The sequence below is a fragment of the Actinokineospora alba genome (genome assembly GCF_004362515.1).
Classification (GTDB): Bacteria; Actinomycetota; Actinomycetes; order Mycobacteriales; family Pseudonocardiaceae; genus Actinokineospora; species Actinokineospora alba.
The window spans coordinates 3,599,397-3,657,067 of the sequence record NZ_SNXU01000001.1; the positions used below are offsets into that span (position 1 = coordinate 3,599,397).

47 protein-coding genes and 2 tRNA genes (2 of these 49 cut by a window edge) are annotated in these 57,671 nt (G+C 69.6%); 29 read left to right on the top strand and 20 right to left on the bottom strand.

Annotated elements, in window-relative coordinates; translation table 11 throughout:
- Positions 1–728, bottom strand: partial view of an anti-sigma factor gene (locus tag C8E96_RS16495; RefSeq protein WP_091383455.1) — the 5' portion only. Its footprint begins 7 nt before the window's first position; only the first 728 of its 735 coding nucleotides appear in the window; it begins with the start codon at positions 726–728; its stop codon lies beyond the left edge, outside the window.
- Between the two features lie 141 nt (positions 729–869).
- Here C8E96_RS16495 and C8E96_RS16500 point away from each other — a divergent pair, with 141 nt between their 5' ends.
- The 5 genes from C8E96_RS16500 (at position 870) to C8E96_RS16520 (ending at position 7,462) form a co-directional block, all read left to right on the top strand.
- Entirely contained in the window at positions 870–1,424 is a 555-nt protein-coding gene (locus C8E96_RS16500) for a DUF6529 family protein (RefSeq protein ID WP_091383456.1), read from the top strand.
- 88 nt (positions 1,425–1,512) lie between these two features.
- Positions 1,513–1,938: a cupredoxin domain-containing protein gene (locus C8E96_RS16505; RefSeq protein WP_091383457.1), complete on the top strand. Its 426-nt coding sequence runs from the start codon at positions 1,513–1,515 to the stop codon at positions 1,936–1,938.
- Between the two features lie 58 nt (positions 1,939–1,996).
- Positions 1,997–3,247, top strand: coding sequence for a hypothetical protein (locus tag C8E96_RS33735; protein WP_176926851.1), 1,251 nt, complete (start codon positions 1,997–1,999; stop codon positions 3,245–3,247).
- A 168-nt stretch (positions 3,248–3,415) separates the two neighbouring features.
- Complete coding sequence (locus C8E96_RS16515) at positions 3,416–4,375, top strand: helix-turn-helix transcriptional regulator (protein ID WP_091383458.1); 960 nt, start codon at positions 3,416–3,418, stop codon at positions 4,373–4,375.
- 270 nt (positions 4,376–4,645) lie between these two features.
- Positions 4,646–7,462, top strand: a complete 2,817-nt coding sequence (locus C8E96_RS16520; RefSeq protein WP_091383459.1) for a glycosyl hydrolase family 95 catalytic domain-containing protein — start codon at positions 4,646–4,648, stop codon at positions 7,460–7,462.
- A gap of 128 nt (positions 7,463–7,590) precedes the next feature.
- Here the strand turns inward: C8E96_RS16520 and C8E96_RS16525 are convergent, their stop codons facing one another.
- Genes C8E96_RS16525 through C8E96_RS34085 form a run of 3 tightly spaced genes read right to left on the bottom strand, consistent with a single transcriptional unit; the run spans position 7,591 to position 10,061 of the window.
- The gene (locus C8E96_RS16525; RefSeq protein ID WP_091383460.1) at positions 7,591–8,727 is read right to left on the bottom strand and encodes a TIGR03364 family FAD-dependent oxidoreductase; all 1,137 of its coding nucleotides are present in this window, start codon (positions 8,725–8,727) and stop codon (positions 7,591–7,593) included.
- A 16-nt stretch (positions 8,728–8,743) separates the two neighbouring features.
- Entirely contained in the window at positions 8,744–9,730 is a 987-nt protein-coding gene (locus tag C8E96_RS16530) for an MFS transporter (protein ID WP_228770304.1), read from the bottom strand.
- Complete coding sequence (locus tag C8E96_RS34085) at positions 9,612–10,061, bottom strand: hypothetical protein (protein WP_228770291.1); 450 nt, start codon at positions 10,059–10,061, stop codon at positions 9,612–9,614. Before C8E96_RS34085 ends, C8E96_RS16530 begins: the two co-directional genes overlap by 119 nt.
- A gap of 586 nt (positions 10,062–10,647) precedes the next feature.
- Between C8E96_RS34085 and C8E96_RS16535 the strand changes: the two genes are divergently transcribed.
- The 6 genes from C8E96_RS16535 to C8E96_RS16560 all read left to right on the top strand — a co-directional run bounded on the left by C8E96_RS16535 (position 10,648) and on the right by C8E96_RS16560 (position 20,191).
- Positions 10,648–12,573: a M14 family zinc carboxypeptidase gene (locus tag C8E96_RS16535; protein ID WP_228770292.1), complete on the top strand. Its 1,926-nt coding sequence runs from the start codon at positions 10,648–10,650 to the stop codon at positions 12,571–12,573.
- A gap of 278 nt (positions 12,574–12,851) precedes the next feature.
- Complete coding sequence (locus tag C8E96_RS16540) at positions 12,852–14,897, top strand: S8 family serine peptidase (protein ID WP_228770293.1); 2,046 nt, start codon at positions 12,852–12,854, stop codon at positions 14,895–14,897.
- A 216-nt stretch (positions 14,898–15,113) separates the two neighbouring features.
- Positions 15,114–16,358: a phosphonoacetate hydrolase gene (gene phnA / locus C8E96_RS16545; protein ID WP_228770294.1), complete on the top strand. Its 1,245-nt coding sequence runs from the start codon at positions 15,114–15,116 to the stop codon at positions 16,356–16,358.
- A gap of 6 nt (positions 16,359–16,364) precedes the next feature.
- Positions 16,365–17,672, top strand: a complete 1,308-nt coding sequence (locus C8E96_RS16550) for an MFS transporter (RefSeq protein WP_091383463.1) — start codon at positions 16,365–16,367, stop codon at positions 17,670–17,672.
- Between the two features lie 9 nt (positions 17,673–17,681).
- Entirely contained in the window at positions 17,682–18,761 is a 1,080-nt protein-coding gene (locus C8E96_RS16555; RefSeq protein ID WP_091383464.1) for a zinc-binding dehydrogenase, read from the top strand.
- Entirely contained in the window at positions 18,758–20,191 is a 1,434-nt protein-coding gene (locus C8E96_RS16560) for an aldehyde dehydrogenase family protein (protein ID WP_091383465.1), read from the top strand. Before C8E96_RS16555 ends, C8E96_RS16560 begins: the two co-directional genes overlap by 4 nt.
- A 57-nt stretch (positions 20,192–20,248) precedes the next feature.
- On the opposite strand, the gene C8E96_RS16565 is transcribed toward C8E96_RS16560, so the two are convergent.
- A complete protein-coding gene (locus C8E96_RS16565) occupies positions 20,249–20,704 on the bottom strand; it encodes an NUDIX domain-containing protein (RefSeq protein ID WP_228770295.1) in 456 nt (151 codons plus the stop codon).
- Positions 20,705–20,777: 73 nt separating this feature from the next.
- Complete coding sequence (locus C8E96_RS16570) at positions 20,778–22,307, bottom strand: alkaline phosphatase family protein (protein WP_091383467.1); 1,530 nt, start codon at positions 22,305–22,307, stop codon at positions 20,778–20,780.
- A gap of 302 nt (positions 22,308–22,609) precedes the next feature.
- On the opposite strand from C8E96_RS16570, the gene C8E96_RS16575 reads away from it, so the two are divergent.
- Positions 22,610–23,500, top strand: a complete 891-nt coding sequence (locus C8E96_RS16575) for a LysR family transcriptional regulator (RefSeq protein ID WP_228770296.1) — start codon at positions 22,610–22,612, stop codon at positions 23,498–23,500.
- A gap of 130 nt (positions 23,501–23,630) precedes the next feature.
- On the opposite strand, the gene C8E96_RS16580 is transcribed toward C8E96_RS16575, so the two are convergent.
- The gene (locus tag C8E96_RS16580; protein WP_166658025.1) at positions 23,631–26,414 is read right to left on the bottom strand and encodes an AfsR/SARP family transcriptional regulator; all 2,784 of its coding nucleotides are present in this window, start codon (positions 26,412–26,414) and stop codon (positions 23,631–23,633) included.
- A gap of 131 nt (positions 26,415–26,545) precedes the next feature.
- Between C8E96_RS16580 and C8E96_RS16585 the strand changes: the two genes are divergently transcribed.
- From C8E96_RS16585 to C8E96_RS16605, 5 genes are read left to right on the top strand one after another with little or no spacing between them, the layout of a single operon-like run.
- Positions 26,546–27,595, top strand: coding sequence for a pyridoxal phosphate-dependent aminotransferase (locus C8E96_RS16585; protein WP_133794521.1), 1,050 nt, complete (start codon positions 26,546–26,548; stop codon positions 27,593–27,595).
- Between the two features lie 17 nt (positions 27,596–27,612).
- Entirely contained in the window at positions 27,613–28,611 is a 999-nt protein-coding gene (locus C8E96_RS16590; protein ID WP_091383471.1) for a class I SAM-dependent methyltransferase, read from the top strand.
- On the top strand, positions 28,611–29,960 hold the full coding sequence (locus C8E96_RS16595; protein ID WP_091383472.1) for an ATP-grasp domain-containing protein: 1,350 nt from the start codon (positions 28,611–28,613) through the stop codon (positions 29,958–29,960). The genes C8E96_RS16590 and C8E96_RS16595 overlap by 1 nt, the downstream gene beginning before the upstream one ends.
- Entirely contained in the window at positions 29,957–31,201 is a 1,245-nt protein-coding gene (locus C8E96_RS16600; protein ID WP_091383473.1) for an MFS transporter, read from the top strand. Before C8E96_RS16595 ends, C8E96_RS16600 begins: the two co-directional genes overlap by 4 nt.
- Before the next feature lie 53 nt (positions 31,202–31,254).
- Positions 31,255–32,625, top strand: coding sequence for a hypothetical protein (locus C8E96_RS16605; protein ID WP_091383474.1), 1,371 nt, complete (start codon positions 31,255–31,257; stop codon positions 32,623–32,625).
- 116 nt (positions 32,626–32,741) lie between these two features.
- Here C8E96_RS16605 and C8E96_RS16610 read toward each other — a convergent pair.
- Positions 32,742–32,814: transfer RNA gene (locus tag C8E96_RS16610), tRNA-Lys, on the bottom strand.
- Positions 32,815–32,984: 170 nt separating this feature from the next.
- On the opposite strand from C8E96_RS16610, the gene C8E96_RS16615 reads away from it, so the two are divergent.
- Entirely contained in the window at positions 32,985–34,205 is a 1,221-nt protein-coding gene (locus C8E96_RS16615) for a L,D-transpeptidase (protein WP_091383475.1), read from the top strand.
- Here C8E96_RS16615 and C8E96_RS16620 read toward each other — a convergent pair.
- The 4 genes from C8E96_RS16620 to orn all read right to left on the bottom strand — a co-directional run bounded on the left by C8E96_RS16620 (position 34,202) and on the right by orn (position 36,626).
- Positions 34,202–34,417 (bottom strand): RNA-binding S4 domain-containing protein, encoded by a 216-nt coding sequence (locus tag C8E96_RS16620; protein WP_091383476.1) that lies wholly within the window; start codon positions 34,415–34,417, stop codon positions 34,202–34,204. The two genes, C8E96_RS16615 and C8E96_RS16620, sit on opposite strands and share 4 nt — an antisense overlap.
- A gap of 70 nt (positions 34,418–34,487) precedes the next feature.
- Positions 34,488–35,249 carry a S1 family peptidase gene (locus tag C8E96_RS16625; protein ID WP_091383477.1) on the bottom strand — a complete coding sequence of 254 codons (762 nt, stop codon included), beginning with the start codon at positions 35,247–35,249 and terminating at the stop codon, positions 34,488–34,490.
- A 628-nt stretch (positions 35,250–35,877) separates the two neighbouring features.
- Positions 35,878–35,953 (bottom strand) — tRNA-His (locus C8E96_RS16630).
- Positions 35,954–36,017: 64 nt separating this feature from the next.
- Entirely contained in the window at positions 36,018–36,626 is a 609-nt protein-coding gene (gene orn / locus C8E96_RS16635; RefSeq protein WP_091383478.1) for an oligoribonuclease, read from the bottom strand.
- Positions 36,627–36,733: 107 nt separating this feature from the next.
- On the opposite strand from orn, the gene C8E96_RS16640 reads away from it, so the two are divergent.
- Positions 36,734–38,269, top strand: coding sequence for a helicase HerA-like domain-containing protein (locus tag C8E96_RS16640; RefSeq protein ID WP_091383479.1), 1,536 nt, complete (start codon positions 36,734–36,736; stop codon positions 38,267–38,269).
- Positions 38,270–38,308: 39 nt separating this feature from the next.
- Complete coding sequence (locus tag C8E96_RS16645) at positions 38,309–39,787, top strand: glutamate--cysteine ligase family protein (RefSeq protein WP_091383480.1); 1,479 nt, start codon at positions 38,309–38,311, stop codon at positions 39,785–39,787.
- Positions 39,788–39,955: 168 nt separating this feature from the next.
- On the opposite strand, the gene C8E96_RS16650 is transcribed toward C8E96_RS16645, so the two are convergent.
- The 4 genes from C8E96_RS16650 to C8E96_RS16665 all read right to left on the bottom strand — a co-directional run bounded on the left by C8E96_RS16650 (position 39,956) and on the right by C8E96_RS16665 (position 44,207).
- Positions 39,956–41,452, bottom strand: coding sequence for a PH domain-containing protein (locus tag C8E96_RS16650; RefSeq protein ID WP_228770297.1), 1,497 nt, complete (start codon positions 41,450–41,452; stop codon positions 39,956–39,958).
- Entirely contained in the window at positions 41,449–41,946 is a 498-nt protein-coding gene (locus tag C8E96_RS16655; RefSeq protein WP_091383481.1) for a PH domain-containing protein, read from the bottom strand. The genes C8E96_RS16650 and C8E96_RS16655 overlap by 4 nt, the downstream gene beginning before the upstream one ends.
- Before the next feature lie 78 nt (positions 41,947–42,024).
- On the bottom strand, positions 42,025–43,944 hold the full coding sequence (locus tag C8E96_RS16660) for an SDR family oxidoreductase (RefSeq protein WP_091383482.1): 1,920 nt from the start codon (positions 43,942–43,944) through the stop codon (positions 42,025–42,027).
- 62 nt (positions 43,945–44,006) lie between these two features.
- On the bottom strand, positions 44,007–44,207 hold the full coding sequence (locus C8E96_RS16665; protein ID WP_091383483.1) for a hypothetical protein: 201 nt from the start codon (positions 44,205–44,207) through the stop codon (positions 44,007–44,009).
- Between the two features lie 183 nt (positions 44,208–44,390).
- Between C8E96_RS16665 and C8E96_RS16670 the strand changes: the two genes are divergently transcribed.
- Complete coding sequence (locus tag C8E96_RS16670; RefSeq protein WP_091383484.1) at positions 44,391–45,623, top strand: NAD(P)/FAD-dependent oxidoreductase; 1,233 nt, start codon at positions 44,391–44,393, stop codon at positions 45,621–45,623.
- On the opposite strand, the gene C8E96_RS16675 is transcribed toward C8E96_RS16670, so the two are convergent.
- On the bottom strand, positions 45,616–46,935 hold the full coding sequence (locus C8E96_RS16675; protein ID WP_091383485.1) for a multidrug effflux MFS transporter: 1,320 nt from the start codon (positions 46,933–46,935) through the stop codon (positions 45,616–45,618). The genes C8E96_RS16670 and C8E96_RS16675 overlap by 8 nt on opposite strands.
- A gap of 175 nt (positions 46,936–47,110) precedes the next feature.
- On the opposite strand from C8E96_RS16675, the gene C8E96_RS16680 reads away from it, so the two are divergent.
- From C8E96_RS16680 to C8E96_RS16690, 3 genes are all read left to right on the top strand, one after another.
- Positions 47,111–48,112: a tetratricopeptide repeat protein gene (locus C8E96_RS16680; RefSeq protein ID WP_166658026.1), complete on the top strand. Its 1,002-nt coding sequence runs from the start codon at positions 47,111–47,113 to the stop codon at positions 48,110–48,112.
- A gap of 79 nt (positions 48,113–48,191) precedes the next feature.
- A complete protein-coding gene (locus C8E96_RS16685) occupies positions 48,192–48,416 on the top strand; it encodes a hypothetical protein (protein WP_091383487.1) in 225 nt (74 codons plus the stop codon).
- 68 nt (positions 48,417–48,484) lie between these two features.
- Entirely contained in the window at positions 48,485–49,648 is a 1,164-nt protein-coding gene (locus tag C8E96_RS16690; RefSeq protein ID WP_091383488.1) for a lactate 2-monooxygenase, read from the top strand.
- Between the two features lie 294 nt (positions 49,649–49,942).
- On the opposite strand, the gene C8E96_RS16695 is transcribed toward C8E96_RS16690, so the two are convergent.
- Positions 49,943–51,595: a bifunctional 3'-5' exonuclease/DNA polymerase gene (locus C8E96_RS16695; protein WP_091383538.1), complete on the bottom strand. Its 1,653-nt coding sequence runs from the start codon at positions 51,593–51,595 to the stop codon at positions 49,943–49,945.
- Between the two features lie 118 nt (positions 51,596–51,713).
- Between C8E96_RS16695 and C8E96_RS16700 the strand changes: the two genes are divergently transcribed.
- Entirely contained in the window at positions 51,714–53,330 is a 1,617-nt protein-coding gene (locus C8E96_RS16700) for an acyl-CoA synthetase (RefSeq protein ID WP_091383539.1), read from the top strand.
- A 134-nt stretch (positions 53,331–53,464) separates the two neighbouring features.
- Positions 53,465–54,640 (top strand): S8 family peptidase, encoded by a 1,176-nt coding sequence (locus C8E96_RS16705; protein ID WP_091383489.1) that lies wholly within the window; start codon positions 53,465–53,467, stop codon positions 54,638–54,640.
- 54 nt (positions 54,641–54,694) lie between these two features.
- On the opposite strand, the gene C8E96_RS16710 is transcribed toward C8E96_RS16705, so the two are convergent.
- Positions 54,695–55,279, bottom strand: coding sequence for an NADPH-dependent FMN reductase (locus C8E96_RS16710; RefSeq protein WP_091383490.1), 585 nt, complete (start codon positions 55,277–55,279; stop codon positions 54,695–54,697).
- Positions 55,280–55,359: 80 nt separating this feature from the next.
- Between C8E96_RS16710 and C8E96_RS16715 the strand changes: the two genes are divergently transcribed.
- The gene (locus tag C8E96_RS16715; protein WP_091383491.1) at positions 55,360–55,968 is read left to right on the top strand and encodes a TetR/AcrR family transcriptional regulator; all 609 of its coding nucleotides are present in this window, start codon (positions 55,360–55,362) and stop codon (positions 55,966–55,968) included.
- Positions 55,968–56,915 carry an aldo/keto reductase gene (locus tag C8E96_RS16720; protein WP_091383492.1) on the top strand — a complete coding sequence of 316 codons (948 nt, stop codon included), beginning with the start codon at positions 55,968–55,970 and terminating at the stop codon, positions 56,913–56,915. The genes C8E96_RS16715 and C8E96_RS16720 overlap by 1 nt, the downstream gene beginning before the upstream one ends.
- Here C8E96_RS16720 and C8E96_RS16725 read toward each other — a convergent pair.
- A complete protein-coding gene (locus C8E96_RS16725) occupies positions 56,890–57,480 on the bottom strand; it encodes a TetR/AcrR family transcriptional regulator (protein ID WP_091383493.1) in 591 nt (196 codons plus the stop codon). The genes C8E96_RS16720 and C8E96_RS16725 overlap by 26 nt on opposite strands.
- Before the next feature lie 76 nt (positions 57,481–57,556).
- Between C8E96_RS16725 and C8E96_RS16730 the strand changes: the two genes are divergently transcribed.
- Positions 57,557–57,671, top strand: the 5' portion of a protein-coding gene (locus C8E96_RS16730) for an acyl-CoA dehydrogenase family protein (RefSeq protein WP_091383494.1). The gene runs 1,085 nt beyond the window's last position; the window shows 115 of its 1,200 coding nt (coding positions 1–115); it begins with the start codon at positions 57,557–57,559; the stop codon falls past the right edge of the window.

The window sequence follows — 57,671 nt, forward strand, 5'->3', positions numbered from 1 at the left end:
CGAAGGCTGAGGAGCGCGACAGCGCTGGTGGTCGGCTGGGGTGAGCCGCCGAGCGGCTCGACCGTGATGCCGAGCTGAGTCGCCCCGGCGGCGTGCTCCGCCCGCAGCGGACCGGGATCGGTGAGCACGCCCAGGGAGCGCGGACCGGTCGGGCCGATCAGCCAGGCTTGGTAGACCCGGTCAGCCGGGAGAACGGGCAGATTTCGGGCGAGCAGCACGACTTCGCCGAGCCCGCGGGAGGCCGCGACCGTGGCGCCTTGGCCACTGCTGAACGTCACGTCGGCCGCGCCGAGGACCCGGGTCACGCCCGCCAAGTGCCCTCGCGCCACCTGCCTCTCCTGGTTCGCGAGGTCGAGGTCGCGGTCGAGGTTGACGGCGTGCGCGCCCGACAGGAGCGCGGCGGCGACGCTCGCGGCCACCGCGATCAGGGGCCACGGCCGCCGGTCTTTGACGGCGGCCCTCGTCGGCCGCGGGGCGGCGGCGGGTGGCGGCGGGAGTTGCCGGGTGTGGTGGACCTCCGCCAACAAGCGCTCTCGGAGGCCAGGTGGTGGTTGCGCCGCGACCGCGAGCCGGGTGGCGGCGGTCCGCAGTTCCACGACCTCCTCGGCGCACGCGTCGCACTCGGCGAGGTGCCGTTCGAAGTCGGCTCGCTCCGGCTCGGAGAGCGCGTCGAGGGCGTAGGCACCGGTCAGGGTGTGCAGGTCCGGTCGCCGGGTCTTTCGCGGCATGTGCGTCCCTTCCGCTGCGTGTCCCGGTGGGTATTCGAAGCACACGCCTGGTCGGACGCCTCCAATCCGCGATCGCCGCTGAGTCGAATCACCACTGCGGGGCGTCGCGCCCCACTCGAGTCGAGCGGTCGGAGCGGCACCATGACCAGCACCGAAACCACACCGCGGTCCCGTGTTCCGCCGGCCGCGATGCTGCTCGCCGGGTCCGGGGTGGCCATCACGCTCGGCGTCGTCGGATCCGTGGGGGACACCCCGCGGGAGTTGCCGGTGGCCTGGTTCTCCAGCGCGCAGTCGCTCAAGGCGTGGTCGGCGAGCGCCATCCTCATCCTGGTGCTCGCCCAACTGGCGACCGCGCTGTGGATGTACGGCAGGCTCCCGGGCGCGCGGCAGGCGCCTGCCTGGGTCGCCCCGGTGCACCGGGCCACCGGGAGGGTGGCGTTCCTGCTGAGCCTGCCGGTGGCGTTCTACTGCCTTTACGGGTTCGGCTTCGACACCTCCACACCGCGGACGCTGGCGCATTCGCTGGCGGGCTGCCTGTTCTACGGCGCGTTCACCGCCAAGATGATCGGCATCCGCTCGCGCAGGCTTCCCGGGTGGGGCATCGCGATCCTCGGTGGCACCGTGTTCACCCTCTTCGTCGTGCTGTGGGCGCTGAGCGCGCTGTGGTGGTTCGACGCCGCGGGACTGAATTGGTGACCCACCGTCCAATCCGCACCGACGGCCGCTCCGAATCCAAGACAGGAAACCGATTCCGCCCAGCGCTCTCACCGAAACGGAGGTTCCGATGCCAAGGTTCCGACAGGCTTTGCTGATCGTCCTGTTCGGCGGCGCCGTGACCGCCTGCGGAACGTCCGGGCAGGCGGGCCCGATCTCGGTCCCCAGCTCGGGCCACGGCAGCCACGGTGCCGTGTCCGCCGATTCGGCGACGGTGACGACGAAGCTGCTCGACTTCGCACCGGAGGACCTCACTGTCAAGAAGGGCACGACGGTCGTCTGGAAGGTCGACGGCGGTATCGGCCACACGGTGACGACCGGAACCTTCACCCTCGGCGGCGATGGTCTGCGCAATGCCGAACAGCCTGACGGGAAGGTGGACCTGCCGCTGACCAAGGACCGCGAGGTGTCCTTCACCTTCACCGAACCCGGTTCGTACACGTACTACTGCTCCATCCACAAAGGAATGAACGGCAAGGTCGAAGTCACCGGCTGACGTTCCGCTCATCGCGCCGCGAGTCCGCGGCCCGAAATCCCGCCCGGAAAGGAAAACCATGTCTGTCCGCGCACTCTCCGTACTGAGCATGGTCGCCGCAGCCGCGCTGACCGTGACCGCGTGTTCCGCCAACGAGCAGGCGGCGCCCCCGCCCGCCGCGACCAGCGCCCCGGCGTCGTCGGCTCCGGCGGCGGGTGTCACCGGCAAGGCCGCTGTGGACACTCCCGCGTCCAAGCTGCGCGCCGATCTCACCCAGCTGCTGACCGAGCACGTCTACACCGCGGCCATCGCACTGAAGACCGCGGTCGACGCCGGCGGCAAGATGGACGACCCCGGGGTGAAGGCCGCCGTGGCCAACCTCGACGCCAACTCCGTCGCCCTGTCCAAGGCGATCGGCGGCGCGTACCCGGCGGCCGAGGCGCCGTTCCTGGAGTCGTGGCGTCAGCACATCGGCTTCTTCGTCGACTACACCTTGGGCAAGGCCACGAAGGACCAGGCCAAGGTGGACAAGGCGAAGGCCGACCTGGACGGTTACCGGACGTCGTTCGGCCAGCTGATCAACTCGGTGGTTCCCGAGCTCCCGGCCGCCGCGGTCGCCGAGGAACTCAAGCCCCACACGGCAAGCGTGTTCGCGACGATTGATTCGCTTGTCGCCGGTGACGGGCAGGTCTTCGCCAAGCTCACCGAGGCGGCGGGCCACATGCCGATGACCGCGGCGACCCTCGCGGGCGGCATCGCCAAGAACAAGGGCCTCGAAGGCGACGTCAACTCTCCCGCGGCGGGCCTGCGCGCAGGCCTCACCCATCTGCTGACCTCGCACGTCGACCTGGCCGGGATCGCCCTGGCCCAGGCCGTCGCCAAGGGCGGCGACCTCAATGAGCCCAGCGTCAAGGCCGCGGTCGCGGCGGTCGACAGCAACTCCGTCGCCCTGTCCAAGGCCGTCGGTTCGGCCTACCCGGCGGCGGAGGCGCCGTTCCTGGAGTCGTGGCGTCAGCACATCGGCTTCTTCGTCGACTACACCTTGGGCAAGGCCACGAAGGACCAGGCCAAGATGGACAAGGCGAAGGCCGACCTGGACGGTTACCGGACGTCGTTCGGCCAGCTGATCAACTCGGTGGTTCCCGAGCTCCCGGCCGCCGCGGTCGCCGAGGAACTCAAGCCCCACACGGCAAGCGTGTTCGCGACGATCGACTCGCTTGTCGCCGGTGACGGGCAGGTCTTCACCAAGCTCGCTGAAGCCGCCCACCACATGCCGATGACGGCGGCGACCCTCGCCGGTGGCATCGCGGAGAACAAGAAGCTCGCCTGAGTTCCGGCGTCAGCCGCCTCGGCCGGGAGCCCATCGGGTTCCCGGCCGAGGCGCGTCGACGCGCGTGGCGCCGTGGCGTCGTGGAGGACTCCGCCGCGCTCGGCCATAATCCGACACGACGGATGTCTCGCCCCGACCGGGCGGATCCGGTGACCGGGCGAGGTGCGCATGTTCTTGCTGGAACCCGTCGGCTTGGGGCAAGTGGAGAGCGAGGCGTACCTCGCCCTGCTCGAACTGGGTCGCGCCGACAGCGATGAGGTCGGCGGCCGCATCAGCAGGCCCGCGGCGGAGACAACCGCGTGCTTGCGGCGGCTGGTGGTCGCGGGGCTGGCGTTTCAGATCGGCTTCGAGCCCGCCCAGTTCACCCCGGTCGCGCCGGAGGTGGCGGTGGCCGCCCTCGTCGACCGCCGCCGAGGCGAGCTGACCCAGCTGCAGGTGCGCATCGAGGAACTGGCGGCGCGGCGGCGGTCGGTGGGCACCGGGACGCGTAACCCGGTCGAGCTGGTCGAGGGTGAGGGCGCGGTGGTGGCCGTGCTGGCCAAGTTGCAGCTCGAAGCCACCGACGAGGTGCTGATCATCGACTCCCCGCCCTATCTCGGTGGCCAGGCGGGCCCCAACGTGATCCAACTGGACCGGATGGCCGAAGGAGTCGCCTTTCGGGTCGTCTACTCCCCGGAGTCGCTTGCCACGCCGACGCAGGTCGAGCAGATGCACGACTGCGTGCGTGGCGGCGAGCAGGCGCGGATCCTGGCGGGCGCCAAGCCGAAGCTGGTGATAGCCGACCGGCGGGTGGCGGTGCTGCCGGTCTCGTTCGACCCCGCGGACGCGGTGCGCAGGCTGGTGATCCGGTCGGAGTCCATGCTCGCGGCGCTGTGCTCCCATTTCGAGGCACTGTGGGAAAGCGCCGGGCCGATCTCGCTCGACATCCCGGACGAGGACGGCGTGACGGCGCGGGACAAGGAAATGATGGCCTTGCTCGCGGCCGGGATGAAGGACATCGCGATCGCCAGGACGATCGGCGTCACCGACCGCACGGTCGGGCGGCGAGTCACCGAGCTGATGCGCGTCCTTGGCGCGGAGACGCGGTTCCAGGCCGGTGTGCTCGCCGCCCGTCGTGGCTGGCTGTGAGGCGACTAGTCCGCCTCCCCGAAATTCTGGGGTTTTGGTCACCTTCAGGTGACGGGTGCGGCTAGGCGCGAGCCGTGGTCGAGCGCCGTCACGGTCCCCTTAGGCGGCGGTCGGTTGCAGCTCGTTTGTGTTCAGCCATTCCTCGTCGGTCCCGGAGTGTTGCCAAAAGGTCAGATGTATTCCACACTGTTGCCCCACAGGTTGGCAGTGACCTGCACCACGCCTCCCCGCTGATCGGATGTTTCTCTCCGATCTGATGAAAGGACCCCTGTGTCTGCGACACCCTCCTCGCCCGCGGACGGCCCCTCCGGCCGGTCCCGCCGCGACTTCCTCCGCATCGGCGGCGCGGTCGGCGCGGCCCTCGCCCTCGGCGGCATCCCTGTTTTCGCCATCGGCGCCGAGGTCGAGCGGACCACGTCGGACGTCGTCCCCGACGGTGAGGCCACCAAGCTCTGGTACCGGTCGGCGGGCGTCGAGACGAAGATCATCGAGCAGGGCCTGCCGATCGGCAACGGCCGCATCGGCGCCCTGGTGACCGGCGACCCGGCGAACGACGCCCTGTACATCACCGACGCGTCGCTGTGGACCGGCACGCTCAACGCCCAGCTGCAGACCAACGGCCAGTTTCCTTACGAAACAACGAAGTTCGGCACCATCAGCCTGCTCGCCAAGGCGTATGTGAAGGTGCCCGCGCACACCGCGTCGGCGGTCAGCGGCTACCGCAGGCAGCTGGACCTGTCCAACGGCTACGCCTCGACCACTTACACCTACAACGGGGTCACCTACACCCGCGAGGTGTACGCCAGCTACCCCGACGACGTCATCGTCGTGCGCCTCGACCAGAGCGGCGGCGGGACCTACACCGGCAGCGTCGCGCTCAACGGCACCCACGGCGAGACGACCACCGCCGACTCGACGGCCAAGACCGCGTCGTTCGGCTCCGCCCTGGGCAACGGGCTGAAGTACGGCGCGGTAGTCGCGGTCAAGAGCAGCGGCGGCACTGTGTCCGTCAGCGGGTCCGAGGTCACCTTCTCCGGCTGCTCCGCCGTGCTGATCGTGATCAGCGGCGGCACCAACTACGTGCCCGACCCGGCGAAGTCCTTCATGGACACCGCGGTCGACCCGAAGGCCGTGGCCAAGACCAAGGCCAACGCCGCGCTGGCCGCCGGCGGCGCGACGCTGTTCAGCACGCATGTCGCCGACTACCAGCGTCTCTACAACCGGATGTCCGTCACGCTCGGCACCTCCTCGGCCACCCAGCGGGGCATGGACACCGCGGCCCGGCTGGCCGCCCGCGCCGTCGCGGGCGCCGCCCCGGACCCGGAGTTGGAGACCTCCTACCTGCAGTACGGGCGCTACCTGACGATCACGGGTTCGCGGACCGGTCTGCCGACGAACCTGCAGGGCCTGTGGTTCGACAAGAACACCCCGGATTGGATGGGCGACTACCACACCGACATCAACGTCCAGATGAACTACTGGCTGCCCGACCGGGCGGGCCTGTCCGAGTGCTTCGACGCGCTGGCCGACTACTGCCTCTCGCAGCTGTCGTCGTGGACCACCACGACCCAGAACCTGTTCAACGACTCGCGCAACTGGTTCCGCAACAGCAACGGCAAGATCGCGGGCTGGACGACGGCGATCTCCACCAACATCTACGGCGGCATGGGCTGGTGGTGGCACCCCGCGGGCAACGCGTGGCTGTGCAACTCGCTGTTCGAGCACTACGAGTACACAATGGACACCGCGTACCTGGCCAAGATCCATGCGATGCTCAAGGGCGCCTGCCAGTTCTGGGAGGCGCGGCTGATCACCACGACGGTCAACGGCAAGCAGGTGCTCATCGACGACAGCGACTGGTCGCCCGAGCACGGCCCCACCACCGCCAAGGGCATCACCTACGCCCAGGAACTGGTCTGGCAGCTGTTCGAGAACTACCGGCAGTCGTGCGCCAAGCTGGGCCTCGACTCCGCCTACGCCACCACGATCGCGGGCCTGCAGGCCAAGCTGTACCTGCCCGAGGTCAGCTCCACCACCGGTTGGCTCGAGGAGTGGATGACCGACGCCAACCTCGGCGAGACCACCCACCGGCACCTCTCGGGCCTGGCGGGTTTCTCGCCAGGTGACCGCCTCACCCACGACCGCGGTCCCGTGTCCCACATCATCGGGGTGCGCAACCAACTCGTCGCCCGCGGCATGGAGAGCTTCGGCTGGGCCACCGCGTGGCGGGCCATGTGCTGGGCGCGGCTCAAGCACGCCGAGAACGCCTACAAGCTTGTGCTGACAGTGATGAAGCCGTCGGTCAACAACAGCAACGGGTCGTCGATCAACCTGCTGGACATGTACTCGTTCGGTACGTCCTGCACCCTGCAGATCGATGCGAACTACGGCACGCCGGTCGCGATGCTCGACATGCTCGCCTACTCCCGGCCCGGTCTGGTCGAGCTGCTGCCCGCGACGCCCGCGGCCTGGGGGACCGGCAGCGTCCGCGGCCTGGGCCTGCGCGGCGGTTTCACCCTGGACATGAGCTGGAGCGGCGGCAACGTCACCTCGGCGACCCTGCGCAGCGTCGGCGGCACGTCGACCCGGGTCAAGTTCGGCACGTGGAGCCAGGCGGTCACGGTGGCCGCGGGCGGCTCGGTCACGGTGACCCCACCGGCCAAGGCCACCACGTTCGTGCTGGTGAACCGCCGCAGCGGCAAGGTGATCGACGTGCCGAACTCGTCCACAACGCAGGGCACCCAGCTCATCCAGTACACCAAGAGCGGCAGCGCCAACCAGCGCTGGCGGCTCGCCGACCTGGGCAGCCGGGTGTACCACGTCGTCAACGTGCACTCGTCGCTGCTCGCCGATGTCCTCGGCGGCGGCACCGCCGACGACGCGGCCATCGCCCAGTGGCCCAACGCGGGCGGAACGAACCAGCACTGGATGCTCACCGACACCGGCGACGGCCACTTCAAGATCGTCAATGTGCGCAGCGGCAAGGTCATGGGCGTTCGCGGCAACTCCACGACCAACGGCGCCGTGATCGTGCAGCAGACCGACACCAACGACCTGAGCCAGCAGTGGCGCCTGGAGGCCATCTGACACCCGTGGCGGGAGGGGACCGGGCCTGCTCGAAGCCCGGTCCCCGAAGTCCGAAGACGAACGCTCCGGTGTGGACACTGTCCACACCGGAGCGTTCGTCTTCGGGTCGGCCCGACGGTGATCCCAGGTCACCAGGCGGCGATGACCTCCTCGGCAAGGCCGAACGACATCGTCATCCCCGCGCCGCCCAACCCGTTGACGATCAGCACATTCGGCTCGGGTCGGACCACCAGTTCCGTCGCCCCGTCGGGCAGCGACGGGTAGATGCCGTGCCAGCGTTCGGCGATCTCCATTCGCGGCAGCGCCGCGAACCGGGAGAAGTACTCGAAGACGGCGTCGTCGATCCGGTCGTGCTGGAAGGGGTTGTGCGTGAGCCCGTACTCATGGCTGTCGCCGAGGGTCACCTCGCCCGACATGGTCTGCGACACCAGGACATGGATGCCCGCGGCGAGGTACTCCGGCAGCTCGGCCTCGAACCTGGCGCGCAGGGCGGGCAGGTCGGCGCAGTGGGAGAACGATCGATAGTGCAGCAGCGTCAGTCCCGCGCAGAGCGTCGGGCCCAGCGCCCAACCACCGGGCTGGGGCACGGTCCGCATCATCTGCAGTTTGCAGCGCCGGATCCCGGCGGCGTCGAACTCGTCCGGGTAGAGCTGTTGGAACTCGTTGCCGCTGCACACCACCACTTGCTCCACCCGCCAGTCGCCTGCGGTGGTGCGCACGGTGGGGAGGTTGATTTCGCGGACCGCGGCCCCGAACACCATTTCGACCCCGAAGTCCTCCGCCAGGACCCGTGCCACCGTGGGAATCGCCTGGCGCGGGTCGACGTTGATCTCGGTCGGGCTCCACAGGGCGCCCCGCAGGTTGTCGGGCCGCACGGTGTCGCTGCGCTCCAGCACTTCGGCGGCGGTCAGCATGCGCACCCCGTTCTCCACGGCGTGCGCGGCGGTGGCGACGTACTCCTCCAGCACGGCCTGCTCGTCGGCGTGGTGCGCCAGGTGCAGTGACCCGCTCTCGGCATACCAGGCGCCGCCGCGCTTGAGGAGGTCCAGCCAGATCTCGCGGCTGCGCATCGCCCGGTCGTAGGTCGGCGCGGGCTGGCCGATGGGCCACAGCAGACCGAAGTTGCGGATCGAGGCGCCTACCGCGTGCTCGTCGCGTTCGAAGAGCACCACCCGCCTGCCGGTGCGGGCGGCGGCGAGCGCGTGCGCCAGCCCCACGATCCCGCCGCCGACCACCGCGAGGTCCGCTTGTCGTTCGCCAGTCATGTCTCGTCCTTTCCGATCAGGCCGCAGCGGGCGTGGACTTCCACTTGGGCGCCAGCAGCAGGGCCGCGACCAAGGCGGCACCGGCGAACCCGAAGAACAGTGAGTTGGTGCCGAGGTAGCCGGGCAGCAGCCCGCCGAGGACGGCCCCGATCGAGCCGCAGCCGTTGATGAACCCGGCAGAGGCGCCCGCGTGCTCCGACGTGCCGAAGTCGACGGCGGCCACGCAGGAGATCATCGCGTCGGCGGCGTAGACCGTGAAGCCGATCAGGGCCAGCATGATCGCCATCATGGGCACGCTGCCCGTGGCGGTGAGGGGGACGAACAGCGCCAGCGCCGCCACGAGCGCGAGCAGGCTCAGCACCGCGGGCGGGATGCGCCGGGCGGCGAAGAGCTTGTCCGAGACCAGGCCGATGATGATGGGCGCGCAGATTCCCGCCGCGCCGAACGCCACGGGCAGGACGATCGCCTTGAGCATGCCCGCACCGGGGATTCGCTCGATCACGATGACCGGGCCCCACAGCAGGATCGCGTACCGAGCGGGCTTGAGCAGGAAGTACGACGCCCCGAGCAGCAGCACCATCCGGTCACCCACGGCGGCCAGCAGGGCTTCGCGGATCGAGCGGGCGGGCTTCGCGCGCTCGGTCACCACAACGGCATTCTCGTCAGCCCGGTACTCATCGATCGGGGGCAGCCCGACGTCGGCGGGCTTGTTGCGCTGCAGCACGGCGAACAGAACCGCGACAACCAGGACGACGCCCGCGCCCGCCAGGAACGCCACTCGCCACGAGTCGAACATGCCGTAGGCGATCCAGCCGATGAACGGCGCCGCGGCCAGTCCGCCGAAGGCGTAGTTCGTGGTCCACAGCCCGAGAATCCGCCCGCGTTCACCGATGGTGAAGAACTGGGCGACGTTCTTGCACAGCGGGGACCAGCCGGTGGACTGCGCCAGCCCTTGGACGATCATGAGCGGGGCGAACAGGATGAGGGCGGGCCCGATGCCCAACAGGACGGCTGCGACGGCGGACATCACGAGCCCGCCGAGGACGATCACCCTGGGGCCCGAACCGGTCGGCGAGCGTGCCCCAGACGAACTGCCCGAGGGCGTAGGCGATCAGGTACAGCGCGTCGAGGTTGCCCAGCACCGCCTTGGTGAGGGTGAGGTTGACGGTCGGATCCTGCAGGATGCCGACTTTGGCCACGGACATCGTCTGGCGGGTGAAGTAGAAGCCCGCGTAGGCGATCCACGTGATCGCGAAGATGCGGAACCGCCAGCGCCGATAGGTCGGGGCGACGTCGGCGGCGGCGGTGGGAGCGGTGGTGGTCAGTCCGGTCATGGCTCGGTCCCTCGGGTGAACAGACGGGATGGCAACGTCGCCGTACGTGGATATTCACGCCGGATGGTCCGGGCCTTATTCGCCTGGATCATTCCCAGCGATTTCATAAGCGCCGAATTGTCTTCGGACAGCAGGAATCAGTGCACCCGGTCAGGTGCTGGGTGGTGCCATGTGATGTCTAACACTCGGCGACGGCAACCGTGCACTGTCAATCGGCTATAGCGGTCATCACCGATCGCTTATAGCCGGCCCGTTGACTTTGCCCGGAGGCGACCGCGATGGTGAGTCACCGACCCACCGGGGTGGCGGCGGCGGAGCACCTTAATCGCCCGCCCCCATCGCGGCCAGTGCCGAACCCGACAATGGGTGAAACCGGACATCGCCGTCGTGTTCCCAGAATCAGGGGTGTGAAGAGCGAAACCTGTTTGCGACAAATCCGGGCTTGTTGACGGCGTGACCCGAGGGCCACTATTCGCATGCCATTTCGGGCGTTGTGGGTGGTGAGGGCGGTTGCCTTCGTCGGGGCCGTCACCCGCTCCGCCCGGCCCCTCCGTGCCGAAGAACCGGCACCCACGCAGGAGGCACAGTGAATCGCAGACGAATCTCCCTGACGGCCGGGGCGGCCGCCGCCCTCGCCGTGATCGTGTCGATGAGCGGCAACCCGGCGCTGGGTGACGGTGCGCGCGGCGAAGAGCGCGCGACCGGCGAATACCACGTCGCCAATGTGCGCACCGCGCAGCAGCGCACCGCGATCGCCAAAACCGGGGCGGCGGTGAACGGCACCGAGGACAGCAGGCTGCTGATCACCGCGACCCCGTCCGAGGTCGCCAAGATCCGCGCGCAGGGATTCACCGTCGAGGCCGAGGCCGCCCCGGTGACGATCCAGCAGGAATCGACCAGCGAGGCCGCGCCCCAGGACTTCCCGAGCTCGGATTCGGGCTACCACAACTACTCCGAGATGGTCGCCGTCATCAACAAGGCGGTCGCCGACCACCCGGGGATCATCACCAAGCAGGTGTACGGGAAGTCCCACGAGGGCCGTGACCTCTACGCGTTGAAGATCTCGGACAACGCGGCCACCGACGAGAACGAGCCGGAGGTCCTGTTCACCCACCACCAGCACGCCCGCGAGCACCTCACGGTCGAGATGGCGGTCTACCTGATCAACGAGCTGACCGGCAAGTACGCCACGGACAGCCGGATCAAGGGCGTGGTCGACTCGCGCGAGATCTGGATCCTGCCCGACCTCAACCCCGACGGCGGCGAGTTCGACATCTCCACCGGCTCCTACAAGAGCTGGCGCAAGAACCGGCAGCCGAACCCGGGCTCGACGTATGTCGGCACGGATATGAACCGCAACTGGAACTACAAGTGGGGCTGCTGCGGCGGCTCGTCGGGCAGCTTCAGCTCCGACACCTACCGCGGCGCGGCCCCCGAGTCCGCGCCGGAAGTGAAGGCGGTGGCGAACTTCGTGCGCGGCCGCGTGATCGGCGGCAAGCAGCAGATCACCGTCGGCATCGACTTCCACACCTACTCGGAACTGATCCTGTGGCCGTTCGGCTACACCAACGACGACACCGCGCCGGGGCTGACCGTCGACGACCAGAGGGTGTTCTCCACCATCGGCCGGGCGATGGCGCAGACCAACGGCTACACCCCAGAGCAGTCCTCCGACCTCTACATCACCGACGGCTCCATCGACGACTGGCTGTGGGGCGACCAGAAGATCTACGGCTACACCTTCGAGATGTTCCCGTCCGGCGTGCTCGGCGGCGGCTTCTACCCCGGTGACGAGATCATCGCCAGGGAGACCTCCCGCAACCGCGCCGCGGTCCTGCATCTGCTCGACTTCGCCGACTGCCCGAAGCGGTCCATCGGCCAGAGCTGCTCGGGCACCGGCGCGGTGACCGTCACCGACCCGGGCGCCAAGACCTCGACGGTCGGGACCGCGATCTCCCCGGTGCAGCTGCAGGCCTCCGGCGGCACCGCGCCGTACACCTGGTCGGCCACGGGCCTGCCCGCCGGCCTGTCGCTCAACGCCTCGACTGGTGTCATCTCAGGCACGCCCACCGCCGCGGGCACCTTCACCGTCACCGCGACGGCGACGGCCTCGGCTGGTGGGTCCGGCAGCACGACGTTCACCTGGACGGTGACCGCGTCGGGCACGTGCGCGGCGATGACGAACGGCACGGACGTGTCCATTCCGGACAGAGGTGCGGCGGTGACGAGCACGATCGACGTCTCGTGCGCGGGCACCGCGTCGGCCACCAGCAAGGTGGAGGTGCACATCAAGCACACCTGGCGCGGTGACCTGGTCATCGACCTCGTGGCGCCGGACGGGAGCACCTACCGGCTGAAGAACTCGTCCTCGTCGGACAGCGCGGACAACGTCGACGCGACCTACACGGTGAACCTGTCCGCGGAGCAGCGCTCCGGGGCCTGGAAGCTCAAGGTCCAGGACGTCGCCTCCTTCGACACCGGCAACATCGACAGCTGGACCCTGACGCTGTGACATGGCGCCGGCTCGCCGGCGCGGCTCGGTCGCTTTTGTGGTGACGTTTCGGGGGTCCCGCACGAACACTGCCAACTTCGATGGCGTGTTCGTGCGGGACCCCCGAAACGTCACCGCGACCGAGCGGGCCTAGGCACGTGCCATCGGTGCTGGTCGGCTTACCCAACACTGGGAAATCTGGTGATGTCCGAATCCGTCGATTGTCCGGATCGGCACTGTGCGCACGGGAGTCGTCGAATTACTGTGCGCCGGCACGAGGGCAATGGAAAGGACTCCCTGTGCAGAGGAAAACAAAGAAGGTGCTCGCGGCCGCGGTCGCGAGCATCACCGCGTCGACCGGGGTGGTGATCGCGCTGTCGACCGGGTCGGCCACCGCCGCGGACACCGCGGTCGCCGCGGCTGACGGGACGACGCGAATCATCGTCGGCTACAAGACTTCCGCGAACGCGGCACTGTCCGATGTGGCTGCCGCGCAGGACGCTTCCGGCCGGACCACCAACAAGGGCAAGCTCCTGCGCAGGCTGTCGACCGGGGCGGCGCTCGTCGACGTCGGCTCCGCCGACCGCGCGTCCGTCGAGTCCATCGTGCGGTCCTACCGTGACGACCCGGCCGTGGCCTACGTCGAGCCGGACCTGATCGTGCACGCGCAGGCCGAGCCGAACGACACCGAGTACGCCAAGCAGTGGGACCTGTACGAGGCCACCGCGGGCATGAACGTCCCCGGCGCCTGGACCCAGTCCACCGGCACCGGCGTGACCGTCGCGGTCATCGACACCGGCTACGTCGCGCACTCCGACCTCGCCGCGCAGGTCGTGCCCGGCTACGACTTCATCTCCGACCCGAACAACGCCGTCGACGGCAACGGCCGTGACGCCGACGCCTCCGACCCGGGCGACGGCAGCATGTCCAGCCCCTGCTTCCTGCAGCCGGGACGCAATTCCTCCTGGCACGGCACGCACGTCGCGGGCACCATCGCCGCGCAGACCAACAACGGCAAGGGCATCGCGGGCATCGCCTACAACGCCAAGATCCAGCCGATCCGCGTGCTCGGCAAGTGCGGTGGGTCCACTTCGGACATCGCCGACGCGATCACCTGGGCCTCGGGCGGGACGGTGAGCGGTGTGCCCGCGAACCCGACCCCGGCCAAGGTCCTCAACCTGAGCCTGGGCGGACAGTCCTCCTGCTTGTCCACCTACCAGAACGCGATCAACGGCGCGGTCCAGCGCGGCAGCACCGTGGTCATCGCCGCGGGCAACTCCAACGTCGACGTCTCCGGCTTCACCCCGGCGAACTGCGACAACGTCGTCGCCGTCGCGTCGAGCAGCCGCCAGGGCAACCGGGCGTTCTACTCCAACTTCGGTGCGAAGATCGACGTGGCCGCACCCGGTGGCGAGGTCCGCAAGGAAAGCGATCCGGCAGGCAGCATCACCACGCCGGAGAACGGCATCTGGTCCACGCTCAACGCCGGTGACCAGGGTCCGACCGCGGAGAACTACGAGCCCTACATGGGCACCAGCATGGCCGCCCCGCACGTCGCGGGTGTCGCCGCGCTGATGGTCGCGAAGAAGTCCACCCTGACCCCCGCCGAGGTGGAATCCCTGCTCAAGGCCAACACCCGCCCGCTTCCGGGCACCTGCACCGGCGGCTGCGGCTCGGGCCTCGTCGACACGGCGAAGACCGTGAACGCCGTCAGCGGCGGCGGGTCGACCGCGCTCTCGGTGGTCAACCCGGGCAACAAGACCGCCACGGTCGGCACGGCTATCGCGCCCGTGCAGCTGTCGGCCTCCGGCGGCACCGCGCCGTACACCTGGTCGGCCACGGGTCTGCCCGCGGGCCTGTCCGTCAACGCCTCGACCGGCGCGATCTCCGGCACCCCGACCACGGCGGGCACCTCCACGGTGACCGCCACCGCGACGGACGCGGCGGGCAAGACCGGTTCGACGTCGTTCACCTGGACGGTCACGACCACCCCGACGGGCTGCCCGGCGCAGACCAACGGCACCGACGTGGCGATTCCGGACGCGGGCGCGGCGGTGACGAGCACCATCAACGTCACCTGCTCGGGCAACGCGTCCGCCACCTCGAAGGTGGAGGTGCACATCAAGCACACCTGGCGCGGTGACCTCGTGATCGACCTGGTCGCCCCGGACGGCACGGCATACCGGTTGAAGAGCAACAGCAGCTCCGACAGCGCCGACAATGTCGACGCCACCTACACGGTGAACCTGTCCGGCGAGGCCCGCTCGGGCGCCTGGAAGCTCAGGGTCCGCGACGTCGAGTACTTCGACCGGGGCACGATCGACAGCTGGACGCTGACGCTGTGACGTGTTCGACCTGACCTGCCAGATCTGACCTGCCAGACCTTCAGACGAGGACCGCTCCCAAGCTCGACGGGGGCGGTCCTCGTCGCTTTCCACGCCACGGCCGGTTATAGCCCACATAGGGATTTGCCAGGTTCTCGGCGGACGTGCGTGGGGCTACACATGAGCAACACAGTCAGCACTGCTCAGACCAGCCCCTCCGCGGAAGGAAGCACATCAATGTCGTTCCCCAACTCGATCGAGGTCAACGGACGCGACTACCGCGCACCCGTCGCGCCGGTCGTCGTGGTGTGCATCGACGGCAGCGAGCCGGATTACCACGAGCAGGCGATCGCCCACGGGCGCATGCCGTACCTGGAGCGCCTGATCGCCTCCGGGAGCGCTCTGACCGGTGACTGCGCCATGCCGTCGTTCACCAACCCGAACAACCTGTCCATCGCCACGGGCCAACCGCCCGCTGTGCACGGAATCAGCGGCAACTTCTTCTTCGACCCGGAGCGGGGCGAAGAGGTGATGATGAACGAGCCGCGCTTCCTGCGGGTGCCGACCATCTTCGCCAAGTTCGCCGAGCTGGGTTCGTCGGTCGCCATCATCACCGCCAAGGACAAGCTGCGCAGGCTGCTCGGCAGTGGCCTGGAGCCCTCGGAGAAGGCCATCTGCTTCTCGTCGGAGAAGGCCGACCAGGTCACCGTCGCCGAGCACGGCATCGAGAACGTGCTGGAGCGGGTCGGCAAGCCGCTGGCCTCGGTCTACAGCGCCGACCTCAGCGAGTTCGTGCTCGCCGCCGGGGTGGCGGTCCTGCAGGATCAGCGGCCCGACCTGGTGTACCTGTCGCTGACCGACTACGTGCAGCACAAGTACGCCCCGGGCACCCCCGAGGCCGACGACTTCTACGCCATGATGGACGGCTACTTCGCCCAGATCGACGTCATGGGCGCGGTCCTGGTCATCACCGCCGACCACGGCATGAACGCCAAGTCCGACTCCGAGGGCAAGGCCGGGGTGGTGTTCCTGCAGGAGCTGCTCGACGAGCGGCTGGGCAAGGACGTCTCGCGGGTCATCCTGCCCATCACCGACCCGTACACCGTCCACCATGGCGCGCTGGGGTCCTTCGCCTGCGTGCACCTGCCCGTCGACGCCGACCACGCGGCGATCGCCGCCGAGATCGCGGCGACCGACGGTGTGCAGGAAGTCCACCTGAAGACCGCCGCGGCCGAGCTGTTCGAACTGCCCGAGGACCGCATCGGCGACCTCATCGTCATCGGTGACCGCAACGTCGCACTCGGGACCACTCCCGACCGGCACGATCTGTCCCAACTGGACCGCCCGCTGCGCTCGCACGGCGGACTCACCGAGCAGAAGGTGCCTTTCCTGGTGAACCGACCGGTCACCATCCCCGAAGGCCACCGGCTGCGCAACTTCGACGCATACTGGGTCGGCCTGAACCTCACCGGAACAAGGTGACCTGCCATGTCCACCACAAGCGTCAGCGCGGACCACCTGCCCGCCCCAGTGTCGGAAGAGAAGTTCCGCAAGCTGCAGTGGCGCATGCTGCTGGCCGCGATGTTCTGCTACCTGTTCTTCTACACCGGACGCCAGACCTTCGGCTTCGCCATCCCGGGCATCCAGGCGGAACTGGGGATCTCGAAGGCGACCCTGGGGGCGATCAGCGGAATCCTGCTGTGGACCTACGCCGTGGGCCAGGCGGTCAACGGCAACCTGGCCGACAAGTACGGCGGCCGCCGGATCATGACCCTGGGCGCGATCCTGTCCACGATCATGAACTGGTGCACCAGCTTCGCCACCGGCCCCAAGTCGCTGGCGGTCCTCTGGGGCGGCAACGGTTTCGCCCAGGCCATGGGCTGGGCCGCGGGCGGCCGGGTCATCTCCAACTGGTGGACCCCGCACGAGCGGGGCAAGAGCTTCGGCTTCTACACCTTCGCCGCGGGTTCCGCCTCCGTCCTGGCGTTCGTGACCTCGACCCTGGTCGTGGACACCTTCGAGCTGGACTGGCGCTGGATCTTCCGCATCCCGGTGCTGCTGATGCTCGTCGGCGGCCTGACCTTCTGGCTCACCGCCAGGGACAAGCCGTCCGACCTCAAGATCACCCCGCCGAAGAAGTTCCTCGAGGACCACGAGAAGGTCTCGGTCAAGGGTGACGGCCTGACCGCGAAGGGCGAGTCGTCGTGGGCCCGGTACAAGGCGGTCCTGCGCAGCCCGAAGATCTGGTCGACCGGCATCGCGATCGGCTTCCTCAACTCCGCCCGCTACGGCCTGCTGATCTGGGTGCCGGTGTACTTCCTCGGCTCGGACTGGAAGACCGCCGACACGGGCATCAGCCCGATCTGGATCTCGGTGGCCCTGCCGGTCGGCATGGCGGTCGGCGCGCTGACCAACGGGACCATCTCGGACAAGCTGTTCGGGTCGCGCCGGGACCGGCCCATCGCGCTGTTCATGATCCTCGGCGCGGTGTTCGCGATGGGGATGTACCTGCTGCCGCTGAGCCCGGTCCTGGGCATCGTGGTCCTGTTCTTCACCGGGTTCTTCGTCTACGGCCCGCAGTCCTCGTTCTGGGCGCTGTGCCCGGACATCGCGGGCAAGAAGATGGCGGGCACGGCCATCGGGATCGTGAATTTCTTCTCGTACCTGTTCGCGGGCACGGCGGAGCCGATCATCGGCGCCTTCATGGACGCGACCGGCCAGACCAACATGATTTTCCCGATCGTCGCGGTGTCCTGCGTGTGCAGCGCCCTCGCGGCCCTGACCATCCGCAGGTAAGGAGTTCCGATGTCCGAAAACGCGACCGCGGTGGTCTGGCACGGCACCGAGACCGGCTTCACCCTGGAGCCCGAACGGCTGCCCGAGCCCGCCCCTGGCGAGGTGGTCGTGCGGGTCCGCATGAGCACGATCTGCGGCAGCGACCTGCACACCATCGCCGGGCACCGCTCGACCCCGGTGCCCACCGTGCTCGGTCACGAGATCGTGGGCACGGTGGTCGCCACCGGCGGCGAGGTGCCCGACCACCGCGGCGCGGTCCTGGCCCCGGGCGACCGGGTCACCTGGACGATCGGCACCTCCTGCGGGACGTGCGTGCGCTGCGCGAAGGGCGTGCCGCAGAAGTGCCTGACCGTACGCAAGTACGGGCACGAGAAGATGTCCGACCAGTGGTGGCTCAACGGCGGCTTCGCCACCCACTGCCACCTGCCCGCCGGGACCGGAGTCGTGCGGGTGCCGGAGTCGATGCCCGACGAGGTGGCCACCCCGGCGAACTGCGCGACCGCGACCGTGGTCTGCGCGGCCCACCGGGCGCGGCTCACCGCGGGCGACACCGTCGTCGTCCTCGGGTGCGGCATGCTCGGCCTGACCGCCGTGGCCTACGCCGTCGACCAGGGTGCGGCCAAGGTGATCGCCTGCGACCTCGACGAGGGCCGCAGGAAGACGGCGCTGACCTTCGGCGCCACCGCGGTGTGCGGGCCGGAGGAGTTGGCGGCGGTGGTGACCGAGGTGTCCGACGGGCTTGGCGCGGACGTGGTCATCGAGGTCACCGGCAACTCCGCCGCCGTGCGGTCGGCGTTCGACCTCATCGGCATCGACGGCCGCATCGCGCTCGTCGGCTCGGTCTCGCCCGCCCCCGAGATCAGTTTCGAGCCGAGCCAGTTCGTCAAGAATCTGTCGACCGTGGTCGGCAGCCACAACTACGGCGTGGCCGACCTGGCCGAGGCGATCGACTTCCTCGACCGGGTGCCCGACCAGCAGGCGTTCGCCGACCTGGTCCCGACGAGCTACCCGCTCGCCGACTACGCCGACGCCATCACCGACGCCCGGAGCCTGCGGGCTCCCCGGATCGCCATCAAGGTGGAGCAGTGAGCAACTTCGTCAACGGACAGTGGCGGCCCGCCACGTCCGGGGAGACCCGGACGAACGTCAACCCCGGCGACCTGAGCGACATCGTCGGCGAGTTCGCCGAGTCCGGTGCCGCCGACGTCACGGCCGCCGTCGACGCCGCGCACGCGGCCTGGCCCGCGTGGCGTGAACTCGGCCCGATCAAGCGGGCGGCGGTGCTGACCAAGGCACAGGCCGTGCTCGCCGCGCGCGGCGACGAGGTGGCCGCGGCCATCACCCGCGAGCAGGGCAAGCGGCTCGGTGAGGCCCGCGGCGAGGTAGACCGGGCGCTGGCCATCCTCGAGTTCACCGCGGGGGAGGCGCGCAGGCTCAACGGCGTCACCACCCCGGCCGAGGAGGCGCGCACGATCGCGCTGACGTTCCGCAAGCCGATCGGGGTAGTCGGGCTCGTGACGCCGTGGAACTTCCCGCTGGCGATTCCGATGTGGAAGGTCGCGCCCGCGCTGCTGGCCGGCTGCACGGCGGTGCTCAAGCCGTCGCCGTTCACGCCGCTGACCGCCCAGCTGCTGGTGGAGGTGTTCGCCGAGGCGGGCACCCCCGACGGCGTGCTCAACCTGATCCAGGGCGACCGGGAGGCGGGCGAGGCCCTGGTGGCCGACGAGCGGGTCGCGGGCATCTCCTTCACCGGTTCGCTTGCGGTCGGTCGGGCCATCCACGTCGGCGGCGCGAACCGGCTGCTGCGTACCCAGCTCGAGTTGGGCGGCAAGAACGCGCTGATCGTGCTGGACGACGCCGACCTGGACAAGGCGGTGGCGGCGATCATCCACGGCGCGTTCGGCCAGTCCGGGCAGCGGTGCAGTGCCACCAGCCGGGTCGTGGTGGACGTGCGGGTCAAGGAGGAGCTGCTGGCCAGGCTGCACGACCGAGTCTCGGCGATGCGCGTGGGCATCGGCACCGACCCCGCGGCCGACATCGGCCCCGTGGTCAACCAGGAACGCCTCGACGCGTGCCTGGCCGCGGTCGAGGGCGCGGTGGCCGTCGGCGCCAAGGTGGTCTGCGGTGGCGAACGGGCAGTCGAGGGCCTGCCCGAGGGCTACTACGTGACCCCGACCGTCCTGCGGGATGTGCCGTGGGACAGCGAGATCGCGCAGGAGGAGGTGTTCGGGCCGGTCCTGTCCGTTGTGGACTGCGACGGGTTCGACGACGCCATGCGCATCTCGAACTCGGTGAAGTACGGCATGTCCGGAACCATCTTCACCCAGAACCCGGCGCGCATGTTCGAGGCGCTCGACCAGTTCGAGGCGGGCATGCTGCACGTCAACCGGCCCGGTGTGGGCGCGTACGCGCACCTGCCGCACATGGGCTCGAAGATGTCGCAGTACGGGGCGCCGGAGTGCTCGCCGCAGGTGTGGGACTTCTACACCGAGTGGCGCTCCGCCTGCATCACGTACTGACCAGGTAGGGAGAAGGGCCCGGTTCCGCCCCCGACGGAACCGGGCCCTTTTCGGCGTTCACGACGTGAGCGTGCGCAGGATTTCCGGCAGGTCGGGCGGCTCCACGTGCGCGTCGACGTCGGCGAGGTCGGCCACGGTGAACCACTGGGACTCCACGTACTTGCCCACCTCCCACGCCGACAACGTCACCGGGGCAGCCGCCTGGGCCTCCTCGACCCGGGCGAGGTAGAACAGCTCGACCCGGGGCGCGGGCTTGCCGAACCACGCGAAGTCCCGTCTGACCTCGACGACGGTGTCCGTGACGGCGCTGCCGGGAAGGCCGGTCTCCTCGTGGAACTCGCGGCGCGCCCCCGCCTCCGGTGACTCGCCGGGGTCAACGCCGCCGCCGGGTGGCTCCCAGTAGTCCGCTTCCGGTCCGCGCCACTTGAGCAGCAGCACCCGCCCCTGACCGTCCACACAGACCACCCGCACCGCGGACCGGCCCGGCTGCCATGGGTCTTCCACTTCGCTCACATCCACTCCTCTCGAACAGGGAGAGGCCCTCCACCGGCAGGGGACGGTGGAGGGCCTCAGGCTCGAGCGGCGGTTACGGCCGCCAGACCCACGGATCGTCGATCGCCCAGTAGAAGTCATTGTCGCCGTTGGACAGCCGCCAGCGCACGACCATCTTGGACGCTCCGGCAGGCACGGTGACGTTGTACTGCTCGTGCTTGGCGATCACGTCGCCGGTGTAGCGCACGATCTCCTTCTCCGGGCCGCCGTCGAAGGACACCGTCATGGTCGCCGTCTCCAGCCCTTCCTTGCGGTAGTGGGACTTGAAGATGACCAGGACGTACGGCTTGCCCGCGACGTCGTAGTCCCTCGACACCAGGGTGCTGTCGAACAACCCGCTCGTCGTCTTGTCGGACCACTCGTCGGAGTCGGCGACGGCGAACACGCCGCGGGCACGGACGTTGTTCTCCCGCCACTGGTCGCGCTGGGCCCGGTTCCAGAACTCGTCGGTGGTGAACGACCAGCCGCGCCACTCGGTCATCCCGCCGGTGCCCATCCGCGAGTTGTCGATTCGCCAGCCCGTGGGCGGGGTCTGCGTCCAGCCCAGCACCGTCGACGGGATGCCGGTCTCGTCCACGCGGGGTTTGAGTGAGCCGAGCAGGGTGTCGAACGTGTCCGTCGCGGGAGCGCCGAGCCTGCGCCCGTCCAGGCCCCAGCTGCCGCTGATGGGGACGCCCTGGATCTCCAGGACGGTGCGGGCGATGTCGACGTTCTTGGCGATCTTCGTGGTGCCGTTGGGGATACCTGGGCCCACTTCGAGGACGAACGAGCGCCGTTCCTCGATGCTGGACCCACCGTGGCCGCCCGTGGGCACGTGGCCGTGGTCGGTGGTGACGATGTACGTCCAGTCCTCGTTGGCGTAGTTCGCCCTGGACTTGATCGAGTTGATCACCTTGCCGAGGTTGGCGTCGGTCTGCTCGATCGCGGTGCGGTAGCACGCCTGCTCGGTGCCGCAGTTGTGTCCGGCCGTGTCGACTGCGTGGAAGTACACGAACGAGGCGTCGGGTCCGACGTTCTTGAAGTGGGCGGACGCCTTGGTGACGATCTCCGTGTCGGCCTCCGCGACCGGCAGCGACCCGGACACGCTGATTTTCGTGTCGATCTCGTCGGTGAAGATGGGCGGGCCCACGGCGGTGGTGGTCAGCGGGGGCCAGTTGGCGATGGCGAAGGTGGACTTCGCGCTGTTCGTCCGCTCCATCCTGGTCAGGAAGTCGGGGTACTGGGCGAGGTTGGTGGTGGAGCCCCAGTTGTTGCTCAGGACCTTGTGCTTGTCGGGCCAGACACCGGTGGCGATGGTGGACCACCCGGGGCCGGAGAACGTGGGCGCCATCGGGTTGGCGGGCAGCCACGTCTCACTGAACCGGCCCGCCGCGACCAGCCCGTCGAGGGTCGGGGTGTTGAGCGGGGCGACCTTGCTGAAGACCAGGCCGTCGATGCCGAACACGACGACCTTCTGCGGGCGGACGTTGGCGGCGGCGTCTGGTGGCGTCGGCAGGGAGACACCGACAGCGGCGGCGAGTACGGCCGCCCCGGCCAGGGTGAGCACTGTGCGTCGTGGAGCCATGAGGTGCCTTCCGAGATGGAGTCGGCATATGCAGGGTTACGTGATCCTGGCCACTCAGACGCGCCCGATGAACCCACGATGTGCCTATAGGCGCTATAGCCCAGGCAACTTCCCGCAGGTCGGCGGCACCCAAACCGCCATGCGACACTCAGTCGCGCCAGCCCCCACATAACCGCCACCTAAGGGGACCGCGACGCCAATGAACCACGGTGCCCACACAACCGGAACCATCCCGACCCGCCGTAACCAACAGTAAAAAATTCCGGGGAGGCGGACTAGTGGAGCAGTTGAATTTTCATCGGTTGTGGATCTTTTTGCAGGTCATCGAATGCGGTGGTTTCTCCGCGGCGGCGGCCAAGCTCTATATGAGCCAGCCGTCGGTGTCCAACCAGGTCCGCCAACTCGAGACGTCCCTGGGGGCGCCGCTGGTCGACCGCTCCGGCGCGTACGCGACGCCCACCGCGGAGGGGGAGGTGCTGGCCGAGTACGCCCGCAGGCTGTTCCTGCTCGCCGACGAGGCCATCACGGCCGTCCGCCAGGTCCAGGGGCTGGGGCGGGGCAAGCTGCACATCGGCGGCACCAGCACGGTCGGCACCTACCTGCTGCCGGAGTTGCTCGCGCGGTTCCACCAGGACCACCCGAATATCGACTGCGGGCTGTTCGTCGGCAACGCCGAGCAGGTCGCGGAACGGCTGCTGGCGGGTCAGATCGCGCTCGCGGTGTTCGCGGGGGAGCCCACGTCGGCGGCGATCCGGTCCGAGCCGATCCTGCCCGACCAGCCGGTTGTCGTCACCGCCCCCGGGCATCCGCTCATCGGTGCGCCCGTCGCCCCCCACCAGTTGGTCGGCGAGCACTTCATCCTGCGGGAGAAGGGGTCTTCGACGCGCCGGATGCAGGATGCGGCGCTGATCGCCTGGGATCTGCGGCTCGCCTCGACCATCGAGATGTGGGGCATGGAGACGGTGAAGCAGGCCGTGCAGTCGGGCTTGGGTGTCTCCCTGGTCTCTGAGCACACCGTGGCCCGCGAACTCGCCGACGGCAGGCTCGCCGTGCTCGCCGTCGAGCCCGCCTCCCCGGCCCGCACGATCGTCGCCGCCCACCGCAAGGACCGCCTACTGGCCCCCGCCGAACAGGCTTTCCTGACAATCCTCCGAGCCCTCCGCCACTGGCCTGATGAAACCCCCACAACGTGACCACCGTGGATTTCCCGCACTCCCCGACACCGCCACCCCTACCCCCGATACCGCCACCTAAGGGGACCGTGACTGCAGCCGACCACGGCTACAACGCAACCGTCACGGATCCACCAAAGGCGACCAAAACTTAAAAATTCCGGGGAGGCGGAAGGGCGGCGAGTTTGTCGTCCAACTGGTCCGCGGCGGCGGTGTGGCCCAGTTCCAGAAAGCTGTCGCGGGCGGTGCGCCAGGCCTCGGCGGCGGTCGCGGGGGAGCCCGCCGCGAGGGCGCTGTCCCCGAGGTGGTCGAGGAGGCAGGCTTCGTTGTACCGATCCCCGCATTCGCGGGAGATCTCGCGTGCCCGCTCGAAGCAGCCGATGGCCTGCGCGTACCGGCCGACGTGGTGGTGGACGAAGCCGAGGGTGTCCAGGGTCGCGCTCTCGCCGCCGCGGTCGCCGGTCTCCCGCTGGCGGGCGAGGGCGCTCTCGCAGCAGCGGACGGCCTCCTCGTAGTTGCCCAGGCGGGTGTTGCACCAGCCCATGTTGTTCAGTGCGCGGGCTTCTCCCGCCCGGCTGCCCGCGGTCCGGTATTTCGCCAGCGCGAGCGTGGCCTCTTGCAGCGCGCGGGGAAACTCGCCTTGCCGTTCGAAGACCAAGGTGAGGTTGTTGTGGCAGTGCGCCTCGCCGAGCGGGTCGCCGAGTTCGGCGAAGAGGGCCGCCGCCCGGGACAGCAGCTCGCCCGCCGCGGCGTAGCGGCCGATGCGCGCCTTCGCGCGGCCCAGTTCGCGGTGCGCCATGGCGATCCCCGGCCGGTCGCCCAGCCGGTGCGCCGCGTCGAGGGCCGCGCGCTGGACCTCGACCCAGTCGGCCCAGTGGCCCCGCAGCTCGAGGTACGTGGAGACGGCGCGCGCCAGGTGGCCGACGTGGGCGTCGGGTGCGGTGTGGACCGCGTTGAGCAAAGCCTGGTGTTCGGCGGTGAACCAGGCCAGCGCGGCCTCCGGGTCGGGGGCGGCGGGCAGCGCCACCCCGTCGGCGGGGGTGGGCAGCAGGGCCGGGTCGCGGTGGTCGAGGACCTCGCTCGCGGCGTGCGCGGTGTGCAGGTAATGGTCGAGGAGCCGCTGCCGGGCGCCGTCGCGGACCGCGGGGGTGATGTCGTCGTGGGCCAGTTCGGTGGCGTAGGCGCGGAGCAGGTCGTGCATGCCGTACCGGTCGGGTCCGACCAGGTGGACCAGGTGCGCGCGGGTGAGCAAGGTGAGTGCGGTGCGGGCCTCGTCGGTGGTGCGGCAGGCGAGTGAGGCGGCCGCGCAGACGGAGATGTGCGGGCCGAGCTGCAGGCCCAGCAGCCGGAACACGCGGGCCGCGGCGGCGGGCAGGTGGTGGTACGACCAGGAGAACACGGCGCTGACGGAGCTGCCCACGGAGTCGAGCATGCCCAGCCGCCTGCGGCTGTCGGTCAGTTCGGAGACCAGGTGCGGCAGCGGGGTGGTGCGCAGGGTGGCGGCGAGTTCGGCGGCCACGCGCAGGGCGAGGGGCAGTCCGACGCACAGGGCGGCCAGGGCCTCGCCCACCCCTGGCTCGCGGTCGACCCGGTCGCCGATGAGCGTGCGCAGCAACTGGAGTGAGTCGTCCATGGGCAGCAGGTCGAGGTCGAGCCTGCGGGCGCCGTGCCGGGCGACGAGTTCGCCCAGGGTGTCGCGGCTGGTGACCAGGACGGCGCAGGAACCCGTCCCGGGCAGCAGGGGACGCACTTGGTCCACAGAGGACGCGTTGTCGAGGACGATGAGGATCCGGCGGCCGCTGAGTTCGGTGCGGTAGCGGGTGACCCGGTCGTCGGGTTCGGTCGGGATCTCGTGTGCGGGCATGCCCAGTGCCGACATCAGCCGGGCGAGGGCATCGGTGCCCGACAGCGGCTGCTGGGGGTCGTAGCCGCGCAGATCGACATAGAGCTGACCATCCGGGAATCGGGTGCGGGCCAGGTGCGACCAGTGCAGGGCGAGGGCGGTCTTGCCGACCCCGGCGGTGCCGGAGACGACGGCGACGGGCACGGCGGTGCCGCCAGGGCCGAGGAGGACGGCGTCGAGCCGCTCGAGCTCGTTCCGCCGCCCGATGAAGTCGGCGACGTCGCCGGGCAGCGTCGCGGGCAGGTGGCGGCGCCTGCTCCGCGAAGGCTCGGTGGCAGGGTGCTCGTTCGCGAGGATGGCCTGGTATGCGGCGGCGAGTTCGGGGCCGGGGCCGATGCCCAGTTCGTCGGCGAGTCTGCGGCGAATCCGGTGGTACCCGGTGACGGCGTCGGCTCGCCTGCCCGCGGACTCATACCCTCGGATCAGCAGGGTCAGGGCCGATTCGTCGAACGGTCGGGCGTGGGCGAGCTGTTCGAAGATGGTGACCGCCTCGTCGGCCGCGCCCGCGGCGAGCAAGGTCTCGCCCTTGGCGGCCAGGGCAGCGGAGCGTTCCTCGACAAACGCGAGGGCCGCCGGGTGGGCCGCCAGGGCGGGCACGTCGGACAGCGGGGCGTCGGCCCGCCACAGGCCCAGCGCGGAGTCGAACAGCTCGACGGCCCGGGCCAGATCGCCGCGCTCGCGGGCTTCGAGGGCGGCGCCGACCCCGGCGCGGAAGGCGGTGACGTCGAGGTCGCAGCCCTGGGTGCGCAGGGTGTAGCCGTCGCCGACCGAGGGGAGCAGGACGCTCGGGGCCCGGTTCGGCCGGTCGGGTTCGAGGACCTTGCGCAGGTGCTTGACGTGGGTCTGGATGACGTTGACCGCGGTGTGCGGCGGGTCGTCGTGCCAGAGGGCGTCGATCAGCTCGGCCCTGGAGACGGGCCTGCCCGACGCCAGGCCGAGCAGGCCCAGCACCGCCCGTCGGCCCGCCGTCGGGATGTCGATCTGCTCGTCGCCCTGCAGGACCCGCACGGGGCCGAGCAGTTGGATCTTCACGCGCGTTCCCCCCATAGTCGCGCCGCGCCTTCGACTCCGGGCCGATCAGCCGCCGTCCAGCGGTCGTCCAGTCGTCGTCCAGTCGCGGTTCCTAGGTTAATCGACATCGACTCAACGGGGGGAGGAGCCGTGTGCCGCGCTGCGTTGATCTTCGCGAGGACGGGCTCGGGCGAGCAGTGGCGGGCCGCCGCGTGATCATGCGCATGCACGCCAATGAGCACCCGGATGGACCACCGGCCGACGTGGCCGACGCGCTGCGCGCGGTGATCCCGGAGCTGCACCGGTATCCGCCCCCGGTGAGCGCCCTGGAGACGGCGATCGCGGAGCTGCACGACGTGCCGCTGAACCGGGTGCTGGTCGGCGCGGGCAGCGCCGAGGTCATCAGCCTGGCCTGGCGGGCGTTCACCGGCCCGGACCGGCCCGCCTTCTTCCACGAGCCGGAGTTCGAGCTGTACGCGCTGCTCGGCGCCCAGTGCGGCACGCCGACGCTGACCAGGGCGGTCGGTGCGGCGGACTCATACGCGGACCTCTCCGAGTACCTGGCCGACCGCGGACCGGTCGGGCTGGTCGCCCTGTCCAATCCGCACAACCCGACGGGTGCCTTCCGGCCAAGGCGGGCGGTCGCGGACCTGGTGGCCGCCCTGCCCGCCACCACCGTGGTGCTCAACGACGAGGCCTACCACGACTACGCGGACCCGGCGGCGGACGAACTCCCGCTCGCTGCCCTGTCCGAGTTGCCCAATGTCCTGACCACCAGGACCTTTTCGAAGATCCACGGCTTGGCCGGGTTGCGCGTCGGCTACGGCATCGGCCACGCCTCCCTGATCGGCGCGCTGCGCTCGCTGCAGACGCCGTTCAGCGTGAGCGCGGCCGGGTGCGTCGCCGCGCTGGCCGCGCTCGCCGACCCGGAGTCGCCCGCCCGACGCCGGGAGGGCAACCGGCTGCGCAGGCAAGAGCTCGCGGACGCGTTGGCGGGGCGCGGTTTCGACGTGACGCCGAGCCAGGCCAACTTCCTGTACGCCCGCCCACCCCGGGAGCCCGGGGGCTGGGCGGCCCGGCTCCTCGACCTCGGGGTGCGGGTCGCCCCGGCGGGCGACGGCCTGCGGGTGACCGTGGGCACCGCGGCCGAATTGGCCGCACTCCTGACCGCGGTGGACGAGATCCTCGCCACCGCAACGTGAATGACCATGGGGGAATCATGAAGACGAACGTGATCGACAACATATACAACAACACCGTGACCGCCTACGCGATCTCCGCGGCGTGGGAGCTGGGCCTGCTGGAGCGGCTGGAGGCCTCCGAGCAGCCGGTGAACTTAGCGGAGTTCGCCGCCGAGCAGGACCTCGACAGCCCGTCGGTGGAGGCGGTGACCCGGGGCTTGGCGCTGGCCGAGGTCGTGCACCTCGCCGCCGACCGCCGCACGGCCGTGCGGGGCCCGCAGTTCGCCGAGACCTGGGCGAAGAAGGGCTTCTTCTACTGGCTCACCCGCGGCTGCGGGGACCTGTTCCGGACCATGCCCGAGCTGGTCCGCAATGAGCGCCGCACCGGCGACTACGTGACCCGCGACTACAAGGCGATCGGCCTGGCCGCCCGGGACGCGGGGTTCTCCTACGTCGACCCGACCTTCTACAAGATCATCGCGGACCGGGGCCTGAGCGTTGGCGCCGACCTCGGCTGCGGCAGCGGCGAACGACTGATCAAATTGGCCGGTCGGGACCCGGAGTTCCGCGGGATCGGCGTGGACATCGCACCGGGCGCCCTGGCGCTGGCCAAGGCGTCGGTGGACGAGGCGGGCCTCGCGGACCGCCTGTCGGTGGTTCACGGCGACGCGACCCGAATGGAGTTCCGCCCGGAGTTCGCCGACGTCGAGTTCGTCTGCACCTTCATGATGGGCCACGACCTCTGGCCCCGGGAGGAGTGCCTGAACAGCCTGAAGCTGATCGGCGAGGCGTTCCCGAAGGCCACCGACCTGATCGTCTGCGACACGTACCGCTCCGATCTCGCGCCCACCGAGCAGCACCCGGTGTTCACCCTCGGCTTCGAGACCGCGCACGCCGTGATGGGGCAGATGCTGCCCTCGCTGGGGGAGTGGACCGAGGTCCTGGCCGAGGCGGGCTGGCGGACGGCCGACATCATCGACTTCGACCTTCCCCCGTACACCGCGCTGATGCATTTGACCCGGGAGCAAGCGGAGTGATGAGCGAGATGAAAGACCTGGAGAGTGGGGCCGCGGGAGCCGGTGGGCCGGGCAGGCACATCCTGATCCTCAACAGGTTCGACCGGGAGACGGACTGCCGCTACCCGCGGTACGTCGACCACGCGGTCGACCGGGTCGCCTACATCGCGTCCACCGCGGGGCACAGCGGCGTGGACACGGCACTGGCCGAGGCGGTGGGCGTGGTCGACGACCTCGCCGACTGGCAGGCGGTCTCGAAGCTGGCCCTCGGCATCGTGCGGGAGTTCGGTCCGCTCGACCATGTCGTGGCGCTGTTCGAACGGGACCTGGAGGTTGCGGCCCGCCTGCGCGAACTGCTGGACGTCCCCGGTCCGCGGCCGGCCGAGATCGAACGGGTCCGCGACAAGGTGACGATGAAGGAACTGGTCGTCGCGGCGGGACTGCGGGTTCCGCGGTTCACCGACGTCGGGTCGCCGGAGCAGGTGGCCCGGTTCGCCGAGGAAACCGGTTTCCCCGTGGTCCTCAAGCCCCGCGACGGTTCGGGCAGCCAGGGCATCTACCTGATCAACTCGGCCGCCTCGCTGGCGGAGACCCTCGCCTCGCCGCTGGAGAACTACTCCTGCGAGGAGTTCATCGACGCGACGATGTACCAGGTCGACGGGGTGGTGCAGGACGGGGCGGTGCGGGTGCTGCGGGCCTTCCGGCTGCTGAACACCTGTCTGGACTACACCCTGGGGCAGCCGTTCGGCTCCGTCGCCAGCGATGATCCGGTGCTGGAGAAGCGCCTCGCCGGGTACTCCGAGGTGGTCATGGCCGCCCTCGGGGTGCGCGACAGCGTCTTCCACCTGGAGGTGTTCGTGGTGGACCGGCCCGCCGATCCCACGGCGGTCCCCGCAGCCTACGACGACCTGGTCTTCCTCGAGGTGGCGGCGCGCCCCGGGGGCGCGGAACTGCCGCACCTGTGGCGCGAGGTGTACGGGCTCGACCTCCTGGAGGTCGCCACCCGGCTCACCCTCGGGGAGTCCCCGCGACTGGCCCCGTCCGCGGCCGGGGGCGAGGCGGGCGGCTACCTGCTGATGCCCGAGCCGCCGGTCCGGCCCTGCCGGGTCGTCTCCACGACCTCGCTCCTGGACCGGGTGCCGGAGATGTACGCGGAGGTGCTGCCCGCGCCGGGCGCCGTGCTCGACGGCACCGGCGGGGCCAAGGAGACCGGCGGCCGCTACCGCTTCCGGGCCGCCACCGGCCGGGACGTCGAACGCGCGGTCCGGCAGGTGATCGACGCGTACGAGCTCGCCTGGGAGCCCGTGGACGAGGGGGAGCGCGTGGTCCGCCGGACGGCGGGACGCGCGCAGTCCGTGGCCCGCCCATGACCGTGGGGCCTGCGCGGCCCCGCTTCGGGCAGGTGTTCGCCATCGGCGAGTTCCGCATGCTGTGGCTGGCGCAGCTGGTCGCGGTGGGCGGCAACCAGCTCGCGAAGGTGGCGCTGGCGGTGCTCGTGTTCGAGCGCAGTGCCTCCGCGGGTCTGGCGGCGCTGACCTACGCCCTGACGCTGCTGCCGGAGCTGATCGGCGGTCCGCTGCTGTCCTGGCTGGCCGACCGCTACCCGCGCCGCGGGCTGATGGTGGTGTGCGACCTGGCCCGGGCGGGCCTGGTCGCCGCCATGGCCGTCCCGGACACTCCACTGTGGGTGCTGGGCGCGCTGCTGATCCTCGTGCAGCTGCTGCAGTCACCGCACATGGCGGCCCGGGCGGCGCTGCTGGCGACGATGGTGCGGGGCGAGGCGTACCTCGCCGCCGCGGCGGTGGTGAACGTGACCGCCCAGCTCGGGCAGCTCGCCGGGTTCGCGGCGGGCGGGCTCGCCGTCGCTCTTCTCGGCCCCTCGGCGGCGTTGCTCGTCAACGCGGGCACGTTCGTGCTGTCGGCCCTGCTGACCCAGTTCGGGCTCGTGAAGCGGGCCCGGCCCGCCGGTGCGCCGCCGGGCGCGAGCCGGTGGAGCGCGGTCACCGGCGGGGCGGGCATGGTCCGCGCCGACCGCAGGCTGCTGTTGCTGTTGGCTTTCGGCTGTGTGTCAGGGTTCTACGCTTGCAAGGAAGGACTCGCGGCGCCCTACGCCGAGGCCCTGGGGCACGGACCGTCGGGAGTGGGGCTGCTGCTGGCGGCCAGCCCCGCCGGGGCCGTCGTCGGGGTGTTCCTGCTGACCCGGTTCGTCAGCCCGGACCGGGGGCTGCGGCTGTTGGGCCCGCTCGCGGTCGCCTCGTGCGCGGTGCTGGTGTTCACGGTGGTCTCGCCCGGCATCGCGGTCACCTGTGCCCTGTTCGCACTGTCCGGCCTGTTCTCCGCGTACCAGGTGCCCGCGAACGCCGCGTACAGCCTCGCCGTGCCCGACGCCATGCGCGGCCAGGCCTTCGGCGTCGCCTCCGCGGCGGTCCGGGTGGCGCAGGGCGTGGGCATCTCGGCGGCGGGCTTCGCCGCGGACCTCATCCCCGCGCAGGTTGTCATCGCGGTGTTCGCCCTGATCGGGGCGGGGGCATCGGTCGCGCTCGCGGTGGCTTGGTCGCGGCTGTCCCAGGAGCGGGCCGGGGCGGAACCGGCACCCGTGCCCGCGGGCTAGATATTCCTTGTCCCACAAGAACTCCGGGTGATCGAACGCAGAGGGAGACGTCCATGGACCGCGTGTCACTGACCCGGGACTACTTGGCCAGAGTCGTGGAAAGCGGCGCCAAAGCAGGTGAGCTGACGGGTGATCCACAGGATTCGGCGCTGCTGGAAACCTTCTACTCCGACCGCTACCTCTCGCGTCCCCTCTTCCTCGGCCACGCCGAACAGGTGCGGCTGCACACCGACTTGGAGAACCTGCGACAAGCGCTGGCCTCCCTCCCCGACCGGCTTTTCGGCGGCGACTTCGCGGCCTTCGCCCGCGCGGTGGGACTCTCCGAGGTGCAGGTCGCCGCGGTGATGAGGGGCCGCGGGCCCGCGGTCTCCCGGCAGACCCGGGCCGACCTGTATGCCGACGGGGACGGTTTCAAGCTGCTGGAACTCAACATCGGCAGCGCGGTCGGCGGGATGGACAACGCCGACCTGTGCCGCGAGCTGCTGGCGCACCCGGCGCTCGCCGACTTCGCCGGGGAGCACGGGCTGGGCTTCGTGGATTCCCTGCGGGAGCAGGTGAACAACATCCGGGTGGAGAGCGGGTTCGGTCCCGGCGACTCCCCGGTCGTCGCGCTCACGGACACCCCCGAGGGCCACGCGAAGATGCTCCCGTACATGGACGCGCTGTGCGCGCGCTGGCGGGAGCACGGGCTGGACGCCCACCCCGCCCACTTGGGCCAGCTGCAGGCCCGCGACGGCCGGGTGTGGCTCGACGGCAGGCCGGTGGACGTCGTCTTCCGCGCGTTCCTGATCGGGGACCTGCTCAAGTCCCCCGAGATCGCGGCCCTCCTGGACCCCCTGCTCGACGCCGCCGAACGCGGCGAGGTGACGATCTTCACCCCGCTGGACTCCGCCGCGTACGCCAGCAAGGGCGCACTCGCGATGCTGTCGGACGAGCGCAACCGCGGGCTGTTCGGCCCCGAGGAGCTGGCCAGTCTGGACCGCCTCCTGCCGTGGACCCGGAGGGTCAGCCGCGGCCCGGTCACGCTGGAGGGCGGCGAGCGCGTCGACCTTGTCGACTACACCCTCGCGAACCAACAGGAGTTGGCGCTCAAGCCGACCTCCCTGGCGGGCGGGGAAGGAGTCCTGCTGGGCTGGGCGCGGGACCTGACCCCACACCAGTGGCGCGAACAGATCCTCGCCGCGGTCGACGGCCCCTACGTCCTCCAACGGCGGGTGCGCCCGACCCCAGAGCAATTCCCCGACGAACACGGCGACCTGCGGCCGTGGACGTGCCTGTGGGGAGTCTTCACCGTGGTCAACGGGTACGGGGGCGCGTACATCCGGGCCACCCCGACCGACTCGGGCAGCGACGTGGTCAACATCGCCACCGGCGCGTACGCGGGCCCCGTGCTCCACCAGACGCGGGCAGCGCACGAGGAGTGAGCCCGGCGGCGGACCTTTCGGGGCCCGCGGGACCACAATGGACAGTGCCACGGGAAACCACTACAAGAAACAACAAATCCCCAGGTCAACACGGATGTCGACCTGGGGATTGATTGTGCGCCGCCAGGGACTCGAACCCCGAACCCGCTGGTTAAGAGCCAGCTGCTCTGCCAGTTGAGCTAGCGACGCTCGCGGGATGTTCTCCCGCTCTGACGGGAGAAAAGTTAGCACAGGGTGTCCGCCCGGAAGAAATCGGGGGGTAGGTCTCAGGTTGGTCAGACTTCGACCGGAGAGTCGGTCCGGTCGGGCACACTGTGTCCCATAGGTCGGGCCCGTTGTGAGCAGGATGGAAGGTCGGTATGACCAGGGGAGGACGTGCGCCGCTACGCGGTGCGCGGGTCGTCGCGGCGGTAGTTGCCGTTGTGGCGTTCGCGGCGGGGTGCACGGTGACCGCACCGGCCGCGCAGACTGAGGGGCCCTCCGGTGAGGCGACGATCACATCGGGGGCGTCCAGCACGCCTTCGGTGCCGTTCGCGCTGGCGTTGACGCCCGCGGACAAGGCGGTGGATGTGGCTCCCGGCGAGCCGGTGACCGTGGCCGCGACCGGCGGGACGGTCACCGAGGTGCTCCTCAAGGGCCAGGACGGAAAGCAGGTCGCGGGCGCGATCGCGGCCGACGGGAAGTCGTGGGCGTCGGCGGAGAAGCTGGGTTACGGCAAGACGTACACGGTCACGGCCACCGGCAAGGACCCCGCGGGCGGCACGGCCACGTCCGCGTCGACGTTCACCACGGCCAAGGCGAAGCGGCAGACCGCCCTGTCGATGAATCCGCTCGACGGGCAGAAGGTCGGTGTCGGGCAGCCGTTCGCGTTCTATTTCGACGCCAACATCGCCGACAAGGCGGCCGCGGAGAAGGCCATCAAGATCACCGCGTCGCCTGCCACCGAAGGCGCGTTCTACTGGTTCGGCGAGAAGGAAGTCCACTGGCGCCCGAAGGAGTACTGGAAGGCGGGCACCACGGTCACGGTCGACGCCGCCGTCTACGGCAAGCACCTGGGCAACGGCGTCTTCGGCCGTGAGGACCGCAAGGCGACCGTGACGATCGGCGACTCGGTCGTCGCGGTGGCCGACGGGGCGACCCACCAGATGACGGTGACGGTCAACGGTGTCGTCGCGCGCACGATCCCGATCTCGACCGGCAAGAAGGCCCACGAGACGCCCGTCGGCACCTACGTGGTCATGAGCGAGCACACCAACTACACGATGGACTCCTCGACCTACGGCGTCCCGGTGGACTCCTCGGCCGGGTATCGCACGAAGGTCGCGGTGGCCAGCCGGATGTCGAACAGCGGCATCTTCTACCACTCGGCACCGTGGTCCGTGCGCGATCAAGGGGTCCGCAACGTCAGCCACGGCTGCATCAACATGTCCACGGAGAACGCCACCTGGTTGCAGAGCATCTCCAACAAGGGTGACGTCATCACCGTGCAGAACACCGGTGGACCGGTGCTGGAGGCCTGGGATGGCCTCAGCGTGTGGCAGATCCCTTGGGAGACCTGGAAACAGGGCGGCAAGCGCTAGCGGCGGCTCGCGACCCGGATCTCGTCGGGGCCGACGGTGACGATGTCGCCGGGGTGGACCTGCCTGCCTCGGCGGATCTCGGGTTCGCCGTTGACCGCCACCTCGTCGGCGTCGAGCAGTTCCTTGGCGTGTGCGCCGTCCTCGGCCAGGCCCGCCAGCTTGAGCAGTTGGCCGAGCCTGATCATGTCGTCCTTGATCTCGATGTCGCGCATCCGGTAATCATCGCGCGGACGCGACAGCGCCCCCACCCGGGACCGAGTGGGGGCGCTGTCGGTCACCGGACTACAGGGCTCCGGTGTACTGCTGGATCCAGCTGCGGAACGCGGGGACGTCGGTGTAGATCGACGGGGCCACCGCGCACTGCGATCCGCCGCCGGAGCGGCTGGTGGCGCCGATGAGCTGCCACACGCCGTTCACGGACTTGATCTGCGGACCACCCGAGTCGCCGTAGCAGGCGCCGGCGTTGTTGTTGGGGTTGTCGGTGCAGATCTCGATCGAGCCGCTGATCCCGCTGCACTCGTTGTCCGCCACGATCGACGTGTCGAGCTGCTGCAGGGTCACCGGGGCGCCGCAGGCTCCCCGGATCGGGCAGGTCTGGCCCCACCCGATGATGCGGGTGCGGGTGCCGACGGCGCCCGACGCGCTGGCGATGGTCACCGGCGCCTGGCTGACGCTGGTGCTGAGCTGGACCAGGGCGATGTCGTACGGGCCCCGGTAGCTCGGGTGGATGATGATGCGCGACGCGCGGGCGACGCTGCCGCCGCTGGTGCGGTTGGTCGTCCCGATGCGCGCCTGGACGCTGCTGGGGGACTTGCCCGACACGCAGTGGGCCGCGGTGACGACCCAGTTGGCCTTGATCAGCGAGCCGCCGCAGAAGTGGCCGCCGCTGGTGGACTGCAGGGACACCATGAAGCTGTAGGTCTGGGTGGCGTTGCCGCCGCCCACGATCATCGGGCTGACGTCGTCGGCGGACGCCGTGGCGCCGGACCCGGCCACCGCCGCGACGGCCGCCATGAGTCCGACTAGCAGGGAACGAACCTTCATGAGGTGCTTCTCCTTTCGTGCCGGTCCCTCGACCCGGCAACAAGGAGAAACTAAGTACAATCCCACCCCGTTGAACACCCACAACGGACTATCACCAGTTACCAGCCGCCACCTAACGGTTACCAGTTGTGGCCGCTGGGTCGGCCTGGGCGGCGGGGTGGGGGCTCCCTAGGCGCTGGTGGGTCTCCCTCGGCCTCGATTGTTTAACTCTCGGGTGGCGGTATCAAGGGCGGCCGTAGACGGCCGTCGCTGCGCGATCGGCAAGCCGACCCTTGACACCGCCACCCGAGAGTTAAGTGCGGCCAGGACGAGGGCGCAGGGGGAACTGCAGGGACAAAGAGCCAAGAGTGACCTGCTCCACCGCGTCGGGAGGGCCATCGTGGGCTTGGGGGTCGTCGTCGGGGAAGGTGGCAGAGCAACCTGGTCGGGCAGCGTCGGGTTGACCACCGATCGCACCGGTGCCGACCCAACGGTTCGTTACCTACCCGATGCGCGCAGCGCGAGCCGTCCCTGGTGGTCCGGCAGGCTGGCATGGCCACCGATCGCACCGTGGGGGTCCGGGGGGTCGCCCCCCGGGACAAATAACGAACCCCCCTCGTCTGCGCTTTCCGCAGACAAGGGGGGCCCATGGGGTGAGTGACGGGACTTGAACCCGCGGCATCCTGGACCACAACCAGGTGCTCTACCAGCTGAGCTACACCCACCATGTGCGCCGGTCACCCGGTGCTGGAACATCGTAGCGTGTCGGGTGGCGGGGGTTGAAATGGGTTATGTCTCGGGGGTTGGCATGACGGATTCGGCGACTGCTTTGGCCTCTTCTGTCGTGGGGCCGGGTTGGGCGACGAAGGCGGTTCCCCGGTAGTAGCGCAGTTCTCGGATCGACTCTTGGATGTCGGCGAGGGCGCGGTGGGCTAGGCCTTTGTCGGGCTGCGCGTAGTAGATCCTCGGGTACCAGCGCCTGCAGAGTTCTTTGATCGAGGAGACGTCGATCATCCGGTAGTGCAGGTGGTTGTCGAGTTCGTGCATGTCGCGGGCGAGGAAGCCGCGGTCGGTGGCGATCGAGTTGCCGCAGAGGGGTGCGGTGCGGATTTCGGGCACCCATTGCTTGATGTAGTCGAGGACTTGGCGTTCGGCTTCGGCGAGGGTCAGGGTGCTGGCGCGGACTTCTTCGGTGAGGCCGGAGCGCGCGTGCATTTCGCGGACCACGTCGGGCATGCCGTCGAGGGTGGCGTCGTCGGTGTGGATCACGAGGTCCACCCCGGGGCCCAGGACGTTGAGTTCGGAGTCGGTGACCAGGGCGGCGATCTCGATCAGGGCGTCTTTGCCGAGGTCGAGCCCTGTCATCTCGCAGTCGATCCATACCAGGCGGTCCGTCACCAGGCGAGCTTATCTCCCCCGCCTGTGGGGTTCGTTGGCCCGGCGCGCCGGGGGAAGTCGTTCTAGGCTTCCGCGTGGTTCTGACGGCTTGTCTGAGGGAGGCGCCCATGCCTGAGCAGTCGAGTCCGGCCCAGGAGATCGCGGCCGGTTACGCAACGTCGGGGAGTGCGGTCGAGTTGGGGTCGGTGGTCGTGGACGGCCAGGTCGACGCGGGGGCCCGGGTGCGGATTCCGTTGGCGATGATGAACCGGCATGGGCTGGTCGCGGGTGCGACGGGCACGGGTAAGACGAAGACTTTGCAGGGGATCGCCGAGCAGTTGTCCAATGCCGGGGTGCCGGTGGTGATGGCTGATGTCAAGGGTGATCTTTCGGGGTTGGCGCAGCAGGGCGCGTCGAATGACAAGGTCACGGCGCGGGCCGCGGACACGGGGGACGACTGGGCGCCGACCGCGTTCCCCGTGCAGTTCCTGTCGTTGGGGACCAGTGGCATCGGGGTGCCGGTGCGGGCGACGATCAGCGGGTTCGGGCCGATCTTGTTGTCGAAGGTGCTCGGTCTCAACGACACCCAGGAGTCCACGCTCGGGTTGATCTTCCACTGGGCGGATTCGAAGGGTCTGCCGCTGCTCGACACCAAGGATCTCCGCTCGGTGATCACGCACCTCACCAGCGACGCGGGCAAGGCCGACCTGCAGGGCATCGGCGGTGTGTCCTCGGCCACCGCGGGCGTCATCCTTCGTGCACTGTCCAATTTGGACGCCCAGGGTGGGAACGAGTTCTTCGGCGAGCCCGAGTTGGCGGTGGCCGACCTCATTCGCCAGACCGACGGCAAGGGTGTCATCAGCCTGTTGGAGTTGGGCAACCTGCAGGATAAGCCCGCCTTGTTCTCCACTTTCCTGATGTGGCTGCTGGCCGAGCTGTTCGAGGAGCTGCCCGAGGAGGGCGACCTGGACGCGCCCAAGCTGGTGTTCTTCTTCGACGAGGCGCACCTGCTCTTCCATGACGCGTCGAAGGCGTTCCTCGACCGTATCGAGCAGACCGTGAAGCTGATCCGGTCCAAGGGCGTCGGTGTGTTCTTCTGCACACAGCTGCCGACTGACGTGCCCAACGCGGTCCTCTCGCAGCTCGGCGCGCGCGTGCAGCACGCGCTGCGGGCGTTCACCCCGGACGACCAGAAGGCGCTGACGCAGACCGTCAAGACGTACCCGACGACCCCGCACTACGAGCTGGACAAGGCGCTGACCTCGCTGGGGATCGGTGAGGCGGTCGTCACGGTACTCAGCGAGAAGGGCGCGCCGACGCCTGTCGCGTGGACCCGGCTGCGCGCGCCGCGTTCCCTGATGGACACCATCGGCGACGACGCCATCAAGCAGGCCGCCGCCGCCTCCGAGCTGCACGGCAAGTACTCGCAGGCAGTCGACCGTGAGTCCGCCTACGAGATGATGGCGCAGAAGATGGCGCCACCTGCCGAGGCGCCCCCGGCTGAGCAGCCGCAGGAGCAGCGGGCGCCCGAGCGGGAGAAGGAAGAGCCGGGTTTCATCGAGCAGGTGATGGGCAACAGCGCGGTCAAGTCGTTCTTCCGGTCGGCCGCGAGCGCGCTGGGCCGCGAGATCACGCGGGGGGTGTTCGGCACTCGCAGGCGGTGACCTGTGGCGCGGGGCGCGCCGATCCACCACCCTTGGGGCATGGGTAAGGATGTCGAGTCGACTGAGTTCACCCGCGCCGACCGCCAGCGGTTCCGGCAGAAGATCCGACGCTGCCTGGACGTGTTCGCGCAGATGCTGTCGGAGTCGCGGTTCGAGTCCGAGCGGCCGATGGCCGGGTTGGAGATCGAGCTCAACCTCGTCGACGACGCGGGTGACCCGTCCATGCGCAACGCCGAGGTGCTGGCCGCGATCTCGGACCCGGCTTTCCAGACCGAGCTGGGTCAGTTCAACATCGAGATCAACCTGCCGCCGCAGCGGTTGAAGCCGAACGGCCTGGCGGCGTTCGAGGACCTCGTCCGCGCGAGTCTCAACGAGGCGGAGGCGAAGGCGAGCAAGGTCAACTCGCACATCGTGATGGTCGGGATCCTGCCGACGCTGCGCCGCGCCCACATCTCGGTGGACACGCTGTCGGCCAATCCCCGGTACAAGTTGCTCAACGAGCAGGTCTTCGCCGCCCGCGGGGAGGACCTGGAGATCAACATCGGCGGCCCGGAGCGGTTGGTGACCCAGGCCGACTCGATCGCCCCGGAAAGCGCGTGCACCAGCGTGCAGTACCACCTGCAGGTGGCGCCGGAGGACTTCGCGAAGTTCTGGAACGCCAGCCAGGCCATCTCGTCGATCCAGCTCGCGATGGGCGCGAACGCGCCGTACCTGTTCGGCAAGCAGCTGTGGGCCGAGACCCGGATCGCGTTGTTCGAGCAGGCCACGGACACCCGCCCGGACGAGCTCAAGGCGCAGGGTGTCCGGCCGCGGGTGTGGTTCGGCGACCGGTGGATCACGTCGATCTTCGACCTGTTCGAGGAGAACGTGCAGTACTATTCGGCGCTGCTGCCGCTGACCGACGACGAGGACCCGGCGGAGGTGCTCGCCCGCGGCGACACACCGGAACTGCACGAACTGCGGCTGCACAACGGAACCATCTACCGCTGGAACCGCCCGATCTACGACGTCGTGCATGGTCGACCGCACCTGCGGGTGGAGAACCGTGTCCTGCCCGCGGGCCCGTCGGTGGTGGACACGATGGCCAACGGCGCCCTCTACTTCGGGCTGGTCCGCGCGTTGGCCGACCAGGACCGCCCACTGTGGACACAGATGAGCTTCTCCGCCGCCTTCGACAACTTCCACGCCGCCGCCCGCAACGGCATCGACGCGCGCGTCTACTGGCCCGGTGTCGGTGAGGTCCCCGCCGCCGAGCTCGTGCTGCGCAGGCTTCTGCCGATGGCCCACGACGGCCTCGACGCGTGGGGCGTCGCCCCGGCCGATCGTGACCGGCTGCTCGGGGTGATCGAGCAGCGGTGCATCACCGGCCGCAACGGCGCCACCTGGCAGGTCGACGTGGTGCGTGGGCTGGAGGCCAACACGTCGGTCAACCGCGAACAGGCCTTGCGCGAGATGACCCGCCGGTACGCGAAGTTCATGCACAGCAACGAGCCTGTGCACACGTGGCCCGTGTCGTGATGGGTGTGTAGGGGCGAGGCAGGTCTGGGATCGTGGCGTCGGGGAGTGTGAGTCCGTGGTTCTCACGGGTGTCGACGTGGTGTGCTCGTTTCGGCTTTGGTGACCGAGGGCGAGCTGACTCGCTGCTGGGCGAAGTTCATGCACCGCAACCAGCACACCTGGCCCGTCTCACGAGGTGCGTAGGAAGGGCCTGAGCAGGTCGGGAATCGCGGCGTCGGCGAGTTTGAGGCCGTTGCTCTCGCCGACGTCGACGACGGTGTACCCGCCCTTGCCCGCGGCGGTGATCGCGGTGACCGATAACAACCCCGCCCGACGCTGGAACAAGGTCTGCTCGATCTTCCACCCGATGATCCCGGTGCGCTGCAGGGCCACGGTTTCCCGGTCGAGCGAGCCCGAACGGCTGACCAGGTAGCGATCGGTCAGGGCGTGGCCCAGGTTGCGGTAGCGGTCCAGTCCGAGGAGGACGGACACCGGCACCAGGCACGCCGCCACGATCCACAACCAGTGCGGCCACCCGGCGACTCCGGCGAGCAGGGCCAGCACGCCTGCCACGACCAGGTTGGGGCCCACTGCCCGGACCAGCCGCCGGGTCCGCGCCCGCGCGGGGTGGCGGGTCAGGTCGGCCGAGGTCGGGTCGGCCAGCAGCACTCGCTCGGCCACCCGGTGCGCCTCGGCGCGGGGGGCGGGTGGGAGGAGCAGGCTGCTGCCGCTGGCCCGGCCCAGCCCGGTGGTCACGGCGGTCAGCCGGGCGCCCCGGCCTGCCCGCAGCAGGAGCGGTTCGTGCAGCGAGACCCCGCGCAGCCGCTGCTCCTCGACCGAAACCGAGCGGGTCGTGAGCAGTCCGCGCCGGACGCGGACGGTGCCGTCGGCGTTGCGGGTCAGCCGGAAGTCGTGGTTCTGCAACAGGTATGCGAGCAGCGAGAGCAGGATCGAGACCACCAGAACCAGACCCGCCACGGCCGGGATCACCGCGAGCGGACTGGTTTCGAGCACCCAGCGGAACACCGACCGGACCAATGCCGCATCGGAGAACTCCAGGTTCAGCTCGCGGGCGAGGTTCATCCCGAAGCCCGCCGTGAGACCGATGGTCAGCAGCCCGGACATCGTCAGCGGCGCGTACCGGTACCAGCGTTTGTCCAGGTGCGAGATGGGCGTGCTGTCGTCCTCGCCGACAGTGGGCTCGGCAGCGGTGCTTCGGCGCAGGAACACCTGGCGCAGCCGGTCGGCCTCCTGCGCGGTGACCGCGTCGAGGATGACGCCGTCGGTGGCGGTGCGGCTCTGCTCCCCGGTGCCGACCCGGACGGCGGAGAGCCCGAACAGCCGGTGGCCGAGTTTCGCCGTCAGGTCGACCGTGCGGATGCGGTCGCGCGGAATGGCCAGGCGCTGGCGGTGCAGGAGTCCTTTGTGGAGTTCGACCTGGGTCTCGGTGATCCGGTACTTCGTCGAGACCCAGCTGAACAGCCCATAGAGGACGAGCGCCCCGACGGTCGCGCCACCCGCGACGATCCGCCAGGTGTCGCCGTTGCCCGCGAACATCAGGATGAACACCGGGATGAGCAGGCCCATCAGTTCGTTGAGCGGCCGCACGATGATCATCCGCGGGTCGAGCCTGCCCCACTCGCGGCTCGGCTCGACGACCGGCGGCGCGGCCGGGAACTCGGTCACGTGGCGTCCCCCGGGGTCGCCTGGGTGGTCGAGACCAGCTCATCGGTGAGCCGGGCGGCGACACTGGCGTCCAGGTTCTCGATCTTCACCGGCCCGGCGGCGGACGCTGTGGTGACCGTGACGGTCGCCAGCTTGAGCAGCTGCTGCAACGGCCCACGGGCGGTGTCGACCGTCTGGATCCGCGACACGGGCGCGAGCCGCCACTCCTGGTTGATCCACCCGCTGCGGGTGAACACCGCGTCCGGGTTCGTCTCCCACCGGTGCACCGCGTACCGCCAGCGCGGCATGACCAGCACGTGCACCACCGCCACGACGACGCTCACGATCGCCACCGCCCGCGCCCAGGCCGGGGGATGGTCCTTGACCAGCAGGTGGATGCCCTGCCCGCCGAGCACGACCACCCAGCCGGCCAGCGCGCTGAGCGTCCAATGCAGGATCGCCCGCCGACTCACCAGGTTGACCGGCGCGCGAAGCTGCCACTCCGTGTTGTTCACAGCCCCAGTCTGCCTGGAATCGGCGTGCGCCACCCTCCGCCTTTAGTCCTAGGACCTCTCAGCCCACAGTCGTAAGACCTAGCGCAGACCCCGCCAGATCGGGCGGACCACCGCCGACGCCAGCACCGCCAGCGGGCGTTCCGGGCGGCTGCGGGCTTCCGGGGCGGACTCCGGCATCACCCGGTACGCCACGTTCATCAGCTGCCGAGACACCCCGGGTGCGAACACCCGCAGCAGTTCCATGGCGAACCCCTCCGCCCGCTGGACGACCTCCCCGCGGCCCTCCAACGCGCGGATCACCAAGTCCGCCGCCGTGCGCGGGGAGCTGGCGGGCATCCGGGAGTACGCCTTCGTGGCTCCGATCATCGGCGTCCTAACCAGCGGCATCCGCACGGACGCGATCGTGATGCCGTCGGTCAGCAGCTCACGTCCGGCGGCGCGGCTGAACGACTCCAGGGCGCCCTTGGACGCCAGGTACGCGGAGAACCGCGGGGTGTCGGTCTGCAGCCCCATGGTCGTCACGTTCACGATCCGGCCGAATCCCCGCGCGCGCATGCCCGGCAGCAGCCCCAGGGTGAGCCGCAGTGGCGCGAAGTAGTTCAGGGACATGGTGCGCTCGAAGTCGTGGAGGCGGTCGACCGACAGGTGGACCGAGCGGCGGATCGAGCGGCCCGCGTTGTTGACCAGCATGTCGACCACGCCCAGGTTCTTGACCAGCGCGTCGACGGAGTCGGCGTCGGTGAGGTCGCAGGGGTGGACTTCGGCGACACCGCCCGCGGTCTCGATGGTCTCGCGCAGCTGCTCCAGTTCGGGCTGCCGCCGCGCCACCAGGAGCACGGTCGCGCCCTTGCGGGCGGCGGCCAGCGCCGTGGCCTTGCCGATGCCGGAGGACGCCCCGGTGATGGCGATCCGCTTGCCGCGCAACGATTCCGCGTGCAGCCAGGCGCGTTCCGGGTCGAGATGCTCGGCCCAGTACCGGACCAGCGCGTCGGCGTACGAGCGCAGCGGCGGGAGGGTGATGCCGCTGCCTTCGAGCGCGGCGATCGTCGCGGTGGAGTCGAAAACCGTGGGCAGGTCCATGTGCGGGACGACCTCGGCCGGGATGCCCAGTTCGGCGAGGACCGCCGCGGGCACCGGGCCGACCCGGCGCGCGGGCGGGAGCCGGAACGGCAGGGTCGCCTTGATCTGGGGTGCGCCCACCGCGGCGGCAAGCGCGTTGAACACGTCGACGACGCGCTGGCGGCCGTTCTCCGTGAGGTGGTACGTCTGGCCCGGCGCTGCGTCCACGTGCATCAGGTGTGCCATGGCGTCGACGACGTAGTCGACCGGGACGATGTTGGTCCCGCCGAGCCCCGGCGCCACCAGTGGCAGCGCGGCGGGCAGCCGGGCGAGGCGGGTCAGCGCCGGCAGGAAGTAGTACGGGCCGTCGATCTTGTCCATCTCGCCGGTCCGTGAATCGCCGACGACAGCGGCCGGGCGGTAGATCCGGTAAGGCACCGCGTCCTGCGCGCGCACCAGGCGTTCGGCTTCGAACTTGGTCGCGTGGTACGGCGAGTGGTGGTGCTGGCCGAGATCGAAGTCGGCCTCGGTGAACCGCCCGCGGTGATCGCCCGCGACGGCGATCGAGGAGACGTGGTGGAACAGCGAGGCCCCGACGGCGGCGGCGAAGTCGAGGGCGTGGGCGGTGCCGACGACGTTGGCGGTGCGGTTGGCCTCATCCGATGCGGTGAAGTCGTAGATCGCGCCCAGGTGCACGACATGATCGACGCCGTAGGGCAGCGTGGCCGGATCGATTCCGAGCCCCGGCTCGGACAGGTCGCCGATGACGGGCACCACCAGCTCGGGCCTGGACCAGTGCGTCGCCGCTTCGGTGAACCGCTCCATCGACCGCTGCCGCACCAGGACGTGCACGGTGTCGCAGTCGGGTCGCGAAACCAGCCGCTCGACCAGCCTGCGGCCGAGGAACCCCGTCGCGCCGGTCACGAAGTACGTCGTCATCCTGCCTCCTCCGAATACCAGCGAAACCTTACCTACTGGTCGGTAGGAAAGCGAGATTTTTGTCAGCCCGCCTCAACTGAGGCGTCCACGACGGCATCGCGCAGTGCCGCGCGCAGCCTGCCGACGTCGAGTGGGGACAGGATCGCGGTCTCGCCCGGCGGTGCCACGAGGACGACGCGGCCCTGTCGGACGAAGACCGTGACGTCGCGTCTGCGGCCCGCGATATCCCGGCAGCTGACCGACCACTCCTTGCTGTTGCTCACTGGTGCCCACCCTCTCGACCCGCCCGACGGTCGTTGTCCTGTCTTTGTGATGACGCGCACGGTAACGAGCCGTGACGGCAGAAGGTGACGCGTTCTCAAGATTTTCGTGAGGGGCGGTCCCTCGGGTGGAGGACTAACGTCGAAAACCCAGATGAAACACCGGGTTGCCCAGGAGGACACGCCATGGCGCCAGTGCGGCGGATCGTGATCGTCGGAACCGGTCTGGCGGGTGGCACGGCCGCCGGTGAACTGCGCGAACAGGGTTTCGACGGCGAGATCGTCCTGGTCGGCCACTCGCCGCACCGCCCCTACGCGCTGCCCCCGCTGTCGAAGGCGGTGCTGCTCGGCGAGGCCGAGGAACCCGACTGGGTGCACGAGGAGAGTTTCTACGCGGACAAGGACATAGACCTGCGTACCGGCACCGACATCCGCGAGCTGCATCTCGGTGAGCGCGCCGTGGTCGACGGCGACGGCACCCGGATCCCGTACGACCGGCTCGTCCTCGCCACCGGCGCCGCGCCGCGTGCCCTGCCGGTGCCGGGTGGCGATCTCCACGGCCTGCACACCCTGCGAACCTGGGAGGACTCCCTGACCCTGCGGGCGACGTTCGCGCCCGGGGTCCGGGTCGTAATCGTCGGCGCGGGCTGGATCGGCTGCGAGGTCGCCGCCGCGGCCCGCAAGCACGGCGCCGAGGTCACCGTCGTCGACCCGCTTCCGCTGCCGCTGCACAAGACCCTGGGCGACACCGTGGCCGAGGTGTTCCGCGACCTGCACGCCGCCAACGGCGTCACCTGGCACCTTGGCATCGGCGTGGACGCCTTCACCGGCGACGAGGGCGCGGTGAATTCCGTGCACCTCAGCGACGGCATCACCCTCCCGGCCGACGTCGTGGTCGTCGGGGTCGGCGCGGCGCCGAGGCTGGAACTGGCGAAGGCAGCCGGGCTGGAACTGTCGGACTCGGTGCCGGGCGGCGGTGTCGACGTGGACGCGACGCTGCGCACCTCCGCGCCGGACGTGTACGCCATCGGCGACATCGCCGCGCACTTCCACCCCCGCTACGGCAGGCGCGTGCGGGTCGAGCACTGGGCCAACGCCAAGGACCAGGGCGCGCACGTGGCGGGCAACCTGCTCGGCGCCGCCGAGCCGTACACGCGGAGCCCGTACTTCTACTCAGACCAGTACGACCTGGGCATGGAGGTCCGCGGCCTGGCCAACCCGTTCACCGACGACCTCGTCGTGCGCGGCGACCTGGCGGCCCGCGAGTTCACCGCGTTCTGGACCCGCGGCGGCCGCGTGCTCGCCGCGATGAACGTGAACCAGTGGGACGACGGCGACACCCTGCAGGCCTTGGTGGATCAGCGCGGTGAGGTCTCGGCCGACGACCTGCGCACCAAGCCGCTCGCCGACCTCATCTGAACCGCACGGAGTCCGCCGTCGGGGCGTCCCACAGGTCGCCCTCGTGCCGGGCGACGTCGGGGATCGGCAGGCCGGGGATCGGCTGGGTGTCGGCGTCGCGCAGGGTCTGGTAGCGGCCGGGGCGGTCCTTGGTGGGCCGGGTCAGTGCGAACGACGCGAGCCCGAGCAGCGACAGCGTCGCGATCACCACGCCCATCGGCAGCGCCGTCGACGGGTTGCCGAGGCCGACCAGCGGTGCGGCGAGGCCGCCGATGATGAACTGCACCAGGCCGAGCAGCGCCGACGCCGTGCCCGCCCGGTGCCCGTGGTCGGCCATCGCGAGCGCGGTCGAGTTCGGCGCCACCATGCCCACGCTGGCGACCACGACGAACAGCCCGGGCAGCAGATACACCAAGCCCAGATTGAGATACGTCGTCGCGAGCACCGCCAGCCCGCCGGTCGCCGAGGTCAGCAGGCCGACGATCAGCAGCCTGCGTGGGGCGAATCTGCGCAGCAGCAGGCCGTTGACCTGGGCCATGATCACGATGCCCAAGGCGTTGGCGCCGAAGAGGAAGCTGTAGTTCTGCGGGCTGAGCCCGTGCAGTTCCTGCAGCACGAACGACGACCCGGCGATGTAGGCGAACATCGCGCCCATGACGAATCCGGCCGCGGCGGCGTAGGCGATGAAGGTCCGGTCGGTGCCGATCCGCCGGTAGGTGCTCAGCACATGGCCCAGCCGCGCGGGCCGCCTGCCCAGCGGGGCGAGGGTTTCCGGCAGGGCGAACGCGGTGACCAGGAACAACACCACGCCGAAGCCCGCCAGCACGATGAAGATCCCCGGCCACTGCGTGTACCGCAGCACTTGGCCGCCGATGATCGGCCCGAGGATCGGACCGAGACCGTTGACCAGGAGCATCAGCGAGAAGAAGCGGGCGAGCGCGGCTCCGGAGAACATGTCGCGCACCGCGGCCCGGGCGATCACGATGCCCGCGGCGGCGCTGACACCCTGGCCGAGCCGCAGGAAGACCAGCGCCAGGACCGAGGGTGCGACGGCGCAGGCCAGCGAGCTGAGCGTGTAGAGCGCCAGGCCGATCAGCAGTGGTCGGCGCCTGCCGTAGGCGTCCGACAGCGGTCCCGCGATGATCTGCCCGCCCGCCAGCCCGATCATGAACGCGGTCAGGGTGACCTGGATCTTCGCCTGACCGGTGCCCAGCTGTTCGGCCATCGCGGGGAACGCGGGCAGGTACATGTCGATCGACAGGGGTCCGAAAGCACTCAGCCCACCCAGGATGAGGGCCAGCCGGGCTTTGCCCGGGATGGGTGAGGACTTCACCCGATCAGTCTATGGAAAACAGCGTTCAAGACGAGTCGCCGTCCACCGATGCGGCGAATCCTTGTTACACCGTGCGCACATCGGTGTGTTATCCGCACAAGACACGCGGGCGGATAACCGCCACCCCGATCAGGTCCCTTGACACACTGGGCCGCACATGCGGGAGGGGGTGACCATGGCCGAGTCGATCGACGCGGTGCTGATCAAGGCCGCCGAGTTGACCGCCGCCGGGCGCCCGGAGGTCGCGATCGACATTCTGCGCCCGGTGCTGGCCACGCACCCGGACAACACCGAGGCGTGGTGCAGGCTCGCCGCCGCGCTGCTCGACGCGGGCGAGCCGCGGCACTGTCTCGACGCCGCCAAGCGGGCGATCACGCTGGGGGAGCGGTCGTGGGCGCACCGGCTCGCCAGCCTCGCCCTGACCGAACTGGGCCGCCACGACGAGGCCGCCGTGTCCGCCCGGGAGGCCGCGCGGCGCGACCCGAGCGACTGGCGCAACCACGTCACGCTCGCCGAGGCACTCGGCCCGGTCTCCCCGCGCGAGGCGCTCGAGGCCGCCCGGCGCGCGGTGATCACCGCGCCGGACGAGGCCAGGGTGCACGAGGTGTTGGGCATGGCCGCGGTCCGGGTGCGCGACTTCCCTGTGGCCAAACGGGCTTTCGCCGACTCCTTACAGTTGGACCCCGGCAATGAGGTTGTTCGCGAAGAGTTGTCCCGCCTCGCGGGCGTGCGCGCGGAACCGTCGGCCCGCCCCCGTGACTCGAAGTTCGGACGCGCGCACCGGATCGCGTTATGGCTGGTGCTGCGGCGGTGCTCCGCGTGGCTGGCCATCGGCTCGTTCGTGCTGATGATCGCGGGCATGCCGACCCCGAGTCCGCTGCTGGTGTGGTTCGCCCTGGCTCTCGTGCTGACCGTGGCGGGCATCGCGGTCATGGGCGTGCTGGCCTTGCCGCACGGCCGGTATCCGCGCCCGGCGATGCTCTTGCGCCGTGAGCCGCAGTTCGCGTTCGGTGTGGTCCTGCTTGGACTCGGCACGCTGCTGCTGGCGATCTGGACCTTGGCGCTCGCCTTCGGCGCCCGCGGGATGCAGTTGCTGACACCAGCTCTGGTCTGCGCGATCGGGTCGGCGATAGTCGGGTGGTACGGACTCTGGCGAATGCGCGCATTCACCCGTTAGGGTGGCGCACCCTCGCAGATGGGGGCCGGATGGCGGCGGTCACCGCCCCCTCCGTCAGCGCGCTTACTAGGGGAAATTCATGGAAATCGTCCGCAAGATCGCCGTGTTCCTGATGCTGATCGGCTTCGTCTCCGCCGGCTTGTACTTCGCCGACTACGAGCTGCGGATCATTTCCTTCCTCAGCGACTACCAGCCCGCTGCCGGGCTGGGCATCGGCGGCCTGGGCCTCGTCGCGCTGCTGGTAACCATCGCGATGGCCAAGAAGCCCGCCGAGCAGCCGCAGACCGCGCAGCCGCAGGCCTGATCCGTTTCTCTCGCGACTCGGGCAGTGCGAGACTCAGCTCGAGTCGCGAGAGAGGATGGTCGATCTTCATGGGACTGCACGCGGGATATCAGAACGAGGTTTATCTCCAGGGGCTCGGTGACCAGCTGCCGCCGTTCACAACCGACGCGACCAAGCTGGAGGCCGTCGCCGAGGAGGCGATGGAGCCCGGGCCGTTCGGTTACGTCGCGGGCGGTGCCGGGTCCGGCGACACGATGCGGGCCAACCGCGACGCTTTCGCCCGCTGGCGCATCGTCCCGCGAATGCTGTGCGACGCCACGACCCGCGACACCAGCGTCACCGTGCTGGGCACCTCGATGCCCGCTCCGATCCTGCTCGCGCCGATCGGCGTGCAGTCGATCGTCCATCCCGACGGCGAACTCGCCACCGCCCGCGCGGCTTCCGCGCTCGGGGTGCCGATGGTGCTGTCGACCGCTTCTTCGTACGCGCTGGAGGACGTCGCCGAGGCCAACGGGGACGGGCCGCGGTGGTTCCAGCTGTACTGGCCGAACGAGGACGCGGTGTGCGTGAGCCTGCTGGAGCGGGCGAAAGCCGCCGGGTACACCGCTCTGGTCGTCACCTTGGACACGTGGACTTTGGCGTGGCGCCCTCGGGACCTCGACCAGGCGTATCTTCCGTTCCTGCGCGGAATCGGCGTGGCCAACGCGTTCAGCGACCCGGCTTTCCTTGCGGGGCTGGAGAAGTCGCCTGCCGAGGATCAGGGGATGGCGGTGCTGCGGTGGGTGTCGCTGTTCACCGGGACCGACAAGAGCTGGGACCGGCTGTCGTTCCTGCGGTCGCACTGGGACGGACCGATTGTCCTCAAAGGAATCCAACACGTGGTCGACGCGCGCCGGGCCGCTGACGCGGGGATGGACGGCATCGTGGTGTCGAACCATGGTGGGCGGCAGGTGGATGGGGCTATCGGGTCGCTCGAGGTGTTGCCGGAGATCGCCGCGGCTGTGGGGGATCAGGTTTCGGTGTTGTTCGACTCCGGGGTTCGCACTGGTGCTGACGTGTTCAAGGCGTTGGCGTTGGGGGCTTCGGCTGTGTTGGTTGGGCGGCCTTATGTTTATGGGTTGGCTTTGGGTGGGGAGGCGGGGGTTCGGCATGCTGTTCGGTCGTTGCTTGCCGACTTTGATCTGACTCTTGGGTTGGCTGGTGCTCGGTGTCCGGATGATCTGGGGTTGGGGTCTGTTCGGTTGTCTGCATAGTTGGTGGTTCGCTGGCTGGCTTCGCGGGTGTGCCTGTTTGGGTGGTTCGCCAGCGGACTTTGGCAGGGGGCCTGTTTGGGTGGTTCGCCTTGATTTGGGGACCCCGGAAATGGGCCTGCGCGGGTAAAGCGGGCAGGATAGGGAAACTGCCCCGCGCCGCGAAAGTTTAGGCCCATTTCACCCCAAATCAAGGCGAACCACCCAAACAGGCCGTGAGGATTGGCCCGTTGCGACTCGGGGGAGGGCGGCTCTGTCTGCCTGATTGGCCCGGCGGCTCGGGTGTGTCCACTTAGGTCACTTTGCGTCGGCGTAGGAGGTGACTGTGGTGGCCTCCAAGGGGAAGCGCACGGGGGTTGCGCCGAAGACCAGGGTGCTCGATTGTTCCGCTGCCTTTGACACGTCGGCCGAGACCGCCTCCGCCGCCGCCTCCGGGCAGTGGACGATGACCTCGTCGTGTTGGAAGAAGACGATCTGCGCCTCCGGTGCCGAGACGGCCAGGTTTCTGCGCAGGGTGGCCAGCATTGTCAGCGCCCAGTCGGCGGCGCTGGCCTGGACGACGAAGTTTCTGGTGAACCGGCCCCACTCACGTGCCGCTTGTCTGCCGCGTTTCTCGGCCTGTTCGCCGTCGTAGTCCGAGGTGAGTTCCCGCCACGCCTCGCTTGGGGGTGGGCTGGTGCGTCCCAACCTCGACCGCACGACTCGGCCTTCCTCGCCCGCCCGCGCTGCCTGTTCGACATACTCGACGGCCTGGGGAAAACGCTTGCGCAGGACGGCGAGCAGTGGTCCGGCTTCGCCGCTGGTGCCGCCGTACATCGCGGACAGCATCGCGATTTTCGCTCGGCCGCGGTCGCCGTCGAAGGCATCCGCGGCGAGGCTGGTGTAGAGGTCGGCGGACTCCGACACCTCAGCGAACCGGCGGTCTCCCGACAGCGCTCCCAGCACCCGGGGCTCCAGTTGGGACGCGTCCGCGCACACCAGCACCCAGCCGGGATCGGACCGGACGGCCGTCCGCAGGGTCCGGGGCAGCTGCAGGGCCGCGCCACCGCGGGTCGCCCAGCGGCCCGAGACGACGCCGCCGACGACGTATTCCGGGCGGAAGCGGCCGCCGTCGACCCAGCTGTCCAGCCAGGACCAGCCATGGGCGACATAGAGGCGCGACAGCTCCTTGTATTCCAACAGCGGCGCGACAGCCGGGTGGTCGAGTTCCTTGATCACCCACGCTCGCGCCGACGGGATTTCCACTCCCTCCCGGGCGAACGCGCGCACGATGCTCGGCGGGTGGTCGGGGTTGACCGGCCTGCCGGCGAACGCCGCGCTGATCCGGTCGGCCAAGTCGGCGAGCTTTGCCGGGCGGACGCCGGGGGCGGTGCGTTGGCCAAGCAGGTCTTCGAGCATCGCCAGATGGACGTCGGTGCGCCAAGGCAGGCCGTGGTGCGACATCTCCGCCGCCGCCAAGGCCCCCGCCGACTCGGCCGCGACCAGCAGGCGCAGGCGGTCGGGCTGGGCGGTCGCGGCGATCCGCCGCTCCTGGTCGGCGAGGACGGCGACGGCGGCGTCGAGGGGGTCGGCTCCGACCGGGGTGGTGCCGCGGTCGGCCTCGAACAGGGTGGGCTGCTCCCCGCGGGTCTGCGGACGCGGGTCGGCGGGCTCGGGCAGACCCCGGGTTCTCGCCCAGGCCGCACCCAGGTTGCGAGGGCGGTGCGGGCGTTCCTCGAACGCCAGCAGGATGCCCTCGGCCAGCGCGAGGTCATGACACCGGTCGAGCCGCACCCCGGCCCGCAGCAGCGTCGGGTACAGCTCCTCGGTGGAGGGCAGCACCCACCGCACGTCATGGCGCCGCTGCTGCTCGCCCATCCAGGCCGCAAGGTCGCCGACGGCCTCGGTCGGGCCGTCGAGAACCCGGGCCCGACCAGCCCCATCACCCTCCGGCACCACCGCGATCCGCACACCGGCGATTCTGCGCCATCCCACTGACAGATACCGGCAGTTGACTCGCGAGTAACTTGTGCGGCACCTTGACTCAGCGGTAACTCGAATGACCACGGAGGCTCCGTTGAGCGACTACATGACCCTGGTGCGCGACCTGGTGGGCAAGGTGCCGACGGCCGTCCGCAGCGTCGAGGTGATGCGCAAGGCCGGGCTGGTGCCGGTGACCCGACCGGACCACGTGGTCAAGTCCATGATCGCCGTGCGGCAGCTCGGTCCGATCGCGGGCGCCGCGCGGGTGGCCGCCACCCGTGACCACCGGGCCGTCGGCCTCGTCGACGAGCTCGGGCCGCTGACCTTCCGCCAGCTCGACACCCGGTCCAACGCGCTCGCCCGGGCGCTGGCCCAGCGCGGTGTCACGGAGAAATCCGTGGTCGCGCTGCTCGCCCGCGACCACCGCGGCGCCGTGGAGACCATGCTCGCCGCGGGCAAGCTCGGCGCCCGCCTGCTGCTGATGAACACCGGTTTCGCGAAGCCGCAGCTGGCCGACGTGGCCAAGCGCGAGGGCGTCACCGTGTTCATCCACGACCAGGAGTTCAGCGAGCTCGCCACCGCGCTGCCGCCCGAGATCCCGCGGTTCATCGCCTGGACCGACTCCGCGGTCGCCGACGTGCGCACGCTTGAGGAACTGATCGCGAACACCGACGACCGGCCGGTGCCCGCGCCGTCGGAGCCGGGCGGCATGGTGCTGCTGACCAGCGGAACCACCGGGACGCCGAAGGGCGCGCCGCGCCAGGTGCGGTCGCCGCTGGCCGCCGCGCAGTTCCTCGACCGGATCCCGCTTCGCGCGGGGGAGAGCACCGTGCTGGGCGCTCCGCTGTTCCACGGGACCGGGCTCTCGCAGTTCATCATCAGCTTCGCGCTGGGCTCCGCGGTCGCGATGCGCCGCAAGTTCGATCCCGAGCAGATCCTCAAGATGATCGAGGACAACAAGGCGACCACGCTGGTGCTGGTGCCGACGATGCTGCAGCGCGTCCTCGACCTCGGCCCCGAGGTCCTGGCCCGCTACGACACCAGCTCGCTGCGGATCCTGTTCCTCGCGGGCTCGGCTCTCTCACCGGAACTTGGCAACCGCGCGACCCGCGCGTTCGGTGAGGTGATCCACAACCTGTACGGCTCGACCGAGGTCGCCGTCGCCACGGTCGCCACGCCCGAGGACTGGCGGGCCGCGCCGGGCACCGTGGGCCGGGCCCCGGTCGGCTGTCAGGTGCGCCTCTACGACGACGCGGGCAAGCAGATCACCGAGCCCAACGTCACCGGGCGGATCTTCGTCGGCAGCGGGCTGAGCTTCGGCGGGTACACCGACGGCCGCAACAAGGACATCATCGACGGCTTGCTGTCCATCGGTGACGTCGGTCACTTCGACGCCAACGGCTTGCTGTTCATCGACGGCCGCGACGACGACATGATCGTCTCCGGCGGCGAGAACGTCTTCCCGGCCGAGGTGGAGAACCTGCTCGTGGAGTACCCGGGCGTGGTGGAGGCCGCGGTGCTCGGCACCGAGGACCCCGAGTTCGGCCAGCGGCTCAAGGCCTACGTCGTCACCGACAGCGAGGTCAGCGCGGACGAGTTGCGCGAGCACGTGAAGTCCAACCTGGCCCGCTTCAAGGTCCCGCGCGAGGTCGTCTTCATCGACGAGCTGCCCCGCAACGCCACCGGAAAAGTTGTCCGAAAGCAGCTACGCGAAATGGGATGAAGATCCCAGGCCAGGCGCACTGAACAGACCATGTGTCTGGTCTGCCCGGAGTAACAGTGGCAAGTGGCAACTGTTGCCCTTTCTTGTCGAAACGTCATTGCATGGCATTTCCAAACAAGAAAGGAACACCTTTCATGACACTGAGGCGCGAAGGTCGTCGGGGCCGACTCGCAATCGGCTTCGCACTCATCGGCTCGGCGGCGACTGTGGTCGCGTTGGCTTCCCCCGCGCAGGCGCAGGAGGGGGAAATCCTGCTGGCAGGGAGCCCGGACGCGATCGAGGGCAGCTACATCGTGATGCTCAAGGACGGCGCGCGCAGCCAGTCCGCGGACGTCGCCCATAACTATGGTGGAAAGGTTCGCGCAACCTACGAAAGTTCTGTCAACGGATTCTCGGTCACGATGTCGGAATCGCAGGCTCGCAAACTCGCGGCCGACGACGCGGTCGAATTCGTGCAGGCGAACCAGAAAATTCGGGCACTCGATGTCCAGCCGAATCCGCCGTCCTGGGGACTCGACCGGATCGACCAGGCCGACCTGCCGCTGGACAAGTCGTTCACCTACAGCGGCAAGGCGGACAACGTCACCGCGTTCGTGATCGACACCGGCGTCCAGGCCGACCACCCGGCCCTCGGCGGGCGCGTCTCGGGTGGCTTCGACGCCATCGACAACGACGACAAGCCCGACGACGAGCACGGCCACGGCACCCACGTGGCGGGCACGATCGGCAGTGAGGAGTACGGCGTCGCCAAGGGTGTGAAGATCGTCCCGGTGCGGGTCCTCGACGCGCAGGGCAGTGGCTCCACCGAGGGGGTCGTCGCGGGCATCGACTGGGTCGCGAAGAACCACCAGGGCCCGTCGGTGGCGAACATGAGCCTCGGCGGCGCCGCCGACGAGGCACTCGACAAGGCGGTGCAGGCCGCCATCGAGTCCGGGGTCACCTTCGCGGTGGCCGCGGGCAACAGCTCCGACGACGCGGGCGGCAGCTCGCCCGCGCGTGTCACCGAGGCGCTGACCGTCGCGGCTTCCGACGACGCCGACAAGCAGGCCGAGTTCTCCAGCTTCGGCAAGGTTGTCGACCTCTACGCGCCGGGCGTGGACATCACCTCGGCGTGGATCGGCGGGGAGACCAAGACGATCAGCGGCACGTCGATGGCCACCCCGCACGTCGCGGGCGCGGTCGCGCTGTACCTGGCGGCGAACCCGGACGCCACCCCGTCGGCCGTCGCGGAGGCCATCACCGCCGCGGCGACGAAGGACAAGATCGGCGGGATCAGCCCGGACACGGTGAACCTGCTGCTCAAGGCATGACCTGAGAAAGGATCGGTGGGCCCGGCACCCTCGCGGCCGGGCCCACCGGCATTTCTACGCCGCGACGGCTTCACGCAGCGGCTTGAGTGCGCCCGCCCAGGTGATGACTTCATCGAGCATCGTGGCCAGGGATGCTTCCTGGTGCTCGGCGGGCGAGAAGATGCCCGGCTGGGTCGGGTCGGTGATCACGAAGTCGTTGAACAGCGACAGTGACACCTGGCTGCGCACCCCGGCGACCCTGACCTCCGCCAGGGTCAGCCGCAAGTGCTCCACCGCGCGGATGCCGCCGCTTGTTCCGTAGCTGACGAATCCGGCGGCCTTGTCGTTCCACTCGGCGAACAGGTAGTCGATCGCGTTCTTCACCGCCGCCGGGTAGGAGTGGTTGTACTCCGGTGTCACGAACACGAACCCGTCGTAGGACGCGATGGTCTTGGCCCAGCGCAGCGTGTGTTCGTGGCGGTAGTCGCCGAACAGCGCGGGCACGGGCTCGTCGAGCAGGGGCAGGTCGAAGTCCGCCAGGTCGACCAGTTCCACGACGGCGTCGGTGCGTGTGGCGGCGGACTCCTTGACCCAGTGGGCCACCATTTCCGCACGTCGGCCCGGTCGGGTGCTGCCGACGATCACGGCGATTCGGGTCATGTTGCTTCCCCCTTCGGTAGGTCTGTTGCTCTGCTAAAGTACAACGTACGTTGTAAGAAGTAAAACGATGGGTGCAAAAAATGGGACGACCACGTGGGGGGCAGGCGGACAAGCGCCGGGCGATCCTCGCCGGCGCGCTGACCGTGTTCGCCCGAGACGGCTACACCCGGGCGAGCGTCGACGCGATCTCCGCTGAGGCGGGGGTGTCGACCCGCACGGTCTACAACCACTTCCAGGACAAGGCGCACCTGTTTCGCGCCGTCATCCAGGAGAGCGCCGAGCGGACGGCGGAGGCGCAGCTCGCGCTGGTCGACCGGCACCTCGGCAAGATCGTCGCGCTGGAGCAGGACCTCATCGATTTCGGTGTGGACCTGGCCAGGCCGATCGCGGGCACGGCCGAGCACTTCGCCCTCGTCCGTCAGGTCAACGCGGAGGCCGCGCACATCCCGCCGGAGGCGGTCGAGGCCTGGCAGGAGGCCGGTCCGCTGCGGGTCCGCCGCGAGCTGGGCAAGCGGTTGGCGGCCATCCCGGGCCTGCGCGCCGACGCCCCGGAGCGTGCGGCGCTGCACCTGATGGCGCTGGTGTCCCCGTGGAACCCGTCGTTCCTGGCGGGCGCCCTCACCGACGCGGAGATCACCGACGCGGTCACCGCGGGCGTCCGCGCTTTCCTTTACGGGTACGCGGAATGATGGGTTACCGGCTGCTCGGCCGCACCGGGCTGCGCGTCTCCGACCTGTTCCTCGGCGCCATGCGGTTCACCTCGACCGAGCAGGCGCGGCCCGTCTTCGACCGCTACGCCGAGGCGGGCGGCAACGTCATCGACACCGCGGTCACCTACGGCGGCGGCCAGAGCGAACGAGTCGTCGGCGACCTGCTCGCGGGCAGGCGTGACCGGTTCGTGCTGTCCACCAAGTACACGATGACCCGCGACGCCACCGACGTGAACGCGGCGGGCAATCACCGCAAGAACTTGGCGCTGTCACTGGAAACCAGCCTCCGGCAGCTGCGCACGGACTACCTCGACCTGTACTGGATCCACATGTGGGACCAGAACACGCCGATCGAGGAGACCATGCGCGCCCTCGACGACGCCGTCCGCTCCGGAAAGGTGCTGTACGTAGGCGTTTCCGACGCGCCCGCCTGGGTCGTGGCGCGCGCGAACACCTTGGCGCAGTGGCGTGGCTGGTCACCGTTCGCCGGTCTTCAGGTTCCCTACAACCTGCTGAACCGCGACATCGAACGAGAGCTGCTGCCGATGGCGGAGTCGCTGGGCCTCAGCGTCGCCGCGTGGGCGCCCCTGGCGCACGGAGGGTTGTCCGGCAAGGGGGAGGGGCCGGTGGTCGAGGCCCTGCGGGAGGTCGCGGCCGAACTGGGCGCGACCGCCGCGCAGGTGGCGATCGCGTGGACCATGGCCCATTCCCCGGTGGTGCATCCACTGCTCGGCGCGAGCCGGGTGGAGCAGCTCGAGGACAACCTGGGTGCGCTGGAGGTCACGCTTCCCGATGAAGCGGTGGCACGCCTCGAAGCGGCGGCGGACTTCAGCCTGGGATTTCCGGGTGACTTCATCGCCAAGGTGGGCGGAGCCGTCTTCGGTGACCACCATGACCGGGTCAGGTCGCGGCGGACGGTTCCTTGACCTCGTTCGCCAGCGACACCACGGTGTCCAGCGCGCTGAGCAGCAGGCCGACCAGGGCGTCGCGGTCCGACCGCTCGCGCCCGGTCCACTCGATCGTCAGTTCCTCCGCGAACGCCCACCACGCCCGCACCGCCAACACCACCGGCTCCGCCGGGTCGACCAGCCCCAGCGCCGACATGACGCGCACGCTCAGCTCGTCCTGGGTCTCGTCGTGGATCTGCTTGACCCAGTCGTCGAGCCCGGAGGCGCGGAACAGCCCCACGTACTGCGTGCGGCGGCGTTCGATGAAGGCGACGTAGCCCTCCACGATCGCGCGGGTGTCGTCACCGGGCTGCGCCGAGCGCAGCAACCGCCTGCCCGCGGCCCGCACGACCTCGACGTAGTAGTCCTGCTTGGTGGGGAAGTAGTGGAACAGCAGGCTGCGGGAAATGCCCGCCTCGGCGGCCACCTCGTCCACCGTGACCTGGTGGATCGGGCGCACCGTGAGCATCCGCAGACCGATCCCGATCAGCTGTTTGCGCCGGTCGGCCGCCGTGCGGCGGACCCTGGTGGGTGCTTCGGACATACGTCACTCCTCGGACCTGTTGAGCATTGCTCGATAGGCAGGGTACCTTGTTGAGCAACGCTCAATAGGAGGCGACGTGGACTTCGCGCACTCGGCCAAAGCGGCCGACTATCTCGCCAGGGTCGGTGACTTCATCCGCACCGAGATCGAGCCGGTCGAAGCCGACTACCACCACGAGCTCGCCGCAATGG

Coding starts and splice junctions, on each gene's coding strand:
- C8E96_RS16500 (WP_091383456.1), top strand. CDS start 870: ATGACCAGCACCGAAACCACACCGCGGTCCCGTGTTCCGCCGGCCGCG.
- C8E96_RS16505 (WP_091383457.1), top strand. CDS start 1,513: ATGCCAAGGTTCCGACAGGCTTTGCTGATCGTCCTGTTCGGCGGCGCC.
- C8E96_RS33735 (WP_176926851.1), top strand. CDS start 1,997: ATGTCTGTCCGCGCACTCTCCGTACTGAGCATGGTCGCCGCAGCCGCG.
- C8E96_RS16515 (WP_091383458.1), top strand. CDS start 3,416: ATGTTCTTGCTGGAACCCGTCGGCTTGGGGCAAGTGGAGAGCGAGGCG.
- C8E96_RS16525 (WP_091383460.1), bottom strand. CDS start 8,727: ATGACTGGCGAACGACAAGCGGACCTCGCGGTGGTCGGCGGCGGGATC.
- C8E96_RS34085 (WP_228770291.1), bottom strand. CDS start 10,061: ATGACCGGACTGACCACCACCGCTCCCACCGCCGCCGCCGACGTCGCC.
- phnA (WP_228770294.1), top strand. CDS start 15,114: ATGTCGTTCCCCAACTCGATCGAGGTCAACGGACGCGACTACCGCGCA.
- C8E96_RS16550 (WP_091383463.1), top strand. CDS start 16,365: ATGTCCACCACAAGCGTCAGCGCGGACCACCTGCCCGCCCCAGTGTCG.
- C8E96_RS16555 (WP_091383464.1), top strand. CDS start 17,682: ATGTCCGAAAACGCGACCGCGGTGGTCTGGCACGGCACCGAGACCGGC.
- C8E96_RS16570 (WP_091383467.1), bottom strand. CDS start 22,307: ATGGCTCCACGACGCACAGTGCTCACCCTGGCCGGGGCGGCCGTACTC.
- C8E96_RS16590 (WP_091383471.1), top strand. CDS start 27,613: ATGAAGACGAACGTGATCGACAACATATACAACAACACCGTGACCGCC.
- C8E96_RS16595 (WP_091383472.1), top strand. CDS start 28,611: ATGAGCGAGATGAAAGACCTGGAGAGTGGGGCCGCGGGAGCCGGTGGG.
- C8E96_RS16600 (WP_091383473.1), top strand. CDS start 29,957: ATGACCGTGGGGCCTGCGCGGCCCCGCTTCGGGCAGGTGTTCGCCATC.
- C8E96_RS16605 (WP_091383474.1), top strand. CDS start 31,255: ATGGACCGCGTGTCACTGACCCGGGACTACTTGGCCAGAGTCGTGGAA.
- C8E96_RS16615 (WP_091383475.1), top strand. CDS start 32,985: ATGACCAGGGGAGGACGTGCGCCGCTACGCGGTGCGCGGGTCGTCGCG.
- C8E96_RS16620 (WP_091383476.1), bottom strand. CDS start 34,417: ATGCGCGACATCGAGATCAAGGACGACATGATCAGGCTCGGCCAACTG.
- C8E96_RS16625 (WP_091383477.1), bottom strand. CDS start 35,249: ATGAAGGTTCGTTCCCTGCTAGTCGGACTCATGGCGGCCGTCGCGGCG.
- C8E96_RS16640 (WP_091383479.1), top strand. CDS start 36,734: ATGCCTGAGCAGTCGAGTCCGGCCCAGGAGATCGCGGCCGGTTACGCA.
- C8E96_RS16645 (WP_091383480.1), top strand. CDS start 38,309: ATGGGTAAGGATGTCGAGTCGACTGAGTTCACCCGCGCCGACCGCCAG.
- C8E96_RS16660 (WP_091383482.1), bottom strand. CDS start 43,944: ATGACGACGTACTTCGTGACCGGCGCGACGGGGTTCCTCGGCCGCAGG.
- C8E96_RS16670 (WP_091383484.1), top strand. CDS start 44,391: ATGGCGCCAGTGCGGCGGATCGTGATCGTCGGAACCGGTCTGGCGGGT.
- C8E96_RS16680 (WP_166658026.1), top strand. CDS start 47,111: ATGGCCGAGTCGATCGACGCGGTGCTGATCAAGGCCGCCGAGTTGACC.
- C8E96_RS16685 (WP_091383487.1), top strand. CDS start 48,192: ATGGAAATCGTCCGCAAGATCGCCGTGTTCCTGATGCTGATCGGCTTC.
- C8E96_RS16690 (WP_091383488.1), top strand. CDS start 48,485: ATGGGACTGCACGCGGGATATCAGAACGAGGTTTATCTCCAGGGGCTC.
- C8E96_RS16700 (WP_091383539.1), top strand. CDS start 51,714: ATGACCCTGGTGCGCGACCTGGTGGGCAAGGTGCCGACGGCCGTCCGC.
- C8E96_RS16705 (WP_091383489.1), top strand. CDS start 53,465: ATGACACTGAGGCGCGAAGGTCGTCGGGGCCGACTCGCAATCGGCTTC.
- C8E96_RS16710 (WP_091383490.1), bottom strand. CDS start 55,279: ATGACCCGAATCGCCGTGATCGTCGGCAGCACCCGACCGGGCCGACGT.
- C8E96_RS16715 (WP_091383491.1), top strand. CDS start 55,360: ATGGGACGACCACGTGGGGGGCAGGCGGACAAGCGCCGGGCGATCCTC.
- C8E96_RS16720 (WP_091383492.1), top strand. CDS start 55,968: ATGGGTTACCGGCTGCTCGGCCGCACCGGGCTGCGCGTCTCCGACCTG.
- C8E96_RS16725 (WP_091383493.1), bottom strand. CDS start 57,480: ATGTCCGAAGCACCCACCAGGGTCCGCCGCACGGCGGCCGACCGGCGC.